At 33.2% G+C, this 57,671-nt stretch carries 52 protein-coding genes and 3 tRNA genes (1 of these 55 only partly in view); 37 read left to right on the top strand and 18 right to left on the bottom strand.

The genetic code is table 11. The features are described from left to right. The 3 genes from RC62_RS09945 to map all read right to left on the bottom strand — a co-directional run. Positions 1-438 carry the beginning of a DEAD/DEAH box helicase gene (locus tag RC62_RS09945; RefSeq protein WP_055095035.1) on the bottom strand. 2,466 nt of this gene lie to the left of the window's left edge, so only the first 438 of its 2,904 coding nucleotides appear in the window; it begins with the start codon at positions 436-438; its stop codon lies beyond the left edge, outside the window. Between the two features lie 130 nt (positions 439-568). Further along, entirely contained in the window at positions 569-1,342 is a 774-nt protein-coding gene (locus tag RC62_RS09940) for a class I SAM-dependent methyltransferase (RefSeq protein ID WP_055095033.1), read from the bottom strand. Between the two features lie 27 nt (positions 1,343-1,369). Further along, positions 1,370-2,188: a type I methionyl aminopeptidase gene (map, locus tag RC62_RS09935; RefSeq protein WP_055095031.1), complete on the bottom strand. Its 819-nt coding sequence runs from the start codon at positions 2,186-2,188 to the stop codon at positions 1,370-1,372. A gap of 317 nt (positions 2,189-2,505) precedes the next feature. Between map and RC62_RS09930 the strand changes: the two genes are divergently transcribed. Further along, positions 2,506-3,759 (top strand): DUF445 domain-containing protein, encoded by a 1,254-nt coding sequence (locus RC62_RS09930; protein WP_055095029.1) that lies wholly within the window; start codon positions 2,506-2,508, stop codon positions 3,757-3,759. 105 nt (positions 3,760-3,864) lie between these two features. On the opposite strand, the gene gpmI is transcribed toward RC62_RS09930, so the two are convergent. Both gpmI and RC62_RS09920 read right to left on the bottom strand, forming a co-directional pair. Then, a complete protein-coding gene (gpmI, locus tag RC62_RS09925) occupies positions 3,865-5,382 on the bottom strand; it encodes a 2,3-bisphosphoglycerate-independent phosphoglycerate mutase (RefSeq protein ID WP_055095027.1) in 1,518 nt (505 codons plus the stop codon). A gap of 139 nt (positions 5,383-5,521) precedes the next feature. Continuing rightward, positions 5,522-7,951 carry a DUF5916 domain-containing protein gene (locus tag RC62_RS09920; protein ID WP_055095025.1) on the bottom strand — a complete coding sequence of 810 codons (2,430 nt, stop codon included), beginning with the start codon at positions 7,949-7,951 and terminating at the stop codon, positions 5,522-5,524. Positions 7,952-8,227: 276 nt separating this feature from the next. On the opposite strand from RC62_RS09920, the gene RC62_RS09915 reads away from it, so the two are divergent. Next, the gene (locus RC62_RS09915) at positions 8,228-8,950 is read left to right on the top strand and encodes a murein L,D-transpeptidase catalytic domain family protein (RefSeq protein ID WP_055095023.1); all 723 of its coding nucleotides are present in this window, start codon (positions 8,228-8,230) and stop codon (positions 8,948-8,950) included. Here the strand turns inward: RC62_RS09915 and RC62_RS09910 are convergent. Beyond that, a complete protein-coding gene (locus RC62_RS09910) occupies positions 8,939-10,525 on the bottom strand; it encodes a murein L,D-transpeptidase (protein WP_055095170.1) in 1,587 nt (528 codons plus the stop codon). The two genes, RC62_RS09915 and RC62_RS09910, sit on opposite strands and share 12 nt — an antisense overlap. Before the next feature lie 570 nt (positions 10,526-11,095). Between RC62_RS09910 and RC62_RS09905 the strand changes: the two genes are divergently transcribed. After that, positions 11,096-11,168 (top strand) — tRNA-Gly (locus RC62_RS09905). A 106-nt stretch (positions 11,169-11,274) separates the two neighbouring features. Then, positions 11,275-11,347, top strand: a tRNA-Gly gene (locus RC62_RS09900). Between the two features lie 144 nt (positions 11,348-11,491). Here the strand turns inward: RC62_RS09900 and pepE are convergent. After that, positions 11,492-12,199 carry a dipeptidase PepE gene (gene pepE, locus RC62_RS09895; RefSeq protein WP_055095021.1) on the bottom strand — a complete coding sequence of 236 codons (708 nt, stop codon included), beginning with the start codon at positions 12,197-12,199 and terminating at the stop codon, positions 11,492-11,494. A gap of 164 nt (positions 12,200-12,363) precedes the next feature. Here pepE and RC62_RS09890 point away from each other — a divergent pair, with 164 nt between their 5' ends. The 7 genes from RC62_RS09890 to RC62_RS09860 all read left to right on the top strand — a co-directional run bounded on the left by RC62_RS09890 (position 12,364) and on the right by RC62_RS09860 (position 18,410). Next, positions 12,364-13,131, top strand: a complete 768-nt coding sequence (locus RC62_RS09890; protein ID WP_055095019.1) for a carboxypeptidase-like regulatory domain-containing protein — start codon at positions 12,364-12,366, stop codon at positions 13,129-13,131. Beyond that, complete coding sequence (locus RC62_RS09885; RefSeq protein WP_055095017.1) at positions 13,118-13,846, top strand: carboxypeptidase-like regulatory domain-containing protein; 729 nt, start codon at positions 13,118-13,120, stop codon at positions 13,844-13,846. Before RC62_RS09890 ends, RC62_RS09885 begins: the two co-directional genes overlap by 14 nt. Beyond that, positions 13,836-14,588: a hypothetical protein gene (locus RC62_RS09880; RefSeq protein ID WP_055095015.1), complete on the top strand. Its 753-nt coding sequence runs from the start codon at positions 13,836-13,838 to the stop codon at positions 14,586-14,588. The genes RC62_RS09885 and RC62_RS09880 overlap by 11 nt, the downstream gene beginning before the upstream one ends. Beyond that, a complete protein-coding gene (locus RC62_RS09875) occupies positions 14,585-15,091 on the top strand; it encodes a DUF6702 family protein (RefSeq protein WP_055095012.1) in 507 nt (168 codons plus the stop codon). The genes RC62_RS09880 and RC62_RS09875 overlap by 4 nt, the downstream gene beginning before the upstream one ends. A 66-nt stretch (positions 15,092-15,157) precedes the next feature. Beyond that, the gene (locus RC62_RS09870; protein ID WP_055095010.1) at positions 15,158-17,395 is read left to right on the top strand and encodes a M1 family metallopeptidase; all 2,238 of its coding nucleotides are present in this window, start codon (positions 15,158-15,160) and stop codon (positions 17,393-17,395) included. Between the two features lie 104 nt (positions 17,396-17,499). Beyond that, the gene (locus tag RC62_RS09865) at positions 17,500-17,847 is read left to right on the top strand and encodes a twin-arginine translocase TatA/TatE family subunit (protein ID WP_055095008.1); all 348 of its coding nucleotides are present in this window, start codon (positions 17,500-17,502) and stop codon (positions 17,845-17,847) included. Further along, entirely contained in the window at positions 17,847-18,410 is a 564-nt protein-coding gene (locus RC62_RS09860; RefSeq protein WP_055095006.1) for a phosphatase PAP2 family protein, read from the top strand. Before RC62_RS09865 ends, RC62_RS09860 begins: the two co-directional genes overlap by 1 nt. 451 nt (positions 18,411-18,861) lie before the next feature. Here the strand turns inward: RC62_RS09860 and RC62_RS09855 are convergent, their stop codons facing one another. From RC62_RS09855 to RC62_RS09825, 7 genes are all read right to left on the bottom strand, one after another. Then, positions 18,862-19,581, bottom strand: a complete 720-nt coding sequence (locus RC62_RS09855; protein ID WP_055095005.1) for a phytanoyl-CoA dioxygenase family protein — start codon at positions 19,579-19,581, stop codon at positions 18,862-18,864. Positions 19,582-19,724: 143 nt separating this feature from the next. Continuing rightward, on the bottom strand, positions 19,725-20,366 hold the full coding sequence (locus RC62_RS09850; RefSeq protein ID WP_055095169.1) for an O-methyltransferase: 642 nt from the start codon (positions 20,364-20,366) through the stop codon (positions 19,725-19,727). A 112-nt stretch (positions 20,367-20,478) separates the two neighbouring features. Beyond that, entirely contained in the window at positions 20,479-20,844 is a 366-nt protein-coding gene (locus RC62_RS09845) for a hypothetical protein (protein ID WP_055095003.1), read from the bottom strand. Between the two features lie 263 nt (positions 20,845-21,107). Continuing rightward, positions 21,108-21,398: a hypothetical protein gene (locus RC62_RS23105; protein WP_245176807.1), complete on the bottom strand. Its 291-nt coding sequence runs from the start codon at positions 21,396-21,398 to the stop codon at positions 21,108-21,110. A gap of 266 nt (positions 21,399-21,664) precedes the next feature. Next, complete coding sequence (locus RC62_RS09835) at positions 21,665-23,044, bottom strand: hypothetical protein (RefSeq protein WP_055094999.1); 1,380 nt, start codon at positions 23,042-23,044, stop codon at positions 21,665-21,667. 5 nt (positions 23,045-23,049) lie between these two features. Beyond that, positions 23,050-23,619 carry a YceI family protein gene (locus tag RC62_RS09830; protein ID WP_055094997.1) on the bottom strand — a complete coding sequence of 190 codons (570 nt, stop codon included), beginning with the start codon at positions 23,617-23,619 and terminating at the stop codon, positions 23,050-23,052. 255 nt (positions 23,620-23,874) lie between these two features. Continuing rightward, positions 23,875-24,462 (bottom strand): YceI family protein, encoded by a 588-nt coding sequence (locus RC62_RS09825; RefSeq protein ID WP_055094995.1) that lies wholly within the window; start codon positions 24,460-24,462, stop codon positions 23,875-23,877. A gap of 295 nt (positions 24,463-24,757) precedes the next feature. Here RC62_RS09825 and rlmN point away from each other — a divergent pair, with 295 nt between their 5' ends. The 8 genes from rlmN (at position 24,758) to dnaG (ending at position 34,620) form a co-directional block, all read left to right on the top strand. Beyond that, positions 24,758-25,801 carry a 23S rRNA (adenine(2503)-C(2))-methyltransferase RlmN gene (rlmN, locus tag RC62_RS09820; protein WP_055094993.1) on the top strand — a complete coding sequence of 348 codons (1,044 nt, stop codon included), beginning with the start codon at positions 24,758-24,760 and terminating at the stop codon, positions 25,799-25,801. A gap of 436 nt (positions 25,802-26,237) precedes the next feature. Next, positions 26,238-27,215, top strand: coding sequence for a polyprenyl synthetase family protein (locus RC62_RS09815; protein ID WP_055094991.1), 978 nt, complete (start codon positions 26,238-26,240; stop codon positions 27,213-27,215). 61 nt (positions 27,216-27,276) lie between these two features. Next, positions 27,277-27,831 (top strand): LemA family protein, encoded by a 555-nt coding sequence (locus tag RC62_RS09810; RefSeq protein WP_055094989.1) that lies wholly within the window; start codon positions 27,277-27,279, stop codon positions 27,829-27,831. A gap of 12 nt (positions 27,832-27,843) precedes the next feature. Then, positions 27,844-29,760 (top strand): DUF2207 domain-containing protein, encoded by a 1,917-nt coding sequence (locus tag RC62_RS09805; RefSeq protein WP_055094987.1) that lies wholly within the window; start codon positions 27,844-27,846, stop codon positions 29,758-29,760. A 317-nt stretch (positions 29,761-30,077) separates the two neighbouring features. Continuing rightward, positions 30,078-30,638, top strand: a complete 561-nt coding sequence (locus RC62_RS09800) for an RNA polymerase sigma factor (RefSeq protein WP_055094984.1) — start codon at positions 30,078-30,080, stop codon at positions 30,636-30,638. Next, positions 30,625-31,341 (top strand): hypothetical protein, encoded by a 717-nt coding sequence (locus RC62_RS09795; protein WP_055094982.1) that lies wholly within the window; start codon positions 30,625-30,627, stop codon positions 31,339-31,341. The genes RC62_RS09800 and RC62_RS09795 overlap by 14 nt, the downstream gene beginning before the upstream one ends. Positions 31,342-31,401: 60 nt before the next feature. Continuing rightward, positions 31,402-32,433: a hypothetical protein gene (locus RC62_RS09790; RefSeq protein WP_055094980.1), complete on the top strand. Its 1,032-nt coding sequence runs from the start codon at positions 31,402-31,404 to the stop codon at positions 32,431-32,433. Between the two features lie 126 nt (positions 32,434-32,559). After that, a complete protein-coding gene (gene dnaG, locus RC62_RS09785; RefSeq protein ID WP_055094979.1) occupies positions 32,560-34,620 on the top strand; it encodes a DNA primase in 2,061 nt (686 codons plus the stop codon). Here the strand turns inward: dnaG and RC62_RS09780 are convergent. Together RC62_RS09780 and nadE are read right to left on the bottom strand one after the other, a co-directional pair. Further along, a complete protein-coding gene (locus RC62_RS09780; RefSeq protein ID WP_026730588.1) occupies positions 34,617-35,246 on the bottom strand; it encodes a response regulator transcription factor in 630 nt (209 codons plus the stop codon). The genes dnaG and RC62_RS09780 overlap by 4 nt on opposite strands. Before the next feature lie 93 nt (positions 35,247-35,339). After that, entirely contained in the window at positions 35,340-36,146 is an 807-nt protein-coding gene (nadE, locus tag RC62_RS09775) for an NAD(+) synthase (RefSeq protein WP_055094977.1), read from the bottom strand. A 99-nt stretch (positions 36,147-36,245) separates the two neighbouring features. On the opposite strand from nadE, the gene gldB reads away from it, so the two are divergent. Together gldB and gldC are read left to right on the top strand one after the other, a co-directional pair. Then, a complete protein-coding gene (gene gldB / locus RC62_RS09770) occupies positions 36,246-37,205 on the top strand; it encodes a gliding motility lipoprotein GldB (RefSeq protein WP_055094975.1) in 960 nt (319 codons plus the stop codon). Beyond that, a complete protein-coding gene (gene gldC, locus RC62_RS09765; RefSeq protein WP_055094973.1) occupies positions 37,205-37,540 on the top strand; it encodes a gliding motility protein GldC in 336 nt (111 codons plus the stop codon). The genes gldB and gldC overlap by 1 nt, the downstream gene beginning before the upstream one ends. Before the next feature lie 166 nt (positions 37,541-37,706). On the opposite strand, the gene yihA is transcribed toward gldC, so the two are convergent. Continuing rightward, positions 37,707-38,327 carry a ribosome biogenesis GTP-binding protein YihA/YsxC gene (gene yihA, locus RC62_RS09760; protein ID WP_055094971.1) on the bottom strand — a complete coding sequence of 207 codons (621 nt, stop codon included), beginning with the start codon at positions 38,325-38,327 and terminating at the stop codon, positions 37,707-37,709. A 42-nt stretch (positions 38,328-38,369) separates the two neighbouring features. After that, entirely contained in the window at positions 38,370-39,134 is a 765-nt protein-coding gene (locus RC62_RS09755; RefSeq protein WP_055094969.1) for an alpha/beta fold hydrolase, read from the bottom strand. A 378-nt stretch (positions 39,135-39,512) separates the two neighbouring features. Here RC62_RS09755 and RC62_RS09750 point away from each other — a divergent pair, with 378 nt between their 5' ends. The 16 genes from RC62_RS09750 (at position 39,513) to RC62_RS09675 (ending at position 56,911) form a co-directional block, all read left to right on the top strand. Further along, entirely contained in the window at positions 39,513-39,986 is a 474-nt protein-coding gene (locus RC62_RS09750) for a division/cell wall cluster transcriptional repressor MraZ (RefSeq protein WP_029273286.1), read from the top strand. After that, complete coding sequence (gene rsmH, locus RC62_RS09745; protein ID WP_206196620.1) at positions 39,961-40,869, top strand: 16S rRNA (cytosine(1402)-N(4))-methyltransferase RsmH; 909 nt, start codon at positions 39,961-39,963, stop codon at positions 40,867-40,869. Before RC62_RS09750 ends, rsmH begins: the two co-directional genes overlap by 26 nt. A gap of 16 nt (positions 40,870-40,885) precedes the next feature. Then, positions 40,886-41,236, top strand: a complete 351-nt coding sequence (locus tag RC62_RS09740) for an FtsL-like putative cell division protein (RefSeq protein ID WP_055094967.1) — start codon at positions 40,886-40,888, stop codon at positions 41,234-41,236. Next, on the top strand, positions 41,227-43,236 hold the full coding sequence (locus tag RC62_RS09735; protein ID WP_055094965.1) for a penicillin-binding protein: 2,010 nt from the start codon (positions 41,227-41,229) through the stop codon (positions 43,234-43,236). Before RC62_RS09740 ends, RC62_RS09735 begins: the two co-directional genes overlap by 10 nt. Further along, positions 43,233-44,696: a UDP-N-acetylmuramoyl-L-alanyl-D-glutamate--2,6-diaminopimelate ligase gene (locus RC62_RS09730; RefSeq protein ID WP_055094963.1), complete on the top strand. Its 1,464-nt coding sequence runs from the start codon at positions 43,233-43,235 to the stop codon at positions 44,694-44,696. The genes RC62_RS09735 and RC62_RS09730 overlap by 4 nt, the downstream gene beginning before the upstream one ends. 98 nt (positions 44,697-44,794) lie before the next feature. Continuing rightward, positions 44,795-46,027, top strand: a complete 1,233-nt coding sequence (gene mraY, locus RC62_RS09725; RefSeq protein ID WP_055094961.1) for a phospho-N-acetylmuramoyl-pentapeptide-transferase — start codon at positions 44,795-44,797, stop codon at positions 46,025-46,027. After that, the gene (murD, locus tag RC62_RS09720; protein WP_055094959.1) at positions 46,028-47,359 is read left to right on the top strand and encodes a UDP-N-acetylmuramoyl-L-alanine--D-glutamate ligase; all 1,332 of its coding nucleotides are present in this window, start codon (positions 46,028-46,030) and stop codon (positions 47,357-47,359) included. It abuts the gene before it with no gap. A gap of 164 nt (positions 47,360-47,523) precedes the next feature. Next, on the top strand, positions 47,524-47,802 hold the full coding sequence (locus RC62_RS09715; protein WP_245176806.1) for a four helix bundle protein: 279 nt from the start codon (positions 47,524-47,526) through the stop codon (positions 47,800-47,802). Positions 47,803-47,849: 47 nt separating this feature from the next. Then, complete coding sequence (locus tag RC62_RS09710) at positions 47,850-49,169, top strand: FtsW/RodA/SpoVE family cell cycle protein (RefSeq protein ID WP_055094957.1); 1,320 nt, start codon at positions 47,850-47,852, stop codon at positions 49,167-49,169. Between the two features lie 41 nt (positions 49,170-49,210). Beyond that, positions 49,211-50,296 carry an undecaprenyldiphospho-muramoylpentapeptide beta-N-acetylglucosaminyltransferase gene (murG, locus tag RC62_RS09705; RefSeq protein WP_055094955.1) on the top strand — a complete coding sequence of 362 codons (1,086 nt, stop codon included), beginning with the start codon at positions 49,211-49,213 and terminating at the stop codon, positions 50,294-50,296. Between the two features lie 153 nt (positions 50,297-50,449). Beyond that, the gene (gene murC, locus RC62_RS09700; RefSeq protein WP_055094953.1) at positions 50,450-51,799 is read left to right on the top strand and encodes a UDP-N-acetylmuramate--L-alanine ligase; all 1,350 of its coding nucleotides are present in this window, start codon (positions 50,450-50,452) and stop codon (positions 51,797-51,799) included. After that, positions 51,786-52,508, top strand: coding sequence for a cell division protein FtsQ/DivIB (locus RC62_RS09695; RefSeq protein ID WP_055094952.1), 723 nt, complete (start codon positions 51,786-51,788; stop codon positions 52,506-52,508). The genes murC and RC62_RS09695 overlap by 14 nt, the downstream gene beginning before the upstream one ends. Positions 52,509-52,514: 6 nt before the next feature. Then, on the top strand, positions 52,515-53,933 hold the full coding sequence (ftsA, locus tag RC62_RS09690) for a cell division protein FtsA (RefSeq protein WP_055094950.1): 1,419 nt from the start codon (positions 52,515-52,517) through the stop codon (positions 53,931-53,933). Between the two features lie 83 nt (positions 53,934-54,016). Further along, entirely contained in the window at positions 54,017-56,119 is a 2,103-nt protein-coding gene (ftsZ, locus tag RC62_RS09685) for a cell division protein FtsZ (RefSeq protein ID WP_055094947.1), read from the top strand. Between the two features lie 199 nt (positions 56,120-56,318). Continuing rightward, positions 56,319-56,768, top strand: a complete 450-nt coding sequence (locus RC62_RS09680; RefSeq protein WP_055094945.1) for a GatB/YqeY domain-containing protein — start codon at positions 56,319-56,321, stop codon at positions 56,766-56,768. A gap of 69 nt (positions 56,769-56,837) precedes the next feature. After that, positions 56,838-56,911 (top strand) — tRNA-Arg (locus RC62_RS09675). The last annotated feature ends 760 nt before the right edge of the window (positions 56,912-57,671 follow it).

Raw genomic sequence — 57,671 nt, 5'->3', positions numbered from 1 at the left:
ATGCAAAGGACTGGTGTTGACTCTGGAACGATAAAAGTCTTTTTCAGGACTCATATTAAGAGACAACGGAAATTGCTTTTGTACAATTACAGCATAAAAAGAGTTTAAATTTAGTTGCAAATGCTGACGAATGGCAAATTCAATTTTGGAATCTTTTTGTAAATCAGCAATTGTTTTTGCCGATTTTGTTTTTGTACTAAATTTTTTGAAAATAAATTCAGGCTTTAAAGATTCGCAAACCGTCAATATCTTTTTTGTGTCAGAATCTAAATGATCAAAAACAATAAAAAAACTTTCAAGCACATCTTTAGTAGCTTTTTTATTTAAATATTTAATGTCATCTGTATTCTCAACGATATAGGCGGTTGGAATATAATGATTCAGATTTTTTTCAAAACTGATATCAAAGCAAAATTGAAATGAATTTGAAAGATCCAAGATAAGGCGGTTAGGTTGGGTTGTAATTTGGGAAGTGGTCTAAACTAAAAAAGTTTTCAAAATACAGCTATTCTGAAAACTTTTTTAAATGAACTTATATCACTTATATGGTGAAAAAAATCCGAATGATTTAGTTTTCTGGTTTGAAGCAAAGGGGAATGATTTCTCCTTTTGCCAAACAATATTTTTCTACTAATTCCGGTGTAATTTTATTGGTATAATCCTCTTCGATTACAATAAAACCAATGCTTCTTAATTTATCAAAATAATCGCGGCCATAAATACGAACGTGATCATACTGACCAAATATTTTGGCTCTTTCTTTTTGATCTGTAATTGTATCATCAGCAAAAGTCACGGCTCTGGATAAATCCTGTGGAATTTGAAGAACGGCCATTCCGCCTGGTTTTAGCACGCGAAATAATTCCTGCATTGCCTTTGTATCATCCGGAATATGCTCTAAAACATGGTTGCATAAAATAACATCATATTCGTTATCCTTAAATGGTAAATTACAAATATCAGCTTTTACATCCGCCAAAGGCGAGAATAAGTCAGTTGTTGTATAATCAAGATTTTTCTGTTTTCGGAATAATTTATAAAAAGCTTGTTCCGGAGCAAAATGCAGCACTTTTTTTGGCGCCGTAAAAAAATCAGTCTGATCGTTTAAATACAACCAAAGCAAACGGTGTCTCTCTAAAGAAAGTGTACTTGGCGAAAGCACATTATTACGTTGTTTTCCGTATCCGTAAGGTAAAAATGATTTGAAGCTTTTTCCATCAATAGGATCCGTAAATTTATCTCCTTTTAATGAAAATGCCAAAATTGGTCGAGCTACATAACTCAAACGAATTAATAATGGACGGGGTATTGTATTAAGTACTAATTTGAATAATTTTTTCACAGGGTTTTATTCGGGGTTGAATTTTAATTATAGAACTAACGGCACTTTTCTGAATTCGTCTTCTTCTTTGCTTTCGATTCCTAAAGCTTTATAGATGTATTGAAAAGTCGATAATAATTCTGGTTTTCCATCAATTAGCGCCACATCATGTTCGAAATGAGCACTTGGTTTTCCATCAGCAGTTGTTATCGTCCAGCCATCTTTATGTTGTTTGATGTTTTTGGTTCCCATGTTAATCATAGGTTCAATTGCTACAACCATTCCTTCAATAAAAAGTTTTCCGCGTCCACGTTTTCCGTAGTTTGGCATTTCCGGTTCTTCGTGCATTTTTTGCCCTAAACCATGACCTACCAATTCGCGAACTACTCCGTAACCGTGTCCTTCAGTATATTTTTGAATCGCATTTCCAACATCTTCAACACGATTTCCTGCTTTAAATTCCCTGATTCCTACATAAAGAGATTCTTTAGTTACCTGCAAAAGTTTTTTGACCTCAGGGGCAACTTCTCCAATTTCGAAACTATAGGCATGATCACCGTGATATCCGTTTTTAAAAGCGCCACAATCTACAGAGATGACATCACCACTTTTCAAAGGTGTATTATTAGGGATTCCGTGTACAACTTGCGAGTTTGGACTCATACAAAGTGAATTCGGAAAATCATATAATCCCAAAAAGCTTGGTACAGCACCGTGATCACGGATAAATTCCTCAGCTAATTTGTCTAAATATAATGTGGTAACTCCTTCTTTAATTTCAGAAGCAATCATTCCTAATGTTTTAGATACGATCAAGGCACTTTCGCGCATTAATTCGATTTCTTCACGTGATTTTACAATAATCATAATTTCGGATTTTCAGTTCGCAAAAGTACGACTTTTTATTTAAAATTTTTCGCCACGAATTACACGAATTAACACAAATTCGATTGAATTTATACATAGAAATTTATTTTATCTACTCGCTTCGCCCGGTTGATGAATTTTAAGATTTAAACACGAAGATTTTAAATTAAATTCGAGCTAATTCGTGAAATTGCTTCGCCTGTTCGCTACCGCTCGGGTTATGGCAGCCTTTTTTTGATTTTGTAAACTGAATAGACGTTTTGACTTACTATTTGCGAGAAAAAACGTAAATTAGTAATAGTTAAAAATAATAAATTATGGAAACGTCTATAGATCAGGAAAATATACTCAAAAAGAAAGCTTTAAATAAAATGAAGGGAAATGCTTTGTCTCTCTTAGGAGTTGCAGTCCTTCTGTTTATAATTGCCATTTATTTTAAAATTCCAATGCTGCAGGCTTTTAGTGAAGCCGCCATGGTGGGCGGAATAGCCGATTGGTTTGCGGTTGTGGCATTATTTCGACATCCGTTAGGAATTCCAATTTGGCATACAGCAATTATTCCCACGAAAAAAAATGAGATTGGTGAAAACCTCGGGAATTTTGTTTCAGAAGAATTTCTGAATCGCGAAAAATTAGAAATTAAGCTGGAAGAATTCAACTTTGCTACAAAAGCGTCTGATTGGTTGTCGCAGGAGGAAAATGCTGATAAAATTGCCAATCTGGTTGCAGTGAATATTATTCCGGGAATTCTAAAAACAATAAAAGATGAAGATATAAAGCGATTTATTCAGGTCCAGTTTAAAGAAAAGCTCGAAGCAATTAATTTTGGAGATTGGGTTGCATTGGCTTTAGAACCTTTGCAAAAAGGAAATGTAAAAGATGAATTATTGACCAATCTTCTGGACGTGATGAGTACAGAACTAAGTAATAATAAAGATCTGATCAGAAAAAAAGTAAAGGAATCTACTCCGTTTTTGAGTTTTGGATTAGCCGATAAAAGTATTTCAGAAGGTATTTTTAATGGATTACAGGATTTTCTGGATGAAGCTAAAAAACCGGAAAGTGAAATCAGGATAAAAATAGACGAATACGTTTATAATTTTCTGGATAAAGTGAAGAATTCAGAAGAAATGCGAATCAAAATCAACACTATGATTTTGGGGTTTGTTGGTAAAAAAGAAGTTCAGGATTATATTAACGGAATTTGGGATGAAATAAAGTTGTCGATTACAAATGATTTGGATAAAGGTGACGAGTCTTCTATTAAAAATAGTATATCGGGTTTAATTCAGACTTTTGGAAACGGAATCAAGGAAGATTCGGTAATGATCGATAAAATCAATAATTTTATTAAGAATGATTTACTTTCTATTCTTTTAAATAATAAAAAGGTAATTGGGGATTTAATTTCATCGACAGTAAAAAGTTGGGATGGAAAAGAGGTTTCTGAAAAATTAGAACTTGAAATAGGAAAAGATCTTCAATACATTAGAATAAACGGAACTTTGGTTGGAGGTTTAATAGGGATTATAATCTATTGTGTAGAGTGGACATATCATTATTTTGTGTGAAAAAAATTAAACCATATAAGTAATATAAGCTCATTTTAATATAGCTAGTTAAAGCTTATAATAACTTACATTACTTATATGGTTTGAAAACTTTTTAATTTATTTCTACAACAACGAATGACAAGTCATTGCGTTTGGCTGCTGCACTCCCATTAATTCCAGAATAGTAGGAGCGATATCTCCTAAAACTCCGTCCTGAATATTTTTTAATTGTTTATCGACTAAAATAATAGGCACAGGATTAGTTGTGTGTGCCGTATTTGGACTTCCGTCAGGATTAATCATGGTTTCGCAATTTCCGTGATCGGCAATTACAATCGTTGTATAATCATTAGCAAGAGCTGCTTCTATGACTTGTTTTACACAAGCATCAACCGCTTCACAAGCCAGGATTGCTGCACTCATGATTCCGGTATGACCAACCATGTCACCATTAGCAAAATTCAAACACACAAAATCTACTTCGCCTTTGTTCAATTCCGGAACAAGAGCTGCTGTAAGTTCAAAAGCGCTCATTTCAGGTTGTAAATCGTAAGTTGCTACTTTAGGAGAATTTCTTAAAATACGCGACTCGCCTTCAAAAGGAGTTTCTCTACCACCGGAGAAGAAAAACGTCACGTGCGGATACTTCTCTGTTTCTGCAATACGAATTTGTTTTTTGCCGGCTTTTTCAAGAACCTCACCAAGAGTTTCAGTGATATTGTCTTTATTGTAAACAACTTTTACATTTTGGTATGTTTCGTCGTAGTTTGTAAGTGTTACATAATACAAGTTTAACTTGTGCATGTTTTGCTCATGAAAATCTTGTTGAGATAGTGCTTCTGTAAGTTCACGACCTCTGTCAGTTCTAAAATTGAAGAAAATAACCACATCACCTTCCACAATTGTTGCCAATGGTTTTTCGTTTTCATCAACCATTACAATTGGCTCAATAAATTCATCAGTAATATGATGTGCATAACTATCAAGAATACTTGCAACTGCATTTTTAGATGGAGTTCCAACTGCGTTTACAACTAAGTCATATGCTAATTTTACACGTTCCCAACGTTTGTCACGGTCCATCGCATAATAACGACCAATGATTGACGCGATTTTTACTGGAGTATCTTTAATATGATCTTCTAAATCGTGAATGTATTTTGCTCCGGATTTAGGGTCAACATCACGACCGTCTGTAAAAGCGTGAATAAAGACATTTTCTAAGCCATATTCCTGAGAAGCATCGATTAATCCGCGTAAGTGAGAAGTATGAGAGTGAACGCCACCATCAGAAACTAATCCTAAAAAGTGAACTTTTTTATTGTTTTCTTTAGCGTAAGTAAATGCATCAACAAGAACTTGTTCTTTGGCAAGTGTCTGGTGTGCTACGGCCAGGTTTATTTTGGCTAAATCCTGATATACAATTCTACCGGCACCAAGGTTCATGTGACCAACTTCGCTGTTTCCCATTTGGCCTTCTGGTAAACCAACGTTTAATCCGTCAGTTCTAAGTTGAGCACTTGGGTAATTTTTGTAAAGACTGTTTATAAAAGGAACATTTGCATTGTCTATTGCAGATACTTTAGGGTCAGGAGATTTTCCCCAACCGTCTAAAATCATAAGTATTACTTTTTTGTTCATCATTTTTGTTTTTTACAAAGATAAACCATTTATAAAATGTGCACGAAAGCAATTGTTACAATTATGTTTAATAAAATGAAGGGTATTAAAAAATATTAATCTTGTTGAAGAATTCTATATTTTTTAAAATTAATTCACACTAAGCTCTTTTTCTAACTTTATTTTTGACGGCATTGTAGTCAATAAAATATTTTACGCTTATAGAAAAGATATGTTTTAAGGCTTCGTTATTAAGTAAAGCAGATACGTTATGTTTGAAATCCTTATCAATAACACGTTCAAAATTCGATGCATTGTTTCGGTATAATATTGAGAGTTGGCTTCCCGGAGCAAACCACCATGAATAAGACAAGTCTGTATTCCAGGAATAAAAACTTGAATTTTTGTTTTCTGTATATTCCGGATAAGGAGTTAAAGTTCCGTCAGGCTGAAGTTCAAGATTTTCTTTGTTTTCTGCATACGACCAATATTGCCTAACAGCTAGATTTAGGGTCATTGCACTGTTTAAAGCATATTTTCCGCTTAATGTGTTGGAGTATGTAATTACATTTCGATTGGCAAAAATGATGGTCTCAGGAGTGCTTTCGTTGTTATCATCATCAATACTGTCAATATAACCTTTGTTATTGTTTTTTCTGTTAAAGCTAAAAGTATAAGTTAGTAAAAGTTTATCATTGAAGCGGTATCTTGGTCCAATATCTGCTCCATAAGCCATTCTTCCTGCTTCATTAGTAAAAATAATAGAAGGATTTAAATCTAAAGCGAACTTTTTATTGTAATTAGTAGAAATACTTCCCCAGGTTTCTATTTTTCGCGGAATAATAACGTAGCGATTTTCAGCTCTTGGCTCATAATAATCATTAGATTCTAAAGGGTAAAAGACCACTCCTAATCCGTAATAATTGTTTTTTATAGTGGTAATATTGACTTCTGAACTGATTTTGTTTTCCTGAACTTTTCCGGAATCTTTATTTAGTTCAAGATACATATCATAGTCAATTTTAAAGCTATTAAAAAGTTTGGTTGGATTTAGGATCCTATAATTTCCGTTTCCGTAAAAGTTATAGTAATTGGTATAGAAATTAATACCCAAATCGTTTGGATCAAAATCTTTAGACACAAAATCAGATCCCAGACTATAACGATAATTTCCGCTGGTTTCTGCAAAACTTAATGTGCTGAAAACGCCATTTTTATCTTCTGTATCATTAATGAGGCTGTATTTTACATTTCCGGACAAATTATAAGTATTGGCTTTGGTATTTAGATCCCAGGCAAGTCCGGTTACATTTGCATCTCTAAAATTACCATTTCTGGTAACGTTTGTATTGATAAGCGTCACTGAAGAATTTTTACGAAAACGCTGATCTAAAACCAATACATTGTAATTGGTCAGCGGTTCAACAACTTCACGTCTTGTTTCACCTGATATGGTATCTTTTATAGTTGTGAAAGTTTTCTCTGTAATGGCATTTAAGATTCCAACGCCCAAACCTTTTTTAGTTCTTCCGGAAATTTTTAAAGCATTAATAAGATTAACATTTTGTACTTCTTCAATAATCTCTTCATGTTCATTTAGAGTAGGTTCTGTAGAAGGTCTTCCGCCAATTCTTCTTGAATAAAACATATTTCCTTTGTTGAACAAGTCAGTTCCTTCAGTAAAAAAAGCCCTGTTTTCATTGAATTGCTGCTCAAAAGGACCTAAATTCAAAATTTGATCATCATATTTTGTTTGGCCAAAATCAGGAATCAAAATTGCATCAAGCGTAAAAGCATCGTTGATTCCGTATTTAATATCCATTCCTCCTTTTATTGTCGCATATGTTTTTTGATGATCAGCTGCATTTAGATAATAAGAAGCATAAGGCATCAAAAATAATCGGGTAGGAGGTTTGATGTTTTGTATTCCTTCTAAAAGACCATTTTGTTGTGTAAATGTTCCTAATTTGGTATCAATTAAATTCCAGGTATATTTTTTTCGTTCCCGTTTTATTTCTCTGAAAAAATTGATTCCCCAGATTTGTTTGTCTTCTTCAGAGAATCGCAAAGCGGCATATGGAATTTTTATTTCTACAATCCAGCCGTTATCTGTCATTGCGGCTTTGCTGATCCAGACCGCATCCCATGAATAATCTTCCCCGTTGACATCAGTCATAATGCAATCGCCTTGTACATCTGCTGCTGAGACAAAGAATTCGAAACTTTGCTGGCCGTCATTAAAACCATTGATGAAAACCCCAAAAATATCAGCAGTACCAAAATTGTCCCGTTGTGAAATTTCCTTTAGAATTTTGTTTGGCTCATTGTCATACATCATAACCCCAACATATATTGCGTCATTGTTGTATAAAACTTTTACTTCGGTTTTTTGGTTTTCCGGAATTGGTTTTCCGTTATCAGGTTGATACATGACAAAATCTGATGCTATTGGAGCATTTTGCCACGCGGGTTCATTTAGTTTTCCGTCAATAGAAATACTTTCTGTAATGAGTTGAGCTTCTAAAGATTTTTTTTGACTATAACCCAAAAAAGAGAATAAAAGAAAAGTAAAAAAGGCTATTTTTTTCATGAAATTTCAAAAAGTTACAATAAAATAGACAGTTCTTAGTTTTATTTGTTACAGAATAAGTTTCAAAATTACCATTTAATTTTATTTTTATTAAGAAAATTGACTGAAACGTTAGGATTTTTAGCAGAAGAAAAAATCTTACAGAAAGGTTGTTTTTACGTTAATAATGTTAAAATTTCAACAAAAACAGCCTGATTTTCAGGCTTATATTTTGTCAGCCTATAAAATTTTATACTTTTGCCATACCCAAATTTTTTATTAACCTAAAGAAATTCAATGATTTACAAGATTTATCCACTTTTGGTGTTTTTGCTATTATCTTTTGGTAAAGATTCAAATAACACCCCCGAAATTAAAAAGGCAGCGACAAAAACTATCGCGAAAGTTGAGAATTTTACTGTCGAAGCTAAAATTGAAAGTATTTATCATACATTAAATTCTAACAATTTTAATTTGCCTGAGCTTAGAACTTTTTCTGAAGCCTTAAAAGGGTTTTACTTATTGAAAGAAAAAGGTGTGATCCAAAAAGACATTTTAACGGTGATCGACTTTAGTTTATCATCAAACACAAAACGTCTTTGGGTAATTGATTTATCAACAAATACTATTTTATTTAACTCTTTAGTAGCTCACGGAAGAAACACGGGAGAAGAATTTGCATCTACTTTTTCGAATTCAAATTCATCTTATAAAAGTAGTTTAGGCTTTTATGCAACAGGAGAAATTTACCAGGGAAAACATGGAGCTTCTCTACGTTTAGACGGTTTAGAAAATGGAATTAACAGCAATGCCCGTCAAAGAGGAGTTGTAATGCATGGCGCTGATTATGTTTCTGAATCTTTTATCAGAGATCATAAAAGACTAGGCAGAAGTCAGGGTTGTCCTGCGCTTCCTATTGAATTGACGGATGAAATAATTGAACTAATAAAAAACAAATCGTGTTTGTATATCTACCATCCGTCAAGAAGTTTTGCGATGGAGCAGAGGCTAATTTCTTAATTTAGCATACAAATCCGAATCGAGATTATAAATATCAGCTCTGAAAACGAGCTGATTTTTTTTGCTCCATGCTGTCCAGTACCATTGATACAAAGCATACTTTTTTGTGATTTTAATGCTGGTTGTTTTCTTAGAAGCAATTATGGTATCGATCCTGTCTTTTGGCCAGTTTTCAGAATCATCTAAAATATGTTGTGCTAGTTCTAAAGGATTCTCAACACGAACACACCCTGAACTTAAAGAACGGTTGCTTCTTCCAAAATTATTACGATGATTTGTGTCATGTAAATAAACACTATGATGATTTGGAAACAGGATTTTCATTAATCCCAAGGCATTATTATACCCCGGACTTTGTACATATCTGTAATTTCCAGGCTTATTTTCGTTCCAGTTATTAGGCTCAACTACGTTTCCTGCAGTATCATAAATAGTAATATTTTTATTGGCTAAGTAATTGCGATTTCTTTTCATTGCCGGTACCACATCTTCTTTCAGGATTGTTGGCGGTACAGTCCATGTGGGATTCAGGACAACAGTTTTTAACATCGATGTTATAATTGGAGTCTTTCTTTTGCTGGTTCCTACAACAACATTTCTTACTAAGGTCGTGTCTTGGCTTTCTACTACATTAAGGCTGTAATCAGGTATATTAATAATGAAATAGTTTTCGGCAAGATCGTTATTGTACCATCTCCAGCGTTCTAAATTGGCAATAATTTGCTGTTTTCTTCTTTCTTTAGAAAAGTTAAGTGCGCTAATAGTTCCAACTCCAATAACGCCATCAGAAGCTAAACCATGCCTTTCCTGAAATTTCTTTACAGACTCAAAAGTTTTTTGATCATAAATCTTTGTCAGACTATCTTTTTTAGGCATGTCCTGCCAATAGATAAGTCTTTTCTTTATATTTATTAATGCTGTATTAGTATCATTTAAAGTGATTTTGGCAGCAGATTCAATTGTTTTTATATCATCCTCCGGGAAAGTATTAATAATCTTAAGAGCTTTTAATAATTGTTTGTAAGTGTAAGCTTTTGACTGAATGTTGTCAACAACACTATCTAATTTGTTTTTATTAAAAGCCTTGATCAGGATGTTATTTACGTCAAAAGTTTTCTCGTCCAAATCCCAATTGTTATATAATGTTTTAGGATTTAATTTCCCTTTATAAAGATGATTCAGGTATTTTTCGAAATTATAGGTAATTAAAATATCATAAGTAGCCAGATCAGTATCACTTAGAGAACTGATCTTGTCTTCGAATTTTTTAAGTTTTGATGCTTTATAATCCTCAGGATTCAAGCCCAATTCTTCTGCATTCGAAAGTTGGGATAAAACGTACGTTCTTTTTTTTAGATTTCCCCAAACCGTTTTATTTTCTGATGAGTTATAAAATTGTTTAAGGGTTTCGCTTTTAAAAGTACTTATAAGAGCAGTGTCAATTTCTACTTTTCTTTCGTCAGTAAGTATGATTGCGGGAGCGGTTTTTTTAATAAGAGCGGGAACAGGTTTAGGTGTATCTTTTTTACAGCCAATAAAAATGCATATTACTAATAAAAAGTAAAGTTTCTTCATTCTAAAATTTTTAGACATTAAATAATTTTCACCAACGACTTTAATTTAAAATGACTCACCTTGGGGGTTGGTGTTCATTTTTTAAAAGTCTATGGCGGCGTTCTGGCATTAAACCAAATCGATCAACTTTGTTTGTATTGCAGTAGGTTTCGCAATGTTTAAACTAAAGTTTGTTCAAATATTTTGTGCGATGCAGTTCTAAAAACTGTCATCTCAAAAAATTGAACTTGATTTTGCTTCGCAAATATAGTATTGATTTTTTTGAATAACGAAATAATTCCTATTAATTCTTTATTGTCAACAGACCAAAATGATGTATTGTTTCTAATCTTACCATTGAAAGAGCTATTAACCTGAAGTTTTTTTTCTTTTCTTAAAACGGGCTGTTTGGCGAGATAAGTTTCTTTTGACAGTATTTACTTAGTTATATTCGTGATTTTTGAAAAATAATTGATCTTATAACTTTTTAATTTTAAATGCGTTATAGTTTATTGTTGATTTTAATTGATTTTTTTTGCGAAAAAGCTTGTTTTGAACTTAACTTATTTTTTATATTTGCACCACGGTAATGCGAAAGTAGCTCAGTTGGTAGAGCTCCAGCCTTCCAAGCTGGTTGTCGCGAGTTCGAGCCTCGTCTTTCGCTCTAAGAAACCGAAACTTAATTGTTTCGGTTTTTTAATCAAAATTAAATAATTATTGATTTTTATTTTTTTAAACCATTTAATTATTTATATTTGCACCCTGTTAATGCGAAAGTAGCTCAGTTGGTAGAGCTCCAGCCTTCCAAGCTGGTTGTCGCGAGTTCGAGCCTCGTCTTTCGCTCTTCAAAATCCTCAAACAAATTGTTTGGGGATTTTTTGTTTTTAAGCCATATAGGTTATAAAAGTTTTTGTCTAAAATGGAATTTCTAATTTTGGAACTTCCATTTTTTTAAATGAACTTATATAACTTATATGGTAAAAAAAATTAGTTTAGTGCGCTCAAATCGCTTTCTGTTTCTAATTCCTGAGGATTTTCATTTTGTAGAAACAAACGAGCTTTTAAATTTCCTTTCAAAGTGATTTTTTCTCCTTTTACTTCAAGCCAGCTTCCTTCTCTTAATCCTAAAACAGGAATAGCATTAAAGGCATGAAATTCCTTAATTCTGGTTTCTCGTGTTTCTCCCATATGTTTAGATTGTGTGTCAGGATCTAAATAATGAGGATTTAAATTAAAAGGAATTAATCCTAAAGTCTGAAAACTTGGCGGGTAAATAATAGGCATGTCGTTTGTGGTTTGCATAGATAAGCCACAAATGTTGCTTCCTGCGCTCGTTCCTAAATATGGAGTTCCATTTTTTACTGTTTCTGCAAGAATTTGCATGATATTATGTTTGTATAATTGGGTAACCAATAAAAAAGTGTTTCCGCCTCCGGTAAATATTCCTTCAGCATTTTTTATGGCATTTTCGGCATTTTCAAATTCATGAATTCCTTTTACGGAAATGTTTATTGATGCAAATGCCTGTGCAACTTTTCTGGTGTAGTCGTCGTGTGAAATACCGCTTGGTCTCGCAAACGGAATAAATAAAATATTTTTGCAATTTTTAAAATGCAATTGCAAAGTAGGTAATAAATATTCTAAATAGCTGCCTTCGTGTAGGGTAGAGGTGCTGGCAATAATAATACTTTTCATAAAAAATAACTCAGATTTGTTTAGGTTAAAGATATTAAAAACTCTTTTTTTGCAATGGACAAATGAGTTTTAATTAACATATTTTTACCAAGTCCTTAATACTAAATTTGGAGTGCATTAAGATATTTTTACACTTTTAGGAATAAATTTAATCTTTTGCTACTTTGACTACTAAAATTTTATGTTTTTTAATTGTTGTTTTGAGTCAAAATGGCTGGTCTCAAAATCAGGACGGTACTATTGTCAATGGACGAATTGTTTCTGGTGCTTCTGATTTAGAAGGGGTTTATGTTGTGAATGCCCAAACCGAAGTTATGACAACAACAGATGCTTCCGGTACATTTTCTATTCCTGCAAAACCGGGAGAGATGCTTGTTTTTTCGTCGATACAATTCAAAGAAAACAGGGTTTTGCTAACCCCTGAGAATTTTTCAGATATCAACTTTACTGTAAAACTTAATATGGTCATGCATCAGCTGCAGGAAGTTGTGGTTAGAAATTATAGCGGAATCAATGCTGTTTCTTTGGGGATTATCCCTGGTGATCAAAAATCATATACAGAGGCAGAGAGAAAATTGCATACTGCTACGGCGTTAAACGCAACTGCGACTGCGGGTACAATGGCCGGAGGTTCGATTTCTGCAGATCCTTTATTGAATTTTTTCTCAGGTCGTACGGCAATGCTTAAAAAAGAAGTTGCTGTCGAGAAAAAAGAGTTTTTTATGAAACTTTTAGAGCGTATGTTTACGCTGGATCATTTTGTTGACCGATTAAAAATTCCGGCAGAATATGTAAAAGGATTTGAATATTATGCAGTCGAAAATGATAAATTCACAGTGATTTTGAATTCTAAAAATAAAACATCTACAGAGTTTTTATTGGGAGAATTGGCTGTAAAATATAAAGAGATAATAGCAAGTGAGAATAAATAACATTTTACATATTGTATTTTTTTTATTGGTTGTTCAGTTTGGTTTTGGGCAAAAAACGGCTTACAAAGAAATTTCAGGACAAATATTTGAGGAATCATCAAATGTTGAAGGAGTAAATATTATCAATAATACTACTCAGGTCACCGCTGTTTCAGATGCAGGCGGGATGTTTTCTATTGTTGTAAAAGAAGGAGATGTTTTAGTTTTTTCAGCCGTTAATCTGGATCCGGTTAAGCGACGCATTACAGCCGAAGACTTAACTGTAAGTTCTATTGTGATCAAAATGACTCCTAAAGAAGTAGAATTGAAGGAAGTGATTGTAAATGAAAATGCGAATGTTACAGCTGAAAATTTAGGAATTATTCCATACGGTCAAAAAAAATACACACCAGCCGAAAGAAAAGTATATACGGCAACTTCCACTTCTGTGGATAAGCTACTTAATAAAATTTCCGGACGAACCGCAATGCTTAAAAAAGAGGTAAATGTCGAGAAAAAAGAGATGCTTTTTAGAAAAATAGAATACCTTTTTGATGAGAATTATTATACAGAAAGATTGAAAATTCCTGCCGAAGATATCAAAGGATTTCAATTATATTGTGTAGATGATGCCGAATTTGCTGTATCTTTGAATACTAAGAACAAAACAATGAGTATGTTTTTAATAACAGATTTAGCACGGAAATATTTAACAATTCTCGAAAATGAAAAATAAACTAGGAATACTCGTTGTATGCTTAATTTGCCAGGTTGTACTTGGGCAAAATTCAAGGAAGCCGTTACATGGTCAGGCAGTTAATAATACTTTAGCGATCGAAAGCGGTTATGTAATGAATATTAATGCCAATGTGAGGACCTTTATTGGTACAAACGGACTATTTGATATTATGGCAAGACCTAAAGATACTTTGTTATTTACAGGATTAGCGTTTCAATCCAAGAAAATTATTTTAACAGAGAAAGATTGCGCAGAAGTTCTTTTTTCAGTACCTCTTAATTTGGTAAGCAATGAACTTAAAGAGGTTCTGGTTCATAAAGATCTTAAAGTGAAATCGCTTAGTGGCGGATCCCAAAAAATTGTGGACATGCAGTTTGAAGATGATAAACAATCTACAGCCAAAAATACTGTAATGTATTCTGATCAGACTGTTAAATACGGAACTGATTTTGTCAGAATTTTTAAAGATGTTAAAAAGCTTCTTTCTAAAAATGATGAGGTAAAAGAAGAAGTTATATCAGATATGGCTTTTATAGAATATTCCAGAGCAAACTTTCAACCTGATTTTTTTACAAAAACATTAGGTCTGAAAGATGATGAAATCGAATTGTTTTTGATGTATTGTTCTAATGATCCTGAATCAAAAAGACATCTTGATCCTGATCAAAAATTTGAATTAATGGATTTTCTGATTACTAAAAATAAGGAATTCAAAAAAGTGAATGTTTCTGCAAAATGAAAAATAGAGTAATCTATCCTTTAATCGGGATATTGTTTCTGTCGCTTTCTTCTTTTTCATTCCATAAATTTTATATGGGGATTTTTCAGGTCAATTATGCATCTGAGAAAAAAATGATTCAGATAACTTCCCGAATTTTTATCGATGATTTGAATAACGGGATGGAAAAAAAGTACCATCAAAAAACTTACGTTGGTACTGATAAGGAAACACAGGCTGATATTGATTTATTGAAAAAATATCTGTCTGAAAATTTCACTATAAAAATAAACGGCCAGTCAAAAAACATTACTTTTTTATCTAAAGAAGTAGAAGCAGGTGATGTTTTAGTTTGTTATTCCCGAATAAAAGACATCGATAAATTTAAAACAATTGAAATCTCCAATACTATTTTAGTTGATTGGAATGCTGAACAGCAAAACATTACACATATTTCAGCATTTGGTGTCAAAAAGAGTGTTCTTTTTACAGAATCTTCAAGGAAAGAAGTGTTAAAGTATTAAAGAATATATAAGATTGTTGTTTTAATTATTATTTTCACAGCCTGACAAAATTACTATTAAAAATTTATGAAAAAACTTTCATTATTATTGATTTTTCCTGCAATCTTAATCGCTCAGGAGAAAACAGTTGCCCCAAAACAACAAGGGAAGTACGATACGAACAAATTTAGCCAAATGTATGATTTGCTGGCAACACCTAATATGTTTCGTACAGCATCTGGAGCTCCGGGACCAGCATATTATCAACAACAGGCAGATTATAAAATTGATATTGAATTAGATGATAAAAATTCAAAAATAAATGGTTCTGAAGTTATTACGTATTCAAATAATTCGCCGGACAGTTTAGAATATTTATGGATTCAGTTAGACCAAAATCAGGCCAAAGCAAAAACGCAGACATCACTGGCAGAAAGTGAAAAAATCAATCAGGTTTTACCTCTTGATGGTTTCTCAAGTAAATATCTAAAGAAGGATCTTGAGCGTGGTTTTAATATTGAACAAGTAAAAGACGCAAAAGGAAATTCAATGTCATATACCATCAACGAAACCATGATGCGTATCAATTTGGTAACTCCGTTAAAACCGGGTGAAAAAATTTCATTGGCTATAAAATGGTGGTATAATGTTAATAATTATAGAAAAGAAGGCGGACGTTCAGGTTATGAATTGTTCGAGAAAGACGGAAATAAATTATATGTAATCGCTCAGTTTTATCCAAGAATGGCTGTGTATAATGATGTCGAAGGCTGGCAGAATATGCAGTTCTGGGGAAGTGGAGAATTTGCATTGCCTTTTGGTAATTTTGATGTAAATATTACCGTTCCTGCAGATCACGTAATTGATGCTACAGGAGAATTAACAAACAGAAGTGAAGTTTTTACACCAGAACAGGTAAAACGTTACGAACAAGCTCAAAAATCTTTTGATAAGCCTGTTGTAATTGTAACGCAAGCCGAGGCTGAAGCTGCTGAAAAAGGTTTCTCTGAAAAGAAAAAAACATGGAAATTCAGTGCGAAGAATGTACGTGATTTCGGAATTGCTTCTTCAAGAAAATTCATTTATGATGCAATGGCCGTAAAAATTGGCAATAGAGTAGTTATGGCTGAATCTGTTTATCCAAAAGAAGCAAATCCGCTTTGGGGAGAAACGTCTACAATGGTTGTCGCTCATACCTTAAAAAGCTATTCCTCTCATACTTTCGACTATCCTTATCCAAAAGCAGTATCAGTTTCTGCAGAAGATCAAGGGATGGAATATCCTATGATTTGCTGGAATTTTGGTCGCCCGGATGAAAATGGAGTTACCAGTAAAGAAGTTAAAAACGGAATGATTGGTGTTGTAATTCATGAAGTAGGGCACACTTTTTTCCCAATGATTGTAAACTCAGATGAGCGTCAATGGACTTGGATGGATGAAGGTCTAAACTCATTTTTAGAATATTTGGCAGAACAGGAATTAGATCCAAACTTTCCTTCAAGACGTGGTCCTGCAAAAAATATTGTTCCTTACATGAGTGGGGATCAAAAGTTTTTAGAGCCTATTATGTCCAATTCTGAAACGATTCACCAATTTGGAAATAATGCTTACGGAAAACCTGCTACAGGACTTAATATTTTGAGAGAAGTAGTAATGGGAAGAGAATTGTTTGATTATGCGTTTAAAACATACGCAAACAGATGGAAATTTAAACATCCAACGCCTGAAGATTTTTTTAGAACTATGGAAGATGCTTCTGCTGTAGATTTAGACTGGTTTTTTAGAGGATGGTTTTATTCGACAGATTTTGTAGATATCGGAATCAAAGACGTGAAACAATATTATGTCTCTGAAACTCCAACAGCAGATATTAAAGATGTAAAAGTGAAAAAAGGACGTTTTGGATTCGAGAAAGGACCATTCGTTTATTTAGTTGCCGGAGATAATGTTGAAGTAAGTTCAGCAAATAAAAAAGCTTTAAAAGTTGAAGATGTAAAACCTTTGGCGGATTACATAAGCCAGACTTTTACAGCGGAGGAAAAAGCAGAATTAAATGCGCCTAAATACTTCTATGAAGTAGAGTTTAATAAGCCAGGCGGAATGATAATGCCAATTCTTGTTGAAATTACCTATGAAGACGGAACAAAAGATAATTATCAATATCCGGCTCAAATATGGAGAAAAAACAATGATACAGCCAGAAAAGTATATGCTACTTCAAAAGCAATCAAAAGTATTCAGATAGATCCAAAATTAATGACAGCTGATATTGATGTAACCAATAATTCATGGCCAAAAGTTGAACAAAAATCAAAATTTGACTAAAAACAAATGCAAAAGACTCTGAAAAGAGTCTTTTTTTTTAAGTAAATTTTAAAACTGTGCACTTCAAAATTTAATATCTTTGTTGTCACACAAAAATAAAAGATATGTTTGGTATAGGAGGAGGAGAACTAGTTTTTATACTGTTTATAGTATTAATGCTTTTTGGTTCAGACAAAGTGCCGGAAATTGCCCGTACAATGGGAAAAGCTATGGCACAATTAAAAAATGCAACCAATGATATTAAAAGTGAGATTCATAAAGGAGCAGAGGCCAATGGTCTTGATAGGAACTCTTTAAACAGTATCACAGGCAATATTAATGCGCAAATAAATGATGCAAAAGCGAACTTATTAAGTGACTCAACTAATCTATTAGGAGAAACAACTACAGAAATAGATAAAGTAAAAGAAGATATTGATTCTATCTCAGGACCTGTCAAACGCCAACTATAATGCTTGAAAAAATATTAGAATTAGATACCAGACTATTGGTATATCTTAACGGTTTAGGATCTGAAACATACGATAAATTTTGGTTGATTATCACCAGTCAGTTAAATTGGACACCGCTTTTTCTATTAATGTTTTATCTTATTTATAAAAAAATAGGAGGAAAACAAACCTTATACGTACTGCTTTTTATTGCAATTCTTATTGCTTTCACGGATCAGACAACAAATTTGTTTAAACATACTTTTCAGCGTTTACGCCCTTGTAATAATCCTGAAATCAATTCGATTATTCGTGTTGTTCAAGTGAGACAATCGTATAGTTTTTTCTCAGGACATGCTGCAAATACAATGGCAGTGGCGACTTTTTTATTTCTGATTTTAAAACGCCATTTCAGGTATTTGGGATTCTTGTTTTTATGGCCTCTAATTTTTGCTTATAGCAGGATTTATCTGGGATTGCATTATCCTGGTGATATCCTTACAGGCTATTTCTTTGGAGCACTTTTCGGATTTTTACTGTATTTGGTATATCGAAAATTAAAGCCCCAATATTTTCCTGGATAATTTTCAAGAGCTATTTCCAGCTATTCGTTTCAATCTTTTATGCCGAACCCCGGCACAAAAGGATTTACACTTCTATCTGGGCTAGGATTCCAGCTTTCCAAAAAAGAAAATTAAGATCAAATTATATATCAGTTTTTGAATTACTTCCTCATTTAGTTTGAGGATTAAAAAATCAACCCAATATAAAAGGCTTTAGCCAAAACGAAATGTTTGGCTAAAGCCTTTTATAATATTATGTATTTACGTCAGATTAAGGGAGAAATCATACAAGAAACTTAGCAAAGAAAGTCTTCAATCTATGTCGATTTACGAGTGTGATTTCTCCCTTCGGTCGAAATTGTAAAAGTTAGATAATTTGATTAACCATCAAATTTCAGTAATAGTTTTGAAAACTTCAGAAGTACTAAGACTTTAATTTTTTTAATTTAAAGAAGCCCGGAACTTTAGCGCATTAGAATCTTAGAACTTTTTCACTCCATTCCAATCTATCAGGAAGTTGTTGTTTACTGAATTCGATATGAATAACCCTTCTTCTTTCGTTATTGGTAGTTTTGTTTGAAGCATGAAATAAAAGAGGTTTCATGATCATGATTCCGCCTTTTTCAACTTCGCAAATGGTTTCTTTTTCTTTTTCAAAATCCAGTTTTTCAATTCTTAAAATACCTTTTGAGTGCGAATTATTTATGACTTTCAAAGCGCCATTGTCTTTTGTGGTTTTATCAATATGAATTCTGATGGTAAAATTATCTTCCAAGATTTCCTTTGGCGGTTGTACTGCAAACTGATTTTGTTTAACAGTCCAGTTTTCAAAGTTTACAGCTTCAATTTTTTTATTAACTGAAATGGTTAAATCCTGATGGTACGCCACAAACCAATTCGATTTTTCAGGTTTATCAAAATAAATTGATTTGGTTATAAAATATCCCTCACCAAAATTTAATTCAATAATATCTTTTAAGTTCTGATTGAAGATATAAGGCAACGTTTCTGGAATTTCTTTGTGAAATTGTCTTATTGCAAATAGATCCTGTGATTTTCTAAAAGTAGCATTCTCCGTTTCATTCTCTGTAATGTTTTCAATTAAAGAAATCAGTTTTTCAATTTCATTTTCAGAATAAACATTATCTATAATTGTAAAACCTTCCGAATTTATTTCGTTGCTATAATTCATGAATAGTATTTTTTTAAATTGTCTTCTGCTTTAGCTGGAGGTAAATTAAATGAAATCAGATTTCTCTTTTCTCGAAATGACAAAAACTAAAGAATTTCTGAAAGCTTAGTGCCTTAGTTCCTCAGAATCTCAGAACCTTTTCTTTAAAGCACTCGACTCACCGTCAAGCCATCACGAATTGGTAATAAAACCGTTTCTACTCTTGGATCATTTTTTAAAAGAAGATTGTATTCTAAAAGCACTTTTGTACTAACATCATTTGGGTGAACAGGTTCCAGGATTTTTCCGCTCCATAAGACATTATCAGATAAAATGATTCCGCCTTTATTCATTTTCGGAACAATCATTTCCCAATAATTTAGATAATTTTCTTTATCAGCATCAATAAATACCAAATCAAATTTTACATCTAGATTTGGTATTATGTCAACCGCCTCACCTAAATGCTGAAAAATTTGTTTTCCCCACGGTGATGCATCAAAATATTTACGCTGAAAATCGACGAGTTCCTCTTTGATATCAATAGTATGTAATTGTCCGTTTTCCTGCATTCCTTCGCACAGGCACAAAGCTGCATAACCGGTATAAGTACCAATTTCCAGAATATTTACCGGACGAATTAATTTAGATAACATGCTTAAAACCCTTCCCTGAAAATGCCCGCTCAGCATTCTTGGTAAAAGTATTTTCTGGTATGTTTCTTTGTTGAGTTTTGCTAATAATTCCGGTTCGTTTTCAGAATGCTGTTCGATATAATCTTCTAGGTCCTGTGATATAAAATGCATGTTATGTGTTCTAAATTTTAAAAGCAAAAATACAAAAAATATCGCTTCGCTTTTTTGCATAAAAAAACCATTCCGAAAAACGGAATGGTTTCAATTTTGAATTCAAACAGAATTATTTTTTCAAAGCTTCATTTACTTCTTTGGCTGTTTTTACCGTTCCGTCTTTAGCAGCTTTAGCAGCATTTTCTACTTTTTCAGCACCTTTTTTAGTCGCATCTTTTACATCTTCAGCAGCTTTTTTAGTTGCGTCTTTTACGTCCTGAGCAGCATTTTGTGAAGCTTCTTTAGCTTTAGCAGCAGCATCTTCGGCTTTTATAACTGCGCTGTCTTTTACTTCTTCAATATCAGTTGTCAAAGTATCAACTTTGTTTCCAAGAGTTAATTCGTCTTCTCCCGGTTTTGGCTCTTTCTTTTCGCAAGATTGAACAGCGAATGCTAATAAAGCGATAACAGCTAAGCTTAAAATTTGTTTTTTCATGATCAATAATTTTTTTTAGGTTGATAAAATTTAAAGGTTATAAAGCTGAAAAATAAAGATACACATTTTTAAATGATTGAGCTCTTTGTAAGATTATCTTTCTTTCGAGTGAAAGACAATTCTCGTGCCAAAAAATGTAATTTTAAAATTAGCTGTAAACTTTTTTCATACCTGTAAAATGTATGTTCATTCTTTTCGTTTTGCAAAATGTAAAAACGGGAAAATGAATTTTATCAAAAATAAACGGAGAATTTTTTAAGAGCTTAGTTTTTATATAAACTAAAATTAATTACGATTTCATCCTTTACTTTTATTAGTCCGGCCATTTTTACGGGAGCTTCCATTTCAAGATCAGAGAATTTCAAATTAAGGCTTCCTTCAATTTTATTATCAGTAGTGTATAAAATAAAATCTTTATATTTCAGTGTTTTGTCGGTAATAAAAAAAATGAGATTGCATTTATAGTTTTTGCCACTTGGCTTAATATCTGTTATGCAAACGGTACTGTTTGGGAATTTTTTAACCTTGACTGTGCCCTGTAAATCTTTTGTCATTATTTTGTTGCCACAATCAAAGTTCGACATTTTGACTTGGGTGGTAAAAGTGTTTTTTTTAATTGAATTTATAAATATTGTATCTTTTATCAAAAAGGTATTTGAGCAATTGTATTTGCCTACAGTTGATATTCCGGTAATTTCTATTTTTATCTTATTTATTACCAAAGTTATATCTTCTGTTAAAAAATTGGGTTTAGCACTTCCCAAAAAAAAGAAAATAGCTAAACCCATAATTAAGATTGAAAATCTCGTTTTCATTTTTTTTAGAATGAAATTGTTGCTTCAAACATTAGTCCTTCAAATTTCCCTCCATATAAATCATTAGGCATTAATACGCCGCCTACATTCCCAAATTGTTGGTAGTTTTTATAGTTTTGTTGGATGTATGAAAGTTTTGCAAGAATATTTTTAGTCATAAACCAACCTGCAGCAGCTTCCAATCTATTTACCTGAACAGCTTGAGCATCAGAATTTTTTAGTTTACCATCTACCAAATTGTATTTAGCGCCTACATATAAATTTTCATGGCTTCCAAAACGATATACTAAATCTCCCACATATTGATTGATGTTACGCGTATCATCTGTTCCTTTGTAATCACCTCCGGAAGCAAATTCTAAAGTACCAAAGAATTCAAAGCCTTTATATTTTACAAATGGGTTGACCATGTAAGAAGTGGCCCAGTTTCCAAATCCAGGATTAAATCTGCCGGTATCTTTGTTACTTTCAGAGTCTAAAATATTTGTACTTGGGTAACCAATTGTTCCGGCGTGTGTCATAACACTATAAAAACGGCTTCCGGCTCTGTCAGAAGAATATAAGTTTCCACTAGAATTTGCGGTATGATAGTAAGATCCGGTTAATCTGATTCTTAAATCGCTGTCAATTTGTTTATCCCAACCCAGTTTCGCTAATATTGTTGGACTAATAGTTGTATTTTGATCAGGAGTAATTGCGGTAGTAGGTCCTGGAATAACTTCTTGTACATTTTGATTTAATTTAGAGTTTGTTACTCCAATCATACTTACAAAACCGCTTCTGTTATAGTATACTTCGGCTCCCATTTCGGTAGTAAAAGCGTCCATGATATTGTTTCCAATAAAAGGGTTTGTGATCGTATAAGCGTTGTTACTTCTTCTAAAATGTGCATCACCATAGTTATTTTCCATTTGACCAATTTTGATGGTTGTGTATTTCATAACATCTTCAAGAAAACCTTTTTTTATGAAATCTAATTTGTCAATTTGCAGGTATCCGCCTTGTACCCAGGTTTCATGGTGGTGTCTTGAGGCAAGATAAATGTCTAAGTTTACACGTACTCCATCTGCTAATTGTGCTCCTATTGTCATATTAGCATTAGGTAAATTAAAGTCGTTAGTTAGATTGTTTAATCTGTAACCAGCGTTTGCACCATTTAAATCTCTCTGATCGTTGAAGGAATTGATAGCTTGAAATTGTAATGCAAATGCACCGCCTAAGTCAACACTAATACCTTTATAAGCAGTTGTGTCTTTTCTAACATCAAATACATTAATGGCTCTTTGATCGCGGGGAACCTGGTTCTGGATGTGTCCAAAACTAAGTTGCGCATTAGCAGCAAATGTGCTTGTTAATGCTATAAATAGTAGATAGATTTTTTTCATGGCGTTTATAAATTAAAGTTTAAATTAAATTTTAGTGTTAAGTCTTGTCCTGTTTTAATGGTTCCCAGCATTGCGGTTGGAGATTTCATCCCGAAATCTGTAAAAGTGATTTTGTTTGATCCCTGTATGTTTAATCCATCTTTGGTTACCGTTGTTTTTACAGTGGTTTTAAGTGCTTTGCTAACTCCTGCAATAGTATAAGTACCAGTTAATTCCCAAGTAGTTTCATTTACTTTTTCGGCAGATTTAAGAACATATTTTATGTTTTTGTTTTTATCCGTTTTTAATGTTTCATATGCCACTTTATCCATGCTTTTTTTCTCGCTTTTAATACTTTCTGCTAGGAGGTTTACGGATAAAGATTCTATAGCTGTTAGTTTAGAATTGGTGATTGTCAGGTTTGCATTTCCGGTTCCGGAACTTGATTTCATTTCCCAATCATGTAAAGTAGATGTGCCTGAAACCGAAAATGTGGATTGACCTTCGAGAGTATAATTTTTTTGCGCAGTTGCAAATGAGGTTATTCCTAAAAAAGTAATAACTAAGGCTAATAATTTTATTCTTGTTGTTTTCATAATTCTATTTATTTGAGATGTTAAGTTCCTGAAGTCAATTTTATTTTTAGTACTAATATGTTTTTAACTTGTATCAAATGTAGAGGGATCATTAACGAATTATTATGATAAAAGTCATTGTTAAAATTTTATTAAATTCGTAATTAATAACTATAACGTTTTCATTTCTATTAAGATGATCGGCAAAAAAAAGCAGCTATTTTGATTTTTGTCAAATAGCTGCTTTTTTAAATTTGCTTTTTTTAATTATAGAGATCAATTTTGTGTCAAAGATCCTCTCATGCTTTCGCTTAAAGTAATATTGAAAATCATAGTCAAGTCTTTTCCGGCTCTAACAACGCCAAGAGCTGCTGTTGGAGGAGACATACCAAAATCTGCAAAAGTTATTTGGTTAGATCCCCTTAAAATAAAGTTTCCGTTACTTGCCGTTACATTTACTACAGTTTTATAATCTTTACTGATTCCTGCAATAGTATAAGTTCCTATTAAATTCCAAGTTGTTTCGTTTACTCTATTTGCAGATTTTAAAACGTATTTAATATTTTTGTGAGTTTTTGTGTCCAGCGTTTCATAAGCAACATCATCCATACTTGTTTTAGTGCTTTTTATGCTTTCTGCCAATAGTGTAATAGCTAAGTTGTTTATATCGGTTAGTTTAGAATCTATAACAGTTAAATTAGCTGTCACATTTCCTTCTGTAGATTTCATTACCCAATCATGCACATTTGACGTTCCGGCAACTTCAAAACTTGATCTTGCCACAGTATAGTTTCTTTGTGCGTTTGTCTGAAATGACAATGTTGTAAAAAGCATTGTCAATAAAATTGATTTAATTGTTTTCATTTTGATGGTATTTATTTGTTTTGGAATAAGGAAAACTATAATTCAATCAAGCTTTTGTAGAATTAAAAGGCTTCCTTTATTTTCTTAGATCAAATTTATTGCGAACACATAAAACAGATAATGATAAAAATCATGGTTTGAAAATTATTAAATAACTATAATTATTTAGAATGATTTTTTAGGACAGATTATTAAGGAAAATAGTTTGACAGTAAAATCAAAAACGAGTATTTATAGGTGTTAAGCCACAATATGTCGAGGAAAGTTTTAAGAAAAAAAGTAGTAACTTTGCACCATGCAAATTGAGAAAAAAGATATACGAGCCCTATCAAAAGACCAGTTGCGCGATTTTTTTGTTGCTAATAATGACAAAGCTTTTCGCGGAAATCAAGTCTATGAATGGTTATGGAGCAAAGGAGCGCATAGCTTTGATGATATGACGAATGTTGCCAAAACAACTCGTTCTATGCTTGAAGATAATTTTGTTATTAATCATATTAAGGTTGATACCATGCAGCGCAGTAGCGACGGAACAGTAAAAAATGCAGTTCGTTTACATGACGGTTTAGTAGTAGAATCAGTTTTAATTCCCACAGATACCAGAACAACAGCTTGCGTTTCAAGTCAGGTAGGTTGTAGTTTAGATTGTAATTTTTGTGCAACGTCACGTTTAAAAAGAATGCGAAATCTGGAACCCGGAGAAATCTACGATCAGGTTATTGCAATTGATAAAGAAAGTCGTTTGTATCACAATCACCCACTTTCGAACATTGTTTTTATGGGAATGGGAGAGCCTTTAATGAATTATAATAATGTCATTAAAGCTATTGATATGATTACGTCGCCTGAAGGATTAGGAATGTCGCCAAAGCGTATTATGGTTTCGACTTCCGGAATTCCGAAAATGATTAAAAAAATGGCCGATGATGATGTTAAATTCAAATTGGCGGTTTCATTACATTCAGCTATTGATGAAATCCGAGCACGAATTATGCCTTTTAGTAAAAACTTCCCGCTGGCAGATTTAAGAGAATCATTAGAATATTGGTACAGGAAAACAAAAAATAAGATTTCATACGAATATGTAGTCTGGAAAGGCATTAATGATGACAAAGCTTCGATTGATGCATTAGTTAAATTCTGTAAATATGTGCCTTGCAAAGTAAATCTAATTGAGTATAACCCAATTGATGATGGAGAATTCCAGCAAGCTTCAGAAGAATCTATTATGGCCTACATAAAAGCGCTTGAAAATATTGGAGTAGTGGTAAAAGTACGACGCAGCCGCGGAAAAGATATTGATGCTGCCTGCGGACAATTGGCCAATAAAGAAGGATAGGTAATTAGAAGTAACTAATATTTTGTATAGTCCCTACGGGACAAAATAGAGGTTATGAATTGCTTGTCTACCAACATTTAATCTCTCCGAGATATATTCTGTTAGGAATTAAATATTGGTAGAAAAAAAATACACATACGAAACAGAATATGTCCCGTAGGGACTACATATTGTAGTAGGCTCAAATTAACGAAAAAGCATTAAAAACGAGAGTTGATCTTGTTCTTAATGCTTTTTTTGGGCAAAAAGGATTCTTCTTTTTAAACTCAATTTGTAATAAAATTGTTTTCCTGATTTTGCTTTTAAGTATTGTATTAAATTAGTCTTAAACAAAGAATGTTTTAGACGTCATTTCTTAATTATTACATAAATTATTGATATACTAACGTAAAATACACAACGTTTTTTTATTTAAAATAGTATATTTGGGATCGAAATGAATATTACTTCTCAAATAAAACAGCCCATCTTTAACGAGATGGAACTTTTTGAAAAAAAGTTCCATGAATCGATGACTTCAAAGGTTGCATTGCTTAACCGTATTACCTATTATATTGTAAACCGTAAAGGAAAACAAATGCGTCCGATGTTTGTTTTTTTAACAGCTAAAATGGTTTCTGCAGGAACTGTAAACGAAAGAACGTACCGCGGAGCTTCTGTAATAGAACTAATACATACCGCAACTTTGGTACATGATGATGTGGTCGATGACAGTAATCGCCGCCGTGGATTTTTCTCTATCAATGCACTCTGGAAAAATAAAATTGCTGTTTTGGTAGGAGATTATTTATTGTCTAAAGGATTATTGCTTTCTATAGATAATGGCGATTTTGATTTACTCAGAATCATTTCAGTTGCAGTTCGCGAAATGAGTGAAGGTGAATTGCTACAGATCGAAAAAGCAAGAAGACTTGATATTACTGAAGATGTTTATTATGAAATCATCCGAAAGAAAACAGCAACACTTATTGCGGCTTGTTGTGCTCTTGGGGCAAAATCTGTAATTGAAGATGATATTCAGGTTGAAAACATGCGAATGTTTGGAGAACTTATCGGAATGGCATTTCAAATTAAAGATGACTTATTTGATTATAGCGAAGAAGCTATTGGTAAACCAACCGGAATCGATATTAAGGAACAAAAAATGACTTTGCCTTTAATTCATGTTTTAAATACTTGCACTCCACAAGAAAAAAAGTGGCTGATAAACTCCATCAAAAACCACAACAAAGACAAAAAACGTGTTAAAGAAGTAATAGCCTTTGTAAAAAATAATAATGGTCTGGCTTACGCCGAAAATAAAATGGTGCAATTTCAACAGGAAGCACTTTCATTATTAGAAAATTTCCCGGATTCTGAGTTTAAAGCAGCTTTGACTTTAATGGTAAACTACGTAATCGAGAGAAAAAAATAATCTCACCATCTTATTCTTAATATTTTTATTGTTAAATTGGACTTTAATTTAATAATGAAATATGATTATTTTACTTATAATACTTGCCGTAGCTGTAGTTCTGGGGATTTACCTTATAATGCTTTACAATAGTTTTGTGTCTAAACGCAATATGCTTGAAGAAGCTTTAAGCGGAATCGATGTTATTCTAAAAAAACGATTTGATTTAATTCCGAATCTGGTAGAAACCGTAAAAGGGTATTTAACCCACGAAAAAGAAACACTCGCTCACATTGTAAATCTTCGTAATCAGGCTTTAAGTGCACCAAGCGCTGACGAAAAATTGCAGCTTGATAAAAAATTAGGCAATGCGGTAGGAACTATTTTTGCATTGGCAGAAAATTATCCTGATCTAAAAGCCAACACCAATTTTCTGAGTTTGCAGGAAGAGTTAAGCGAAATCGAAACTGAAATAGAACGATCAAAACGATATTATAATGCAACTGTAAGGGATTACAATATTGCTGTAGAATCTTTTCCGGGTAATTTGGTGGCTAATTCATTTGGTTTTCCAAAGAAAAATTTCCTGGAACTGGAAGATGAAAAACAAAGAGAAACCCCTAAAGTTCAGTTTTAATTGTATTGTCATATGATGCTAAGAAAAATATTGTTTGTTCTGTTTTCTGTTTTAGTATATCAGGCACAAGCTCAGGAAAGAATTTTAAATTTTGATGTTAAAATTAATATTGAAAGATCAGGTACTATTAATGTTGTCGAAAATATTTCAATATATGCTGAAGGTAATGATTTTAGACACGGGCTTTTAAGAGTTTTACCCTTAACAAGACAAGATAAAGACGGTACTGAAATAGATGTAAAATACACTATAAACACCATAAAAAAAGATGGAGCCAATGAAAAGTATTTTACAAAAGAAGAATCAGGTGACTGGAAGATCTATATAGGAGATAAAGATGTCGATTTAGAAAGTGGTATATATGATTATCAAATTAGCTATACTGTTCCGTTTCAGATTGGATATTTTGATCAATATGATGAGTTGTATTGGAATGTGACCGGAAATGGGTGGAATCTTCCAATAGATAAAGCGACTTGCCAGATTTCTCTTCCGTATGGTAATAAATTTGAAAATTTATATTGTTATACTGGATTATCAGGATCTAAGGATTCGAATTGTGTAAATTCCTTAAATGATAAACATAATATTGTGAGTTTTACTGCTGTACAGCTTAGACCAAAAGAAGGTTTAACCGTTGCTGCATCATTTGCTAAAGGAATTGTAGATCCTCCCACTTTTTTGCAGGAAACAAGTTCTTTTTATAAACAAATAAAGACAAATTTGTGGTCTGTGATTTATGGAATAGGAATGGCAATTTTTTTCTTTTTTAGCTGGAAGAAATACGGTAAAGATCCGGTTAAAAAAACATTGATGCCTGAATTCATTCCTCCTTTTGATTGGTCTCCTGCAATTACGGGGTACGTATATCACAAAAAAGTTACAGACAAAACCTATATGTCGTCTGTTGTTAATATTTCTGTAAAAGGTGCGATTAGGATTTTGTCTACATTAGAAAATGGAGTTTTTAAAAATAAGCATACCTATGAGATAGAAGTTTTAAATAAGCAATCAAAAGGTTTGAGCGCAGAAGAATCAGATATAGTAAGCGGTTTTGTTAAAAAGGAGAAGATAGAAGTAACAGATTCCAATTATAAGATTTTTGAAAAAGCCTATTCTAAGTGGCTTAAAACAGTAAAAAAACAAATAAACTTAGATGAATTTTATCAAAACAATACTCAAAAAAAATGGATTGGTTTTGCAGTTTTTCTGATTGCGGGACTTTCTTATGAGTTACTTTCCAATAGCAAAGGGTATATTAGTTATCCTTTTTATACAGGATTGATTATTGCAGTTGCAGGATTAACATATTGGTTTACAAAAAAGAATATAGGTACAGGTATGCTTATTTTAAGGGCTATTTTGGGCTTTTTTGTTTTTGCTCCGGCAGTGGCAATATTTTTTATCTCAATTGCTTTTTTAAGCAGCAAACAAATAATTATCATTGGAGTTGTTTTCGTGATGTATATAATTTATGTTAAGACCTTAGGGAAATATACAGACAAAGGTGCCGAAGCATTTTATAGACTGGAAGGGTTTAAACTCTATCTTAAAACGGCAGAGAAAAACCGAATGAATATGTTGAATCCTCCGGAACTGACTCCGCAATTGTTTGAAAAATTATTTCCATATGCTATTGCATTAGGAGTCGAAATAGAATGGGGAAAACAATTTGAAGAAGTTTTAGAGTTGGCTAAATATGATCCTTCGTGGTATCAGGGCGATGATACATTTTATAGACAACCAACCCTGTTTTTATCGACATTTGAGAATTCTGTAAATACGGCAGCAGTTAATCCAAATCCTCCTGCATCATCAGGATCTTCATCAAGCAGTTCCAGCGGAAGCAGCGGAAGCTGGAGCAGCGGCAGTTCTGGTGGCGGAAGCTCCGGCGGTGGAGGCGGTGGCGGTGGAGGCGGCGGTTGGTAAAATTTAAATCAACAATTGCTTTTGAAAATATCTTTATGGAGAAACCTTGCAATATGTATAATATTGTAAGGTTTTTTTATTTTCTATTGGGGCCGAATTAGATTAACTTGCCTCAGTGAAGAAAAATAATTAGAAAATTAGAAAATTTGCCAATTAGAAAATTGTTTTAGTTGCTTGTAATAAAGTGTTTTATGAATTTGGTCACAAAGCTTCGGGATTTTATTGATTTTTTTTTTCTTTCTCATGCAACCATTTTAAAACGTAAATCGTCTATGCTAATAGAAGACTGTTACTAAACCAAAACCGAAAGCGTATTAATGAAAATTATTCATTTACATCACGAAGAAACCGAAATTATAAAGTTGGCTGTCGAGCATAATCGACAAGCACAACAGCAAATTTATAATAGGTTTTCTTCTAAAATGTTAAGTGTATGTCGACAATATATTAAGGATATTCAATTAGCCGAAGATGTAATGATAACGGCCTTTATGAAAGTGTTTACCAACTTAAATAAGTTTGAGCATAAAGGAAGTTTCGAAGGCTGGATACGCAGGATTATGGTTAATGAATGTATATCATATTTAAGGGTTCAGAAAAAAGTAAAGTTTGTTGAAGATGAAATTTATGCCGAGGAAAGTTTTAATGCAACTGACAGTCAGTTTTCTATAGATCAACTTCAGTTTTTAATAGATGCTTTGCCTGACGGATATAAAATGGTTTTTAATTTATATGCCATCGAAGGATATAAGCACAATGAAATTGCCAAGATGTTAGGAATTAACGAAGGAACATCAAAATCGCAATTATCGCACGCAAGAAAAATGCTGCAAACACAAATTAATACCTTAAAAAAACAAGATAATGGAACCGAATAATTTTGAAAAGGATTTCCGTGAAAAATTAAATCAGCGAAAAATTGAACCAAGCGATAAAGCCTGGGATCGATTAGATGCGATGTTGAGTGTAGCTGAAAAGAAAAAACCTGAAAAAGATAGAAAGTGGCTTTATATAGCGGCAAGTATTGTTGGGTTTTTATTGGTTGGAACTTTCTTTTTTAATGAGAAGAAAAGTGCTGTTGAAACACCAAAAAATAATGTCGCAACAGAACAAGGAAATGTGAATAAAGATACTCTTGTAAAACCAACTCTGAACATAATAGATTCGGTTAAAACACAAGTTGCAATTTCAGACAAACCTTCTGTTCAGAATTCAGTAATAAAAGAAAAAAATCATAATCCAAAACTAAATAAAACAATTAAAAATGAATCAAATCAAATAGCGGAGTCTTCAATCATCATCAAAAACAATCCCGAAAAACAATCCATTAATACTAAAACTTCAATTGCACAAACGTCTAAAAATGAAAACACAGATCAATTATTAGAATCGGCTGAAAAGACAGTTGTTGCTGAAAATACAGTAAAAACAAAATCAAAAGTAAAAATCAATGCTAATGATTTACTAAATCAGGTCGACGGAGAATTGGAACTTTCTTTTAGGGAAAAAATGATTACAAAAGTCAACAAGAATTATCAAACAGTAAAAGTGGCTTTGGCGAATCGAAATCAACAAGAGTAGAATATAGAAGAAAGAATCAACAATTAAAAAATCATCAATCAAATTTAAAATCAATCAAAAATGAAAAATTTTACCATTTATCTCGTAATCCTAATCTTTTTATTTGTCAGCAAAGTTCTGGGGCAGGAAACCTTTGAGTCAAGAGCAAAAAAAATTGCCAATAAGATAGAGAAGATTACTAAAGAAGAAAAATCAGCTTTAAAAGAAGAAGTTGAGGCCGTAAACGTTCAATTGTCTGAGGGAAAAATAACCCAGGAACAAGCAGACAAACGAAAAAGAGAACTCGCAGAAGCAAGAGCAATAATTATTGAAGAAAAAGTGACTTTGGCTCAAAATGAATTGAATGATTTAGTACAGCAAAAAGTTGACGGAAAAATCAAAGAACAAGATTCTACACACACTTATATCTTTAGCTGGAAAAGAAAAGATGTTGATAAAGATTCAATTCATGGCGAAAAAAGAACAACATCACAATTTGTATTTGCAATGGGGTTAAACAATATGATGGTTGATGGCAAACTTCAGGATTCTAATTACAGTTTTATGGGATCTCATTTTTATGAATGGGGATTTACTTATAATTCCAGGTTAATGAAAAATGATAATTTATTGCATGCAAAATATGGACTTTCATTAATGTATAATAACATTCGTCCTACAGAGAATAGAAATTTTGTGGTAAATGGAAATCAAACTGTTTTGCAGACAAATGCAATCAACCTGGATGAATCTCGTTTTAGAAATGTTTATATAGTGCTGCCTTTGCATTTAGAATTTGATTTTTCTAAACCTCAGGTTAGTAATGGTAAAACCTATTTTAGAACACATAAAAGTTTCCGTTTCGGAATTGGAGGTTACGCAGGAATCAATGTAAAATCTAAACAAATTCTAAAATATGAGCAAGACGATTTAGATTATAAAACAACTATAAAAGGAGATTATAATGTAAATAATTTTATTTACGGATTAAGTTCTTATATAGGTTACAAAGAATTTAGTTTATATGCCAAGTACGATTTGAATCCGCTGTTTCAGGATAATGCAGTGAAAGAAAATAATATTTCGCTGGGATTACGCTTTGACTTGAATTAGAAATGCGGTTAATTAGTTAGTGGAAAAAGTGCTTCAAAAGAAGCACTTTTTTTATGCGAAATCGCCAGATTTCAATATTGATTTGTGTACTTTTACAGACTTCAAATTTTTAAAATATTTTACGTTTTGATTTCACAAAATACAATTGATACTGTTTTTGAAACTGCTCGTGTAGAGGAGGTTATTGGTGATTTTGTTAATTTAAAACGCGCCGGGAGTAACTTCAAAGGGTTAAGTCCGTTCTCAGATGAGCGCTCTCCGTCGTTTATGGTTTCACCTGCAAAAGGGATCTGGAAAGATTTTAGTACGGGAAAAGGAGGGAATTCTGTAAAATTTCTAATGGAGCATTCACAGTTTACCTATCCGGAAGCCATTCGATACCTGGCCAGAAAATACAATATTGAAATAGAAGAGACAGAACAAACAGATGCTGAAAAAGCGATGACTGATGTTCGCGAAAGTATGTATCTGGTTTCAGAATTTGCAAAAGAATATTTTCATAAGACACTTTTAAATTCAGAAGAAGGAAAAGCAATTGGACTTTCTTATTTTAAGGAAAGAGGTTTTACCAATGAAACAATCAAAAAGTTTAGTTTAGGATATTCACCGGAAACCTGGGACGCCCTTACTAAAGAAGCTTTGGGCAAAGGATACAAACTTGAATTTCTGGAAAGCACAGGTTTAACCATTGCAAGAGAAGATCGCCCTTTTGACCGTTTCAAAGGCCGCGTTATGTTTCCTATAGAAAGTATGTCCGGACGTGTTTTAGGTTTTGGAGGACGTATTTTAACAAATGATAAAAAAGCGGCGAAATACCTGAACTCGCCGGAAAGTGATATTTACCATAAAAGTAAAGTGCTTTATGGTATTTTTCAGGCCAAACAAGCTATAGCCAAGCAAAACAATTGTTATCTGGTTGAAGGCTATACAGATGTAATTCAGTTTAACCAGGCTGGGATTGAGAATGTTGTGGCTTCATCAGGAACGGCTTTAACGCCGGATCAGATTCGTTTGGTAAATAGACTGACCAGAAATATAACCGTTCTTTTTGATGGAGATGCTGCCGGATTGCGCGCTTCTGTTCGAGGAATTGATTTAATTCTGGAAGAAGGAATGAATGTACGTGTTTGTGCTTTTCCTGATGGAGAAGATCCTGACAGTTTTGCACGAAAAACGTCTCATGACGATCTGGTTGCCTATCTGGAAGAAAACAGCAAAGATTTTATACAGTTTAAAGCATCGCTCCTGATGAAAGATGCTAAAAACGATCCTATAAAAAAAGCCGACTTAATTCGTGATATGGTGAATAGTATTTCAAAAATACCGGACCGTATTCAAAGAGAAATCTATATTCAGGAATGTGCCAGAATCATGGATATTTCAGAGCAGGTACTTACAAGTACTTTGGCACAATTAATTCAAAAAGATATTGCTGAGGCGGGTAAAAAACAAAAGCAGGATCAAAAACCTTTTGAGGTTTTTAGAAACCAAAACCCAAAAAATACTGGTTTTTCAGGAGGAGATCCTGAAGATCCCAGAACAGGACCGCCAGATGATTATCCGGGAGATCCGGGCTATCCTGCAGAGTCAACAGAAAAAGTTGATATCTTGTATCGTTTAGAACGAAAAGTAATTGAGATATTATTGCTTTATGGAGATAAAACTGAAGAGTTTGAAGATGTGCTTTTAAAGAATAATGACGAAGGTGAAGTTGTAATGGTTTCTGAGAAGAGAGAGTACAAAGTATACGAACGTATTTATTTGAGTTTGCAGGAAGATGAGGTTGAACTCTCTAATAATTTGTTCCGCAATATCTTTACGGACTTAATTGGGTTTTACAACCAAAACGAAAAATTTAGCCTTGAGCAATACTTAATGCGATTACAACCTGATTTTGCTCAGGAAGTTACAGATATTTTGATGGAAGATGAACGTTTGACCCTTCATGATTGGGAAGGGCAGAACATTTTTTCAAAAATGAAACACGAAACGATTGCACAATACGTTAGTGAAACGATTATGTCTATGCGTTGGTTTTTGGTAGATAAAATCATCCAGGAATTAAAAAGCTCTATAAAACCTGATAATTCAGATAATACAGAGCTTTTGTCTATGGTCGTCGATTACTCGAAATTAGTTAACTCATTCTCGAAAAAACTAGGAAGAGTAATGTCGAGGTACCATTAAATAATTTCTAAAGTCTTCGCTTTGTTAACTAAGTCAACTAAATTAGTAACATTTAATTTAGTCAATAATCTTAATTTGTAAGTACTGATCGTTTTTTCGTTCAGATTTAAGATTTTAGAGATTTCATTGTTCTTTTTACCATCGCTTAAATAACGTAATACTTCAATCTCACGATTTGAAAGTTTTCTGTACAAACGCTCGCTTTTGCTTTGTTTAGCGATAAGCGCCATGTTTTTACGCACAGTTTCGTTGATGATAATTTTTCCTTCATGCACTTTAATAATAGAAAGACCTAAAGTTTCAAGTTTTTCTGTTTTGTGCACATACCCGGAAACTCCTGCTTTAATTGCATTTGGAGCATACATTTGTTCAGCGAGGTCACTAAAAATTACAATTTTTGTTTTTGGGAAATTTTTCAGGATCGACTTGACCTCGAAGATACTCGAGAGACCTTCCAGCTCTAGATCGAGAATTAGGATATCGATTTCCTTCGTTTGAAGGATATCTCTAACCATTGAAAAATTGCCTACGTTGGCAACAATTGAAATTTGATCGTGGTCTTTAAAATAAGACTTAACGCCAAAGTGAGTCACAGGATGATTGTCTGCAAGACATACTTTAATCATAATTTTTACCTTTTTTAGAATTGTTCATGTTTTTGGAACTGTAAAATTAATAAATAAATTCTGTAATTAATTGCAGACAAATGTTAAAATGTTTTATTTTAACGTTTTTGGTATTATACAGACCGGAATTGGATCCATTTTATGCTTGTTACTGGTGTTTAAACGATTATAAATTTCAAAGACAGATTTTTCTCTCCCAGTGAAGTCAGCTGGCGTATTTCCTGACTCCGCGGCCAACATTGCCCATTCAAGTTCGTCATAACTTGCCCCTAATTGGTCCTCATCTGTACGATTATCGCCAAATAATCCATCTGTAGGTGCAGCTGTTAAAATTGATTCAGGAATTGCTAAAAATTCTCCCAAAGCATAAACATCGGATTTCATTAAGTCAGCAATTGGACTTAGGTCTACTCCTCCGTCACCGTATTTAGTATAAAATCCTACACCAAAATCTTCTACCTTATTTCCAGTCCCTGCTACTAAAAGCCCATGAATTCCAGCTAAATAATATAAAGAGGTCATTCTCAGGCGTGCACGAGTGTTTGCTAACGATAAATTAACTTTTGTTGAATCTTTTGATGTGGGCACAGCGCTCTTAAAAGCTTCAAAAGTGTCAGTTAAATCTGTTTCTACGTTTGAAACATTAGGAAAACGCTTTTTTAATTGTTCAATATGTTCTCTTCCTCTTGAAACTTGATTTAGGGCTTGATGAATTGGCATTTCTACACATAATACCTGTAATCCGGTTTGTGCGCATAAGGTTGAAGTGACTGCAGAGTCGACTCCGCCTGAAATTCCAATTACAAAACCGTTTACTTTTGCATTGTTAGCATAATTTTTTAACCACTCTACAATGTGATTATTTACTTTTTCTGTTTGAATAGTACTTTTTTTAGCCATAATAGTTCAAGTTTTAAGATGCAGGGATGTATATTTGCAGAATTATTTTTAAGTATGCATTTACTTAAAATCCAGCAACACAAATCTAATTAAAATAAAATGAAAATTTATCGCTTTATAGTGGTTCTGTCCTTGTTTTTTTTGTCCTGTGATCAAAAAAACAAAGTAGAAAAAGAAGTCGAAGAAATCCCGGTTGATATAAAAGTAGAACGTTTTGATAAGGTGTTTTTTGAAACCAAACCAGAAGATTTAGCAAAAGTAAAAAGACAATATCCTTTCTTTTTCCCGGCTGGTAATGACGATAATATCTGGTTAAAAAAAATGCAGGATCCACTCTGGAAAGAAGTGTATGCTGAAGTACAGAAAAAATATGCCAATTTTGAACCGGTACGTCTGGAATTTAATAAGTTGTTTCAGCATGTGAAATATTATTTTCCAAAAACAAAAACTCCTAAAGTAATTACAGTTATTGGAGAAATGGATTATAATGCAAAAGCAATTTATGCTGATAGTCTTGTAATTGTGGCTTTGGAATTATATCTGGGAAAAGAACATAAATTTTATCAGTTTCCAAATTATTTAAAACAGAATTTTGAAGAGAAACAGATCATGCCCGATGTGGTTTCTAGTTTTGCTTACCGAAATATTCCGGCTTTTCAGGATAAAAATTTAATTTCACAGATGATTTTCGAAGGGAAACAGTTATATGCGAAAGATTTGCTTTTGCCTGAATATACAGATGATGAAAAAATGGGATATACACCGGAACAAATAAAATGGTGTCAGGAAAATGAAGCCTATATGTGGCGCTTTTTTATTGAAAATGAAATGTTGTACAGTGATGATCCAAAACTAACAACCCGATTTATAGTGCCTGCTCCGTTTTCTAAATTTTATTTAGAAATAGATAACGATTCTCCGGGACGAATTGGTGCATGGCTGGGATGGCAAATGGTGCGATCTTACATGAAAAACAATAGCAGTGTAACATTGCCTGAATTATTAAAAATAAACGCAAAAGAAATTTTTGAAAAATCAAAATATAAACCTAAGAAGTAATGTCAGATACAATAAACTCAGAAATTAAATTCAATATAGAATTAGACGAAAACCGTGTACCGGAAAAATTAACCTGGAGTGCGCAAGACGGTGGTGTGAAGGCTGAAGAAGCAAAAGCTATTATGTTGTCTATCTGGGACAGCAAGGCTAAAGAAACAATGCGTATTGATTTGTGGACAAAAGATATGCCGGTAGATGAAATGAAAATTTTCTTTCACCAGACTTTAGTAGCAATGTCAGATACTTTTAAGCGTGCAACAGACGACGAAAAAATGTCAGATACCATGAAGGATTTCTGTGATTATTTTGCAGAAAAACTGGAGCTTACGAAATAAGAAAATTCTAAATTTTTGAAATTCCAAAACGAAATCCTTTGATTTCGCTCAGGAATGCAAAAATAAAAAATCCCAAATTCCAATTTGTATCGGAATTTGGGATTTTTTTTATTTTTTGAATTTTCCTCCAGTGTTGGAATTTGAAATTTCTTTTTATTGTTGGAATTTAAAACTGCGAGTTGTTTTTAAAAACTTCCTGATTTACTTCGTCGATATAATTTAAAACATCATCCTTTCCTATTGATTCTGTAGCCGATGTTACAAAATAGTGTGGCATTTCTTCCCAGTTATTAGCGAACATTTGTTTTTTGTATGCTGCAATATGAGAGTCAACTTTAGTCTTACTGATTTTATCTGCTTTAGTAAAAATAATGCAAAACGGAATCTCACTTTCTCCCATATATGACATAAATTCAATGTCAATATTTTGAGCTTCGTGGCGAATATCAATTAAAACAAAAGCGCAAACAAGTTGTTCTCTTGTTTCGAAATAATCAGTTATAAATTGCTGAAAAACCGATTTTGTTTTTTTAGATACTTTAGCATAACCATAACCAGGTAAATCGACCAGGAACCAATTATTATTAATCTTAAAGTGATTGATTAATTGTGTTTTTCCGGGTCTTCCTGAAGTTTTGGCTAAGTTTTTATGATTGGTAAGCATGTTGATCAACGATGACTTCCCTACGTTTGAGCGGCCGATAAAAGCATATTCCGGCAAAAAATCCTGTGGACATTTTGCTACTTCGGAATTACTGATAATAAATTCGGCGGTATTAATTTTCATGTTTTTTGTTTTTAAAACCTCCTTAAAGTTGAAAGTTAGATGCTATAAATTCTTTTTAACGAGCCACTCTTCAAGAATTTTATTAAATTCTTCCGGATGCTCCATCATAGCAGCGTGTCCACATTTGTCTATCCAATACAAAGTTGAATTAGGCAATAATTTATCAAATTCTTCGGCAACATTGGGTGGAGTTACAGCGTCATTTTTACCCCAAATGATACAGGTTTCTGCTGTCATTTTTGGTAAATCCTTAGCCATATTATGACGAATTGCACTTTTGGCAATCGTTAAGGTTTTGATCAGTTTGATACGGTCATTTACCGTTGCGTAAACTTCATCGATAAGTTCGGGAGTTGCTATTGCAGGATCATAAAATACATCTTCAGCTTTCTTTTTGATGTATTCGTAATCACCTCTTTTTGGGTAACTATCTCCCATAGCACTTTCATAAAGACCAGAACTTCCGGTAATTACAAGTCCTGCTACTTTTTCAGGATATAGTTTTGTATGATAAAGAGCAATATGTCCTCCAAGAGAATTACCTAGCAAAATAACGCTGTCAAAGCCTTTAAAAGTAATAAAGTCTTTAACGTATTTCGCAAAGCTTTTTACGTTGGTTTTTAAAATACTTTGGGTGTATATTGGCAAATCCGGGATAACAACTTTGTATCCTTTCGTTGGGAAATATTCTGCTACAGCATCAAAGTTACTAAGGCCTCCCATTAAGCCATGTAAAATCACGATAGGAGTTCCTTCTCCAGCTTCATAATAGCTGTATTTGCCTTCTTTTTTGTAGTGTTTGTCCATTTAATTTAATGCCAATTTCAATTTGGACAAATATAGGGTTTAATAAATAAAAATGAATTTTTGCTGCCGTTTTTTAACTAGATAATTTTTGTCGAATTTATAAGTGGTTAAAAATCAGGTTTTATGGGTGTTTTTGGGATGTTTCCTAAATGTTAAGAAAAATGCATTATAACTAATTTTTTAAGAAATATAGTGCATAATTTTTTTGATCTCTAACTGTTATTGTTGATCAGCTAATTATTATCTAAAGTATTGATTGTCCATAAATTAAGGATAGTGGTAGGAAAGTGGTTAAACTTATTAACAAAGTGGTATTTAGTGGTAAAATGTGGTAATATTTTTTATATTTTTGCTGTATAACATATTAAAGTATTTTTCTTGAACACAATTGTTGGAACATATGAGTGTAAAGTCGATGCTAAAGGGAGGCTAATGATGCCTGCACCCTTAAAAAAGCAATTGGCTTCTTCTCTTCAGAACGGATTCGTTTTGAAGCGCTCCGTTTTTCAACCGTGTTTAGAACTGTATCCAATGGAAGAGTGGGACTTGATGATGCAAAAAATCAACAAGCTGAATCGTTTCGTAAAAAAGAACAATGATTTCATCAGAAGATTTACTGCCGGTGTAAAAGTGGTAGAGATTGATGCATTAGGAAGATTATTGGTTCCGAAGGATTTGGTAGCTTTTTCAAGTATTTCTAAAGATGTGGTTTTTTCATCTGCGGTTAATATTGTGGAGATTTGGGATAAAGATTTATATGAAAAATCAATAAGCGGCGAAGATATGGATTTTGCAGATTTAGCCGAAGAAGTAATGGGAAATATTAATGACGACGACAATGGAATATCATAATCCGGTTTTGCTTCATCCTACAGTTGATGGTTTAAATATTAAACCTGATGGCATATATGTAGATGTAACGTTTGGTGGCGGTGGTCATTCAAAGGAAATTTTGAAACGATTAGGGCCAAACGGAAAATTATTTGCTTTTGATCAGGATGAGGATGCTCTTGCAAATGCGCTGCCGGATGAACGGTTTACCTTAATTAATGAGAACTTTAGATTTATAAAAAGATTTCTTCGTTTTCATGGTGTTAAAAGTGTAGACGGGATTTTAGCTGATTTAGGGGTTTCGTCACATCAGTTTGATGTTCCGGAAAGAGGTTTCTCTACCAGATTTGATGCCGAACTGGATATGCGGATGAGTCAAAAAAATGATTTAAATGCTTACCGTGTGGTTAACGAATATGAAGAACAGGATTTACGTCGTGTTTTTTTTGATTATGGGGAGTTGAAAAACGCGCCGCTTTTAGCAAGAACAATTGTAGAGGCACGAGAACATCAGCCTATTAAAACTACAGATGATTTGAAAGACGTTTTAGCGAAATATTTGCCTGAAAGAGTTAAAAACAAAATATTGGCTCAGATCTATCAGGCGATTCGTATCGAGGTAAATCAAGAAATGGATGTTTTAAAAGAATTTATAGAGCAGTCTCTGGAAATTCTTAATCCAGGTGGAAGATTCTCAGTAATCTCTTATCATTCTCTGGAAGACAGATTAGTAAAGAGGTTTATTAAAAACGGAATGTTTGAAGGTGAGCCTGAGAGAGATTTTTACGGAAACTTTTCTGTTCCTTATAAAACAATAGGAAAACTGATTGTTCCGGACGATGCCGAGATTAAAATAAACAATCGGGCAAGAAGTGCAAAATTAAGAATTGCTGAGAAGATATAATATAAGGTAGAGAAAAATGAAAAGTGGTGGAGTATTTGGCATATTAAAAGCGAGGTTTCTTTTGAACGATGACGCAGTGAAAAACTGGAGATTCATTGTTTTTATAATTCTGCTGGCTATTTTGATGATTGCAAATACACAGCGATATGAACAAAAGGTTTTTGAAATAGCGAAACTGAATAATGAAGTAAAAGAATTGCGATCTGAATTTGTAGACCGACGTTCAGAGTTAATGAAATTGAAAATGGAATCAACAATATCGGATAAAATGCTTGAAAAACAGATTTTTCCATCAACGGTTCCTCCGGTTAAAATAGAAGTTAAAAAAGAAGAAGAAAAAAATTTCTTTAAAAGAATATGGCAGTAGACGATAAAAATATATCCTACAGAATTTACCTCGTAGCAGTTTTCATCTTTGTGATGGCAATTGCTATTGTTGTTAAGTTAACCAATATTCAATGGGTTGAAGGGGATTATTATAGAAAGCTGGCTAAACAACGTACCGTTAGAAATTTTGTGATTCCTGCAAACAAAGGAAATATCTATTCTGCTGACGGAAGTTTACTGGCAACGTCTATCCCTAATTATGAGATTAGATTTGATGCAAAAGCGCCAAAAACAGAGACGTTTGAGAAATATGTGAAAGCATTATCAGATTCCCTGGCAACAGTTTTAGACAGGCCTGGTGGTTATTATGAAAAAGAATTAAGGAAAGCAAGAGAGAATAAAAATCGTTACTATTTGATAGCCCGTAATTTGAGCTATACTGAATATGTAAAAATAAAAGGTTTTCCATTATTCAATTTAGGTGCTTTTAAAGGTGGGATTATAATTGAGCAGGAAACAGTTAGAAAACATCCGATAGGAAAAATTGCCGAAAGAACAATTGGTTACGATCGTATTGATCCTGCAACTGGAGTTGAAGTAGGTAAAGGAATCGAGTGGGCTTTTAAAAATTACCTGAACGGAAAAGACGGTAAAATTCTAAAGCAAAAAATTGCAAAAGGACAATGGAAACCTATTCGTGATGTTAATGAAGTTGATCCACAAGATGGTTTTGATGTAATTTCTACTATAGATGTTTTTATTCAGGATATTGCACACCATGCTTTATTGAAGCAATTAGAAGAATATGAAGCTGATCATGGTTGTGTGGTTGTTATGGAAACCGAAACGGGACATGTAAAAGCCATTTCGAATTTAGGAAGAGCAGAAGACGGATCGTATTATGAAACTACAAATTATGCTGTAGCAGAATCTCATGAGCCGGGATCTACTTTTAAATTAGTGGATTTAATGGCTATTTTAGATGATAAAGTAGCAGATACAAGTACGGTTTACGATAGTCACAACGGACAAGTGAAATATTATGGACGTTCTGTTACTGATTCGCACAGAGGAGGTTACGGGAAAGTTTCATTAGCACGTGGTTTCGAACTTTCATCAAATACGGTAATGGTTCAGGCGGTTTATGAAAATTATAAGAGCAATCCGTCTAAGTTTGTGAATCACATTAAGAGTTATGGATTAGATAAACCATTAGGATTGCATTTTAAAGGAGAAGGAAGACCTTATATACCACAACCCGGAGGTAAACACTGGTCAGGAGTTTCATTGCCATGGATGGCTTTTGGTTACGGAGTTTCGGTTACGCCAATGCAGACTTTGGCATTTTATAACTCAGTTGCTAATAATGGAGTAATGGTAAAACCTCAGTTTGTTTCTGAAATTAAAGAATGGAATAAAACCATCAAGAAATTTGATGTTGAAGTGATTAATCCAAAAGTATGTTCTCAGGAAACGATCAATAAATTAAGAGCAGTATTGCTTAATGTGGTTAAAAAAGGAACAGGATCTAAGTTGTATTCGAAAGATTTTTCGATGGCTGGTAAAACAGGAACAGCGCAGGTAAATTACGGAGGAAAAGAAGGGAAGTCGGCATTGTATTATGCCTCTTCTTTTGTGGGATATTTTCCGGCAGATCATCCTAAATATTCTTGTATTGTAGTAGTTCATAAACCTAATACAGCAAAAAACAACTATTACGGAGCAGATGTTGCGGGACCGGTTTTTAAACGAATTGCCCAAAAAATATTTACAGATGCGCCATCAACAAATAAAATTAAAAAACTGGATTCAAGAATTCCAAAACAAGAAGACAGTTATAATAAATATACGGCAGAGGCTAATAAAAAAACAAACCAAATTCCTGATTTAAAAGGAATGCCGGGAATGGATGCTATTGCTTTACTGGAGAATTTAGGTTTGAAAGTAAAAGTAAACGGAGTAGGAAAAGTAAAAAAACAGTCTTTACAGGCTGGGGAAAATATTAGTAAAAACACAACAATAGTATTAGAATTATCGTGAAAGTACTAAAAGACATATTATATAAAGTAGCTATTGAATCTGTAAACGGTTCGACTGAAATTGATATACATAAAATTGATTTTGATTCAAGAAAAATTGAAGAAAAAGATGTTTTTGTAGCGATTCGCGGATCATTGTCTGATGGGCATGATTATATAGAAAAAGCCATTCAATTGGGTGCGGTTGCAATTATTTGTGATGCATTGCCGGAGACTATAGAAAAAGGAATTACTTATATTAAAGTAAAAGATACCAATACAGCTTTGGCTTTTATGGCTGCTAATTATTTTGGAAATCCTTCTGAAAAATTAAAATTAGTTGGCGTTACAGGTACAAACGGAAAAACAACAATTGCGTCATTATTGTTTCAGTTATTTCAAAAAGCAGGCTTTAAAGTTGGTTTATTATCAACTGTAAAAATCATGGTTGATGAAACGGAATATAAGGCAACACATACAACACCGGATTCGATTACAATCAATCATTATTTAAATGAAATGATTGAGTCCGGGGTAACACACTGCTTTATGGAAGTGAGTTCACACGGAATTCATCAAAAACGTACAGAAGCTTTGCATTTTGAGGGTGGGGTTTTTACGAATCTGTCACACGATCATTTAGATTATCATCCCACTTTTGCAGAATACAGAGATGTAAAAAAATCTTTTTTTGATTCGTTGCCAAAAACTGCTTTTGCATTATCAAACATCGATGATAAAAACGGAACTGTGATGTTACAAAATACAGTTGCAAGAAAGTTTACTTATGCCTTGAAGTCTTATGCTGACTTTAAAGCGACAATATTAGAAAGTCAGTTATCAGGATTATTACTTAAAGTAAATGACAATGAAGTTTGGGTAAAACTTATTGGGACTTTTAATGCCTATAACGTTTTGGCAATTTACGGAACAGCGATAGAACTTGGGATGGATAGTCTTGAGGCACTTCGTTTATTGTCTGATTTAGAGAGTGTTTCAGGTCGATTTCAATATATTATTTCGGCAGGAAATATTACTGCAATTGTAGATTATGCGCATACGCCGGATGCTTTAGACAATGTTTTAAAAACGATAACAGATATCCGTACCAAAAACGAACAGTTGATTACTGTTGTGGGCTGCGGAGGAAACAGAGATAAAACAAAGAGACCAATTATGGCTAAAATTGCTACAGATCTTAGTGATAAAGCAATTCTAACCTCTGACAATCCAAGAAATGAGGATCCTGAAGTGATTCTTGATGAGATGGAAAAAGGAGTTGAAGCTCATAATTATAAAAAGATATTGAGAATTACGGATAGAAAACAGGCTATAAAAACAGCTTGTCAATTGGCTCAGCCAAATGATATTATTCTAATTGCCGGTAAAGGGCATGAAACATATCAGGAAATAAATGGTGTTCGAAACCATTTTGATGATATGGAAACAGTAAGAGAAATTTTAGATCAATTAGGAAAGTAAAGTTTAAACGGTTAATTGGTTGTTCGTTTATCGAATAATTACTAAATCAAAAACTAACGAATCAACAAAATAACAATTAAACAAATAAACCAAGATATATGCTATACTATTTATTTGAATATTTAGACAAAACATTAGATATACCAGGAACTGGAGTTTTTCAGTATATCACCTTCAGATCGGCTTTGGCATTGATGCTTTCATTGCTTTTGTCAACTATTTACGGAAAAAGAATTATAAACTTTTTGCGTAAACAGCAAGTTGGCGAAACCGTTCGTGAGTTAGGTCTGGCTGGTCAAAATGAAAAAGCAGGAACACCAACAATGGGAGGACTGATTATCATTTTTGCAACACTTGTACCTGTTTTGTTATTTGCTCGTTTGCATAATATTTATATCGTATTGCTTATTGTGACTACACTTTGGATGGGCACAATTGGGTTTGTAGATGATTATATTAAAATATTCAAAAAAGACAAACAAGGACTTAAAGGAATCTTTAAAGTTATTGGACAAGTTGGTTTGGGGATTATCGTTGGTGCTGTTCTTTATTTTAACCCTGCTGTAACAGTAAGAACTGATACAGGCAGAACAGATGTTTTTAGAACAACAACAAATACAACTGTAGTTTTACCTGCACCAATTGAGGAAAAATCTACGGCAACAACAATTCCGTTTGTTAAAAATAATGAATTTGATTATGCCGAATTATTAGCCTGGACAGGTGAAGGATACGAAAAATGGGCTTGGTTGATTTTTATTCCAGTTGTTATTTTCATCATTACTGCGGTTTCAAACGGAGCTAATTTAACAGATGGAATTGACGGTCTCGCCGCAGGAACCTCGGCAGTATCCGTTCTGGCGCTCGGGATATTCACATTTGTTTCGGGAAATATTATTTTCTCAAATTATCTAAACATTATGTACATCCCCAATTCTGGAGAGATGACAGTTTTTATATCTGCATTTGTAGGGGCATTAATTGGATTTCTTTGGTACAACTCTTATCCTGCCTCGGTTTTTATGGGGGATACGGGAAGTTTGACTATTGGTGGAATCATTGCAGTTTTGGCAATTGCAGTCCGTAAAGAATTATTGATCCCGCTATTGTGTGGAATCTTCTTGGTAGAAAATTTCTCAGTGGTTTTGCAAGTAAGTTATTTTAAATTCACGAAGAAGCGTTTTGGTGAAGGCCGAAGAATTTTTCTGATGTCGCCATTACATCATCATTATCAAAAGAAAGGATATCATGAAAGTAAAATTGTAACCAGATTCTGGATCGTTGCCATCATGTTAGCCATATTATCAATCGTTACTTTAAAACTTAGATAGATGAGATTGGTAGTTTTAGGAGGAGGAGAAAGTGGAGTAGGAACCGCTATTCTGGGGAAGAAAAAAGGATATGAAGTTTTTGTATCTGATTTTGGAAAAATAAAAGAAAGCTATAAAGAAGTTCTCATAATTAATGGAATTGCTTGGGAAGAAGAAAAACATACCGAAGACCTGATTTTAAATGCTGACGTAGTAATGAAAAGTCCGGGAATTCCAGAGAAATCCCCCATAGTACAGAAGCTTATTGGTGCAGGAATTAAGGTGATTTCAGAAATTGAATTTGCTAAACCTTTTACCGAAGCATTGACAATTGGAATTACAGGAAGCAATGGTAAGACAACGACAACAATGCTTACGCATCATTTGTTGAAATCAGCAGGATTAAATGTTGGTTTAGGAGGAAACATCGGAAAAAGTTTTGCCTGGCAGGTTGCCGAAAATAAATACGATGCCTATGTTCTTGAATTAAGTAGTTTTCAGCTCGACGGAATTATAGATTACAGGCCGGATATTGCCATTATTACGAATATTAGTCCAGATCATTTAGACCGATATGAGTATAAATATCAAAACTATATTGACTCGAAGTTTCGAATAACAATGAATCAGACTGAGAGCGATTATCTTATTTACGATGCAGATGATGAAGCGATTTCAGAATGGTTAAAAAATAACACAACAAAAGCAAAATTAATTCCTTTTTCATTGTCTAAAACATTCGATGAAGGGGCTTCTATAAATAACAACAAAATGGAAATAAAGATCAACCAAGAAGAGTTTACAATGGAAACAGAATACATTGCGTTAGAAGGAAAACATAACATGAAAAACGCAATGGCAGCAAGCTCTGTAGCAAAATTGATGCAAATTAGAAATGCAACAATACGCGAAAGTTTATCTAATTTTCAAGGTGTAGAACACCGTTTAGAAAAAGTATTAAAAATTCAGAATGTTCAATATATCAACGATTCTAAAGCAACAAATGTAAATGCTACTTTCTTTGCTTTAGACAGCATGAATGTTCCAACAGTTTGGATTGTTGGAGGTGTTGACAAAGGAAATGATTACAACGAATTGATGTCGTTGGTTCGTGAAAAAGTAAAAGCAATTATATGCCTGGGAGTTGATAATCATAAAATCATCAATGCTTTTGGAAATGTAGTTGACATTATGGTAGAAGTAAATAATATGAACGATGCTGTAAAAACGGCACAACGTTTAACAGAAAAAGGCGATGCTGTTTTATTGTCTCCAGCCTGCGCAAGTTTCGATTTATTCGAAAACTATGAAGATCGTGGAAAACAATTTAAACAAGCGGTTCACAATTTATAATTTTAGATTTCTGATTTTAGATTTTAGATTGTTTTCTAAACTTTGAATTCAAAAATATAATATAAGTTCTTTTAATTATGACGACGGATGAAATGAAGTTGAGAACAAAAAAGTTCTCTTTGATGATAATTGATTTAGCAGAAAAATAGCCAACTACATATATTGTGAAGGTAGTTGCTAATCAAATAGTGAGAAGCGGTACATCGGTTGGAGCAAATTATAGAGCAGTTTGCAGAGCAAGAAGTGATAGGGAATTTGTTTCTAAAATGAATATAGTTTTAGAAGAATCTGATGAAACTTTATTTTGGCTGGAAATTATTAAAGAAAAAATGTGGGTTGCAAAATCTGAGTTAGAAATAATTTGGAAAGAAGGAAATGAGTTAACTGCCATTTTTGTCAGCAGTTTAAAAACAGTAAACAACAGGATTAACAATAAAAATTAAAAGATAAGATTTTAAAATAATCTAAAATCTAAAATCAGAAATCTAAAATGAAAGAACTAGTAAACAAATTAAAAGGAGATAGGGTAATATGGTCATTCGTGGCTTTATTGGCGTTGTTTTCGTTTATGCCTGTTTTTAGTGCGAGTAGTAATTTGGCTTACATAGGTCACGGAACCGGAAATACACTGGGATATTTGGTAAAACATTTAGCTCACGTTTGTATTGGTTTCCTGATTATTTATTGGGTACACAGAGTACCATATCATTATTTCAGGGCGATTTCGAAAATTGCTTTGCCTGTTGTGTGGTTTTTATTGCTTTACACATTGCTAAAAGGTACTGTAATTGCAGGAGCAAATGCAAGTCGATGGATTCAGGTGCCATTTATAGGTATTACGTTTCAAACTTCGACTTTGGCTGCCAGCATATTATTTATATATGTTGCACGTTATTTGTCAAAAACCAGAGAAGAAAATGAGCCTTTTCAAACGTCGTTAATACAGCTTTGGCTACCTGTTTTTATAACATTGGTACTTATTTTACCGGCTAACTTTTCGACTACAGCGTTGATTTTTTCTATGGTAATTATGTTGACTTTTATTGGCAGATATCCGCTAAAATATATCGGTTTTATCATTGGTTCAGGAATCGGAATGCTGTTGTTTTTTCTTTTAGTGGCAAAAGCTTTTCCGGATTCAAGATTCTTTAGCAGGGTATCTACATGGGAAAGCCGTATTTCGAACTTTACCACAGACAAGCCTGATGAAGATGATTATCAAATTGAAAAAGCAAAAATTGCAATTGCGTCAGGAAAATTAGGAGGATTAGGACCTGGAAAAAGTGTTCAGAAGAATTTTTTACCACAATCATCTTCAGATTTTATTTATGCAATTATTGTCGAAGAATATGGTTTAGTTGGTGGAGTTTCTATATTGATTTTATATCTGTTGCTGTTATTTAGATTTGTAATTGCATCACATAAAGCCAATACTTTATTTGGGAAATTAGTCGTCGTCGGGCTTGGTTTTCCTATGATATTTCAGGCGATGATTAATATGGCAGTTGCAGTAGAATTATTGCCGGTAACAGGACAAACATTGCCATTGATTAGTAGTGGAGGTAGTTCGATCTGGATGACGTGTTTCTCTCTTGGAATTATCATTAGCGTGACCAAAAAAGAAGAAGAAATTGCCGAAGAACAAGAAGAAAAAGAAAGACGAAAAGAAGCGCTTCAACGATTAATTGATAAAGAACTGGGACAAGAAGATTTAGTTTATAACGAAAAAGAACCGGTTTATGAAGAAGAAGGAATGTATTCGATAGAAGATAATTCCAGAAATCCAATGAATGCGGTTTTAAATAAATAAGATTAAAAGAATAATTTTTAAAGCGAATAACTTTTTAAAATATGACAAATTATAAATTCATACTAAGTGGTGGCGGAACAGGAGGACATATTTATCCTGCAATTGCTATTGCTAATGAATTAAAAACACAATTTCCTGATGCTGAGTTTCTTTTTGTAGGGGCGCAGGACAAAATGGAAATGCAAAAAGTGCCTCAGGCCGGTTATGAAATAAAAGGGCTCTGGATTGCGGGTTTACAAAGAAAATTAACGTTGCAAAATTTGATGTTTCCGCTAAAATTGGCAACAAGTTTGCTAGAGTCAAGGCGAATCATCAGACAGTTTAAACCAAATGTGGTAATAGGAACTGGTGGTTTTGCGAGCGGACCTTTGTTGCAGGCTGCAGGAGGAGCAGGAATTCCGACAGTGATTCAGGAACAAAATTCATTTCCCGGGATTACCAATAAATTATTGAGTAAAAAAGCCAATGCAATTTGTGTGGCGTATGAAAATTTAGAGCGATTTTTTCCAAAAAATAAAATCATTCTAACAGGAAATCCGGTTCGCCAGGATTTAATTGATATTGAAAGTAAACGTGATGAAGCAATTACCTTTTATGGATTAGATCCTAATAAAAAAACATTGTTGGTTTTAGGCGGAAGTTTAGGGGCAAGAAGAGTGAATCAGTTAATTGAGAAAGAATTGCATAATATGCTTTCACAAGATGTTCAGGTGATCTGGCAATGTGGAAAATTATATTTTGAAGATTATAAAAAACATAATCAACAACATGTACGAGTAGTTGATTTTATCGAAAGAATGGATTTTGTATATGCGGCGGCAGATGTGATTATTTCACGCGCAGGAGCGTCATCAGTATCAGAATTATGTATTGTGGGGAAACCGGTAATTTTTATTCCGTCACCAAATGTAGCCGAAGACCATCAAACAAAAAATGCTCAGGCAATTGTTGATGCTAAAGGAGCAATTTTGCTGAAAGAATTAGAATTAGACAGTCAGTTTAGTATTGTTTTTGAAGCTTTGCTGAAAGATCAGGGAAAACAAAAACAGTTAAGTGATAATATCAAAAAACTGGCAATGCCAAACGCTACAAAAGTTATTGTAGATCAGATTAAAAAGTTGTTATAATGTAACTTTTTATGAAAATTATAGAACAAAATTAAAAATTTAGAACGCTATTTTTAAGCGTTTTGAGTTATTAAAGTAATAAAATTACAAAGGCTTAAGTACTAGTTTTTTATAAAATAAAACAACTTGTAAATAGCTCAAAATTAAATAGAAATGAATTTAAATCAGATACAGAACGTTTATTTTATTGGCATTGGAGGCATCGGAATGAGTGCTCTGGCCCGCTATTTTAAAAATATCGGGAAACAGGTTTCAGGTTACGATAAAACGCCATCAATGTTGACTACTGAGTTAATTGAAAGCGGTATTGATATTCATTTTGAAGATAATATTAATCTAATTCCTTCTGATTATTTTGTAGAAAATACATTAGTGATTTTTACACCTGCAGTGCCTGCTACACATTCTGAATGGCATTATTTTATCGAAAGAAATTACGAAATTAAAAAACGTGCCGAAGTTTTAGGAATTATTACCAAAGACACTTTTAGTTTTGCTGTTGCCGGAACACATGGAAAAACAACAACGTCAAGTATTTTGGGCCATATTTTATATGAAAGTGGGGCTGATGTTACTGCTTTTGTGGGTGGAATAGTAGAGAATTACAACTCTAATTTAATAGGAAATGGTAAGACTGTAACCGTTGTAGAAGCAGATGAATTCGATCGTTCGTTTTTGTATTTACATCCTAATATTGCCTGCATAACCTCAATGGATGCAGATCATCTTGATATTTACGGAACAAGTGAGGCAATCGAAGCTTCGTTTGTGGAGTTTGCTTCGAAAGTAGAAGATAAAAACAATCTGTTTATAACAAAAGAATTGCCTCTTGAAGGAGTGCAATGTGCTATAAATGAAGATGCTGTATATAAGGCTTTCAATGTTCGTATTGAGAACGGAAGTTATGTTTTTGATGTGCAGACGCCATCAGAAATAATGAAAGATTTACATTTTGGATTGCCTGGAAAACACAATTTAATGAATGGATTAATGGCAATTGCAATGGCAAAAACGTTTGGTACGCCGACTGATTTGATTGCAAAAGCTATTGCATCATTCAACGGAATCAGAAGACGTTTTTCGTATCAGATCAAATCAGATAAATTAGTTTATATAGATGATTATGCACATCATCCAACGGAAATAAATGCGGTACATCAGGCTGTTAGGGAATTGTATCCGGATCGTAAAGTTTTGGCGATTTTCCAGCCCCATTTATTTAGCAGAACGAGAGATTTTGCTGACGGATTTGCCGAAAGTTTATCTCAGTTTGATGAAGTATTTTTAATGGATATTTATCCGGCACGCGAATTACCGATGGAAGGGATTACATCAGATTGGCTGTTGGGAAAAATGACAAATTTGAACAAAAAAATTGTTACAAAAAATGATTTATTAGCGGAGATCAAAGCCAGTGATGCGCCAATAATTGTAACAATAGGAGCTGGTGATATTGGAGAAATGGTGCCGTCAATCAAAAAAATGCTAAATGAAAATATTTAATTGGACAAATATTCGATTAGTACTCATTTTAGGGCTTGTTCTTTTTTTATATTCTTTTGCCCAGCATCGAAATGGGGATCGAAAATTAAAGAAATCGATGGTTGTTTTTGTAGGAGAAAATACGCTTTTTGTAAAGCCGGAAACGGTTAATAAATTGTTGATAGAAAATAAAAGAGACGCTTCCAGTATCCGAAAAGATGAGTTAGATTTGAATAAGATTGAGAAAACCCTTGATACGCAAGAGATGATTGAAAAGTCAGATGTTTTTGTAAGTATCGATGGTGTTCTAAAAGCGGTAGTAAAACAGAAGACACCAATAGCGAGAGTTTATGATGGTGTTACCTCTTTTTATATTGACTATGAGGGAAATAAAATGCCTTTATCAGACAATCATACCGCTCGGGTTCCTCTTGTTTCCGGGGCAATTAATGAAAAAAATAACGAAGATTTAGCTACTTTATTTCGCACAATTTATGACGATGCGTTTTTGAAAAAAAACATCATTGCAATACAAATTATGCCTAATGGTAGCTTAAAAATGTTTAATAGAAATTATAATTACTTCATTGATTTTGGCAGAACGATGAATGTTGATAAGAAATTTAATAACTACAAGGCCTTTTTTCAAAAAGCGGTTTTAGATAGTTCGTTATATAAATATAGTAAGATTGACCTTAGGTTTACGGAACAAGTAGTTTGCACAAAATAATAGAAAATGGAAAAAGATAACATTGCAGTAGGTCTAGATATTGGAACGACAAAGATAGTTGCCATGATCGGCAAGAAGAATGAGTATGGAAAGTTGGAAATTTTGGGTATTGGAAAATCCAAAAGTTTAGGAGTTGCGAGAGGAGTTGTAAACAACATCACGCAAACTATCCAGTCCATTCAGCAAGCAATACTTGAAGCAGAAAACAATTCAGGTTATAAAATAAAGGATGTTGTTGTGGGTATTGCCGGGCAGCACATCAGAAGTATTCAGCATACAGATTACATCAGCCGTAACAATCCGGAAGAAGTAATTGGCGAAAAAGATATTCAGCTTTTGATTGACCAGGTAAATAAACTGGCCATGTTACCCGGAGAAGAAATTATTCATGTTTTGCCACAGGAATTTAAAATCGATGGGCAATCTGAAATTAAAGAACCTATCGGGATGTACGGCGGAAGATTAGAGTCTAGTTTTCACGTAGTGGTTGGTCAGGCATCGTCTATCAGAAATGTTGGAAGATGTATTCAGAGTTCAGGAATCGAATTGTCAGGTTTAACATTAGAACCATTGGCTTCTGCAGATGCAGTTTTAAGTCAGGAAGAAAAAGAAGCGGGTGTAGCTTTGATTGATATTGGTGGGGGAACAACAGATTTAGCCATTTTTAAAGATGGTATCATTCGTCATACTGCAGTGATTCCGTTTGGAGGAAATGTTATTACAGATGATATTAAAGAAGGTTGTTCGATTATCGAAAAACAAGCAGAGCTTTTAAAAATAAAATTCGGATCAGCCTGGCCGGGAGAAAATAAAGACAACGAGATTGTTTCTATTCCGGGGTTAAGAGGAAGAGAGCCCAAAGAGATTTCGCTTAAAAACTTATCTAAAATTATCCATGCACGTGTGGTGGAAATCGTAGAGCAGGTTTTTGCAGAAATTAAAGCATATGGACACGAAGATCCGCGCAAAAAATTAATCGCAGGAATTGTTCTTACAGGTGGTGGCGCTCAACTAAAACATATTAAACAATTAGTAGAGTACATTACAGGTATGGATACCAGAATTGGATATCCAAATGAGCATTTAGCAGGAAATTCGAGCGAAGAAATTTCTAGTCCGTTATTTGCAACCGCAGTTGGTTTGGTAATGAACAGCATTGAAAATAGCACACAAAGTGCCGTTAGAATGGAGTTGGTAAACGAACAGCCAAAAGTGGTGTACAGAAATGTGCCTGCACAGCCACAAATAAGACACGTACACGAAGTTGAAGAAAACTACGTTGAAAGAGTAGAAACATTTGAGCAGCCAAGAGAAGTTAGAAATAATGTAGCTGTAAAAGATGAATCTACTGAAACTAAAATTAGAAGATCATTTTTTGATAGATATGTCGACAAAATCAAAGATTTTTTAGACAACGCAGAATAGAGTAATAAGAGAAAAGGAATTACTTTTTGCCCCAAGTCAAGAAGTAAAAAATGTATTAAATAAGAATTTCAAAAACCAAAAAGATGATGAGCAACTCAGAATTTGGAAGTATTTCATTTGATTTACCAAAAAACCAATCAAATGTTATCAAAGTAATAGGTGTAGGTGGAGGTGGTAGTAATGCTATCAACCATATGTTTAAGCAAGGTATTAAAGGCGTTGATTTCATCGTTTGTAATACTGATTCACAAGCACTACAAAACAGTTCGGTACCTAATAAAATTCAATTAGGTATGAATCTGACAGAAGGTCTTGGAGCAGGAGCAAATCCTGATGTAGGACAGCAATCTGCTATTGAAAGTATCGCTGATATCGAAAAAATGTTAGACCGTGGTACTAAGATGGTATTTATTACCGCTGGTATGGGTGGTGGTACTGGTACTGGTGCAGCTCCGGTAATTGCACAATTGGCCAAAGAAAGAGAAATCCTTACTGTTGGTATCGTTACTATTCCTTTTCAGTTCGAAGGGAAAGTACGTCAGGAACAAGCACTTTTAGGAATCGAAAAATTGCGTAAGCAAGTCGATTCACTAATTGTAATTAATAATAATAAGTTAAGAGAAGTATACGGAAATCTTGGTTTTAAAGCAGGATTCTCGAAAGCAGATGAAGTTTTGGCAACAGCCTCAAGAGGTATTGCTGAAGTAATTACGCACCATTATACTCAAAATATCGATTTACGTGATGCTAAAACTGTTTTATCAAACAGTGGAACAGCTATCATGGGATCTTCTGTTGCTGAAGGTGAAAACAGAGCAAAAGATGCTATCGTTTCAGCATTGGACTCTCCGTTGTTAAACGACAACAAAATTACAGGAGCCAAAAACGTATTGTTGCTTATCGTTTCTGGATCAAACGAAATTACATTGGATGAGATTGGAGAAATCAATGATCACATTCAGGTAGAAGCAGGTCATAATGCTAATATTATCATGGGAGTTGGTGAAGACGAAACTCTTGGTGATGCTATTGCCGTGACTATTATTGCAACAGGTTTTGATGTTGAACAACAAAATGAAATTGTAAATACAGAACCTAAAAAAATCATTCACACGTTAGAAGATGAGCAAAGAAGTGTTCATAATTTATCGAATAAATCAGTGACTTCTTTTGATGTAAATGCAGAAACACCTACTGCAAAATCTGAAGAGAAAATTGTTTTTGATTTAATGGATGATGAAGATACGGAAATGCCGTTTACAGCTACGCATGTTGCTCCAGTTGAAGTTGCTCCAATTGAAGTTGCACCAGTTACTGTTAATCCATCAGCGAATATTGCAAGCAATCCATCAATGAATGTTACAGGGAATCCGTCAGCGAATGTTGCAGGAAATCCGCAAATGAATAAGGAAGAATTAGTGGTTATGTCTGAGTTTATTAAAAATCTTGATGTAACTTTCGAAATTGTTTCGCCTATTACAGATATTGATTTTACTATTACAACTCCGGAAATGCAAACTTTCCAGGAAATAAAACCAATTCAGCAAGTTCAACAAAGAACTTTCGAAAGAGAAGAACAAACGACTTTCTCATTTGATTTGCCTCTTTTTAGATCAGAACCTGAAGTAAAGAAAGAACCGGTTGCAGAACAGGAAAATAAAATTTTGTTCGAATTATCAAATGAAACCCGTAATATTAAAGTAAATGATCCGGTTCAGTTTGTACCGGTTACAGAAATTTCGGATAAAGGAATTATCAAATATTCTTTAGAAGAGTATATGGAGGTTGAGAATGAGTTAGTAACATCAAAACCAGTGGATAAGGTGGTAGAAGAAGTAATTCCTGCGGAATTAAATATCACCATGAAGCAAAAAGTTGATTTTGCAAGTGAAGCTCATTTTACAACAACTTCAGAGGTTTCTCCAATGGAATTAACAATCGAGGAAACTTTACGTTTAAGAGCTGAAGAAAGAAGAAAGAAACTAAAAGAATTTAATTATAAATTCCATAATAATGTTTCCAGAATTGATGAACTTGAAAAAGAGCCTGCTTACAAAAGATTAGGTATTGATTTATCAAACTCACAATCAAACAATAACAATTCGAGAATATCAGTTGGAACAGATAGTAACAACGATTTGCAATTGCGTTCAAACAATTCATTTTTGCACGACAATGTAGATTAATTTTATAATCCTAATAAAAAAAGATAGCCCGAAAATTGGATTTAATTTTCGGGTTATTTTTTTTATCTTCGCACAGAATTTAAAATTTGACTTCTTTAATGTACTTTTTAAGTTAATCTTATTATAAGTGAGAAGTCGAGAATGAACTTTTAATATTGATATCAATTATAGGTATTACCTATTTAAATAAAAAACTAAGATGAGTTTACAAGCATTAATCATGGACGAGATTAAAACCGCCATGAGAGCAAAAGATACAGTAGCGTTAGAAGCGTTAAGAGCCATTAAATCTGAAATGTTATTAGCTGCAACTGCATCAGGTTCTAAAGAAGAATTATCAGAAGACGAAGAAATTAAATTACTTCAAAGACTGGTTAAAACCCGTAAGGAAAGTGCTCGTATTTTTACAGAACAAAACCGTCCTGATCTGGCTGAGCCTGAATTAGCACAAATTGCTGTAATCGAAAAATTTCTGCCTGCACAATTAAGTGAAGAAGAAGTAGAAGCTGTAATTGCAAAGATTATTGCTGAAACAGGAGCTTCAGGAATTGCTTCAATGGGTAAAGTTATGGGATTAGCTTCTGCACAATTAGGAGGAACAGCTGAAGGAAAAACAATTTCTACAATTGTTAAGAAATTATTGGTTTAAAAAATTGAGATTTTGGAATTCAGATTCAATCTAAAATCTGAATTCTAAAATCAAAATCTATAATAAAATGACCGCGTAGTTCAACTGGATAGAATATCAGATTTCGGCTCTGAGGGTTGGGGGTTCGAACCCCTCCGCGGTCACAAAAAAGCAGGCAAAGTACACATGTATTTTGCCTGCTTTTTTATTTCATTAAATTAAGATTATCTCCTGTTTTTAATTATCAATAGTAATATTGAATTTCTAATTCGACCTATTCAATTTCTAATACTACATATACAATCAAATTGTAACTTAATAAAGCATTTTTTGATACTCAAATCGAAATGTTTTTATAAGGCTTCATTTTCTTCTTTGTTACTATGAAATTTTCTTCAATATTTTAGTAAGAAATACCCCGATATGTCCAACTTAAAACTTTTGGAGGTAAAAATAAGTCATAATAACGGCAATATTTGAACAAGTAAATAGTGCTAACCGCTATGCCTGGTTGGGTTTGTTGAAATTTAGCCGTAATAATTTTGCAATCAGCATATTATACTTATTGTCTCACTTTTTATTATAAAAAATAATTAAGAATAAAATGACTATTTGAGAATTGACAATTCATGATCTGTTTTTAAATAAAATTCTCTTAAAAAGTTTGGTTTTTAATCAATCAGCCTTCAAACACATTAACAATATCCTTAAGTCAGAAAAATTGAAATAAGCTATAAAAAATGCTCGCTTCTTAAAGTTTTTTTTTCTAAAATTCATAATTGAACTGGTAATGAATGTTTCGGGGTGCTTTTAATGAAATGTATTATATGTAAAGAAATGAGATGATAAAGTTTAAAAAGCATAGGGTTAGTGAAAATTAGGAAATGAATTTAAAAATTTAAAAGAATGAGTTAAAAAAGAAAA

This window comes from Flavobacterium aquidurense, from assembly GCF_001404985.1.
In the GTDB taxonomy this organism is placed as follows: domain Bacteria; phylum Bacteroidota; class Bacteroidia; order Flavobacteriales; family Flavobacteriaceae; genus Flavobacterium; species Flavobacterium aquidurense_B.
The sequence above is the reverse complement of the archived record's forward strand: the minus strand, read 5'-3'. Positions and strand labels throughout refer to the sequence as shown.

Coding starts and splice junctions, on each gene's coding strand:
- RC62_RS09755 (WP_055094969.1), bottom strand. CDS start 39,134: ATGGACAAACACTACAAAAAAGAAGGCAAATACAGCTATTATGAAGCT.
- RC62_RS09780 (WP_026730588.1), bottom strand. CDS start 35,246: ATGATTAAAGTATGTCTTGCAGACAATCATCCTGTGACTCACTTTGGC.
- RC62_RS09845 (WP_055095003.1), bottom strand. CDS start 20,844: ATGAAAAAACAAATTTTAAGCTTAGCTGTTATCGCTTTATTAGCATTC.
- RC62_RS23105 (WP_245176807.1), bottom strand. CDS start 21,398: ATGACAAAAGATTTACAGGGCACAGTCAAGGTTAAAAAATTCCCAAAC.
- gpmI (WP_055095027.1), bottom strand. CDS start 5,382: ATGAACAAAAAAGTAATACTTATGATTTTAGACGGTTGGGGAAAATCT.
- RC62_RS09865 (WP_055095008.1), top strand. CDS start 17,500: ATGTTTGGTATAGGAGGAGGAGAACTAGTTTTTATACTGTTTATAGTA.
- gldB (WP_055094975.1), top strand. CDS start 36,246: ATGAAAATTTATCGCTTTATAGTGGTTCTGTCCTTGTTTTTTTTGTCC.
- RC62_RS09695 (WP_055094952.1), top strand. CDS start 51,786: ATGAAAATATTTAATTGGACAAATATTCGATTAGTACTCATTTTAGGG.
- RC62_RS09835 (WP_055094999.1), bottom strand. CDS start 23,044: ATGAAAAAAATCTATCTACTATTTATAGCATTAACAAGCACATTTGCT.
- RC62_RS09920 (WP_055095025.1), bottom strand. CDS start 7,951: ATGAAAAAAATAGCCTTTTTTACTTTTCTTTTATTCTCTTTTTTGGGT.
- RC62_RS09800 (WP_055094984.1), top strand. CDS start 30,078: ATGAAAATTATTCATTTACATCACGAAGAAACCGAAATTATAAAGTTG.
- yihA (WP_055094971.1), bottom strand. CDS start 38,327: ATGAAAATTAATACCGCCGAATTTATTATCAGTAATTCCGAAGTAGCA.
- RC62_RS09880 (WP_055095015.1), top strand. CDS start 13,836: ATGAAAAATAAACTAGGAATACTCGTTGTATGCTTAATTTGCCAGGTT.
- RC62_RS09855 (WP_055095005.1), bottom strand. CDS start 19,581: ATGAATTATAGCAACGAAATAAATTCGGAAGGTTTTACAATTATAGAT.
- RC62_RS09710 (WP_055094957.1), top strand. CDS start 47,850: ATGAAAGAACTAGTAAACAAATTAAAAGGAGATAGGGTAATATGGTCA.
- RC62_RS09740 (WP_055094967.1), top strand. CDS start 40,886: ATGAAAAGTGGTGGAGTATTTGGCATATTAAAAGCGAGGTTTCTTTTG.
- map (WP_055095031.1), bottom strand. CDS start 2,188: ATGATTATTGTAAAATCACGTGAAGAAATCGAATTAATGCGCGAAAGT.
- RC62_RS09870 (WP_055095010.1), top strand. CDS start 15,158: ATGAAAAAACTTTCATTATTATTGATTTTTCCTGCAATCTTAATCGCT.
- RC62_RS09850 (WP_055095169.1), bottom strand. CDS start 20,366: ATGCATTTTATATCACAGGACCTAGAAGATTATATCGAACAGCATTCT.
- RC62_RS09790 (WP_055094980.1), top strand. CDS start 31,402: ATGAAAAATTTTACCATTTATCTCGTAATCCTAATCTTTTTATTTGTC.
- pepE (WP_055095021.1), bottom strand. CDS start 12,199: ATGAAAAGTATTATTATTGCCAGCACCTCTACCCTACACGAAGGCAGC.
- RC62_RS09825 (WP_055094995.1), bottom strand. CDS start 24,462: ATGAAAACAATTAAATCAATTTTATTGACAATGCTTTTTACAACATTG.
- RC62_RS09815 (WP_055094991.1), top strand. CDS start 26,238: ATGAATATTACTTCTCAAATAAAACAGCCCATCTTTAACGAGATGGAA.
- RC62_RS09910 (WP_055095170.1), bottom strand. CDS start 10,525: ATGAAGAAACTTTACTTTTTATTAGTAATATGCATTTTTATTGGCTGT.
- nadE (WP_055094977.1), bottom strand. CDS start 36,146: ATGGCTAAAAAAAGTACTATTCAAACAGAAAAAGTAAATAATCACATT.
- mraY (WP_055094961.1), top strand. CDS start 44,795: ATGCTATACTATTTATTTGAATATTTAGACAAAACATTAGATATACCA.
- RC62_RS09930 (WP_055095029.1), top strand. CDS start 2,506: ATGGAAACGTCTATAGATCAGGAAAATATACTCAAAAAGAAAGCTTTA.
- RC62_RS09875 (WP_055095012.1), top strand. CDS start 14,585: ATGAAAAATAGAGTAATCTATCCTTTAATCGGGATATTGTTTCTGTCG.
- gldC (WP_055094973.1), top strand. CDS start 37,205: ATGTCAGATACAATAAACTCAGAAATTAAATTCAATATAGAATTAGAC.
- ftsZ (WP_055094947.1), top strand. CDS start 54,017: ATGATGAGCAACTCAGAATTTGGAAGTATTTCATTTGATTTACCAAAA.
- murG (WP_055094955.1), top strand. CDS start 49,211: ATGACAAATTATAAATTCATACTAAGTGGTGGCGGAACAGGAGGACAT.
- RC62_RS09915 (WP_055095023.1), top strand. CDS start 8,228: ATGATTTACAAGATTTATCCACTTTTGGTGTTTTTGCTATTATCTTTT.
- RC62_RS09735 (WP_055094965.1), top strand. CDS start 41,227: ATGGCAGTAGACGATAAAAATATATCCTACAGAATTTACCTCGTAGCA.
- murD (WP_055094959.1), top strand. CDS start 46,028: ATGAGATTGGTAGTTTTAGGAGGAGGAGAAAGTGGAGTAGGAACCGCT.
- RC62_RS09805 (WP_055094987.1), top strand. CDS start 27,844: ATGATGCTAAGAAAAATATTGTTTGTTCTGTTTTCTGTTTTAGTATAT.
- RC62_RS09795 (WP_055094982.1), top strand. CDS start 30,625: ATGGAACCGAATAATTTTGAAAAGGATTTCCGTGAAAAATTAAATCAG.
- rsmH (WP_206196620.1), top strand. CDS start 39,961: ATGACGACGACAATGGAATATCATAATCCGGTTTTGCTTCATCCTACA.
- RC62_RS09680 (WP_055094945.1), top strand. CDS start 56,319: ATGAGTTTACAAGCATTAATCATGGACGAGATTAAAACCGCCATGAGA.
- RC62_RS09860 (WP_055095006.1), top strand. CDS start 17,847: ATGCTTGAAAAAATATTAGAATTAGATACCAGACTATTGGTATATCTT.
- rlmN (WP_055094993.1), top strand. CDS start 24,758: ATGCAAATTGAGAAAAAAGATATACGAGCCCTATCAAAAGACCAGTTG.
- murC (WP_055094953.1), top strand. CDS start 50,450: ATGAATTTAAATCAGATACAGAACGTTTATTTTATTGGCATTGGAGGC.
- ftsA (WP_055094950.1), top strand. CDS start 52,515: ATGGAAAAAGATAACATTGCAGTAGGTCTAGATATTGGAACGACAAAG.
- RC62_RS09830 (WP_055094997.1), bottom strand. CDS start 23,619: ATGAAAACAACAAGAATAAAATTATTAGCCTTAGTTATTACTTTTTTA.
- RC62_RS09810 (WP_055094989.1), top strand. CDS start 27,277: ATGATTATTTTACTTATAATACTTGCCGTAGCTGTAGTTCTGGGGATT.